Raw genomic sequence first — 57671 nt, 5'->3', positions numbered from 1 at the left:
CTGGTACCAAAAGAACATAGTTTTTACCAAATTCTTCGCGTCCATCAATAGTCAACAAGATTTCAAAAAGTGTTTCATTTCCTTGTTCGTCTACTAAAGTGATGACTTCATGATCATGGTTGTGGTCGTGATTGTGTGACATATTGTTCTCCTTTTTGTAGAGAGCACTGAATAGTGAGGAAATCTAGTATATTGCTTGGCAATTTACTAGATTGTCACTTGACTATTAGGTCTCTATTACACTTTCTTAAAACATTCGATCGAGGTAGTTTTGTAGAATAAGTTGGGCAGCTAATTTATCAATAACTTTTTTACGTTTACCACGGCTGACATCTGCTTGTTCAACCAACATACGCTCGGCTTGAACAGTTGTCAAGCGTTCGTCTTGGTAATCTACAGGAATTCCAAAGATTTCCTTGATTTTGTCACCATAGGCTTTGCTTGCCTCAACACGTGGTCCTTCAGTGTTATTCATATTTTTAGGAAGACCAACAACAAATTTTTCTACCTTATATTCTTTAACGAGCTCGCCTAGTCGGTCGAAACCAAACTCTTCAGCCTCCTCGTCAATTTTGATAATTTCAACGCCTTGGGCTGTAAAACCGAGGGGATCACTAATCGCAACACCTACTGTTTTTGAGCCAACATCAAGTCCCATTACTCGCATTAGAGGTCAATTCCATTTCCTTTAAGATAATAGCGAACGAGTTCTTCAACGATTTCATCACGTTCGTATTTACGAATCTGGTTACGGGCGTCATTATAACGCGGAACATAAGCAGGGTCACCGCTCAGAACATAACCGACAATTTGGTTGATAGGATTATAACCTTTCTCAGCCAACGAACGGTAGACATTTGTCAAAGTATTACTGATTTCATCTTTGCTACCGTCGTCTAGGTTGAAACGAACAGTTTCATCTGTAAATCCCATACTGACACCTTCTTTCTATAAGAATTATCTGTTAGTTCTTTATTATAACATAAGTATAGCCAAAAGGGAAAGACGATGAACAAAAAAAGAGACGACTGAAGTCATCTCTCTTAATATCCAATAAGATTAAACGCGTTCAACTTTACCAGATTTAAGCGCACGAGCTGAAGCCCAAACTTTTTTAGGTTTACCATCAACAAGGATAGTAACTTTTTGAAGGTTAGGTTTAACGGCACGTTTAGTTTTGTTCATAGCGTGTGAACGGTTGTTTCCAGAAACAGTTTTACGTCCTGTAAAGTAACATACTTTAGCCATTTCGTGTTTTCCTCCTAGGTAGAATTTATTACGGATGTGCTAGCACCACATACCAAAACATTCTATCATAAGAATTTAGGTTTGACAAGAACTATTTATAATTTCTTTTTATAACAAAATAGTATATGCTTATTATAATAAGAAAAAATCAGTTGAAAAAGGAGAGAAGATGCCAGATAATCTTGCTCTACGCATGCGTCCACGTACAATTTCAGAGGTGATTGGTCAGAAGCATTTGGTTGGTGAAGGTAAAATTATTCGCCGTATGGTAGAAGCGAATATGCTGTCGTCAATGATTCTCTACGGACCACCAGGAATCGGGAAGACCTCAATAGCTAGTGCTATTGCAGGAACAACAAAATTTGCTTTTAGAACCTTTAATGCTACAGTTGATAGCAAGAAACGCCTGCAGGAAATTGCGGAAGAGGCTAAATTTTCAGGTGGCTTAGTTCTGCTCCTAGATGAGATTCATCGTTTAGATAAAGCTAAACAAGACTTTTTATTACCACTCTTAGAGAATGGTAATATTATCATGATTGGGGCTACAACGGAGAATCCGTTTTTTTCTGTAACACCAGCCATCCGTAGTCGTGTACAAATATTTGAGTTGGAACCACTCTCTAACGAGGATATTAAGGAAGCTATCCTAAGTGTTTTAGAGGCCAAGGAGCGTGGTTTTGACTTTGATGTCCAGTTAGATGATGATGCTCTAGATTTTATTGCTACAGCTACTAATGGTGATCTACGTTCGGCTTATAATTCGTTGGATCTAGCTGTCATGTCGACGCCAGCTTCAGAAGATGGGCTTCGCCATATTACTTTAGATACAGTGGAAAATAGTTTACAACGTAGCTATATCACCATGGATAAAGACGGTGATGGACACTATGATGTGCTCTCTGCTTTGCAAAAATCTATTCGAGGCTCTGATGTTAATGCCAGTCTTCATTATGCAGCGCGTTTGGTTGAAGCAGGAGATCTCCCTAGTCTAGCGCGGCGTTTGACTGTGATTGCATACGAGGATATTGGTTTAGCTAATCCTGATGCGCAAGTTCACACGGTTACAGCTTTGGAAGCTGCACAGAAAGTAGGTTTCCCAGAGGCGCGTATTTTGATAGCCAATGTAGTTGTTGACTTAGCTTTATCTCCTAAGTCGAATTCGGCTTATATGGCTATGGATGCTGCCTTGGCAGACCTTAGAAAATCAGGAAATTTACCGATTCCTCGTCATTTGAGAGATGGACACTATGCTGGAAGCAAGGAACTGGGCAATGCACAAGATTACAAGTATCCCCATGCTTATCCTGAAAAGTGGGTCAAGCAACAATACCTTCCGGATAAATTAAGAGGTGTGAATTATTTCCAACCCAATGAAACCGGGAAATATGAAAGAGCTCTTGGAGCTAATAAAGAACGGATTGATAAGTTATCTAGGTAATACGAGAGGAATCAACGAAAACGATTGCAAAAAAATTGATTTTTCCTCTTGCAATAATTTTCAAAAGTGGTATTATAAAAACATAGAAATTGCTGTGGTATACGAATCCACATATAAGTGTTGACCGACTAATTTTTGTATTATCGGGAGACAGAGGTCTATTAACAGTGTGCAGGCTGGCTCACCCAGAAGCAACTGAAGTTAGTAGCGAGTCGCCCACCTGCTTTTTTACGTCGCGGGTTCAATACAAACCGTGGATCATCGGTACCAATACAGCATCCAGCCTCCTTAGCTCAGTTGGTAGAGCAGTGGACTCTTAATCCATGGGTCACAGGTTCGAGCCCTGTAGGGGGCATCAAACTCCAACAGTAAAAGCCTTGATAACCAAGGCTTTTTTGCTTGTCTTAAGAGCATTTGCCCCATCGTTTGCCCCACATTTTTTTATGAGCAATCTTTCCAGATATCTCTGATTTGATTAAATTCCTCAAAAATTTTCTCTTCTAAAGTGTGTCCATATACTTCTACCAACATTGAAATATCTCTATGCCCTAGAATTTTTGCAATAACTCCAAGGTCAAACCCTTTGTGCCAGAGGTAGCTTCCATAGGTGTGACGTGCTCCTTTTGTCGTGATAATTGGATAAATGTCCAACTCATTTAAGAGAACACTCAAAGCTTTATTGACGCTTGCAATATCTGGAACTGAATGAATATATCCAAAATGTTGAAAGATCATTCGATATCGATTTTTGATTCCTAACTCCATGTTTGCTCTTTCTTGCTCCGTTTGTAAAAGGCGCAAAATTTTGATACATTCTTCGTCTATCGGTACCATACGAATAGACGTTTTGTTTTTTGGAGGGACAAATTTATGAGAAAGGGTATTAAACCTCCTATATGTTTTTAGCAGTCCTCTGTCAAAGTCAACTTCATTCCAAGTTAACGCTATTAACTCTCCAAACCTCATGCCTGTTTTTAATAGAAAATAGATGATATAAGGAACAATTGAACGTTGGTAATCAAATTTTTTCTTTACTGCTAAAAGTAAATCCAGATAGTCCCTTTCTGTATGTAAATATTTCTCTTCTGTCATCTGTTGTTCTTTGGATGAAAATAACTCGACATGTTGTGTAAAATCATCTATTAGAACTTTGTCGGCAATTGCCATTTGGATGCTCTGATGAATCCCAGTATTCAATCTACCAAGAAAATTTCTACCAACTGTTTGTCCATACTTATTCATAATTCTTTGGTATTCACTCGCACGAATTTGAGTGACTTTTTTATTTCCAAATAATCTTTCAATTGTGTTTTTACGGAGAAGATATTTTTTCTTTGTCTCTTCCGATCTACTACTCGGTAGAATTTTTAGTTCAAGCCATTCTTGATATAGATCGACAAGAGAAATATCTCTAGAAATTCTTTTCCCTAAACGAAGTTCTTGCAGAATCGGTTCAGCTTCTGACTCTGCAAGTTTTTTTGTTTTAAAACCGCTATTATGAGCAACAGTTTTTCCTTCGTTACGAATTTCATAGGTCCATAAGTTACTATCTCCTCGCTTTCGATAACGAACACTTGCCATATTACGCCACCTCTGTTCCTAGAATCTCATTTACAACACTTTTTGGAACAACCATCAAACGTTTGCGATTATAAAATGTATAGCCTCGTGATACAAGTAATTCTCTTGCCTGATGAATGATATCATTCGCTGTATGAGGGCGATAGCCCATTTCAATTAATTCTTTGTTACTAATTAAATTATTATCCATAGTTATCCTCCTTAATTATTTTCTAAATTCAGAAACTCGCCTACAAGTAGTTTTAATTCTGTATTTAATTTAGGGAGATTCTGTATTAATACTTCTTTTAATTCTTCCGCAAATTGGTTCGTTTCTTCTCTCAATAATTTGCGGACTCTTGTTTTTTTCTTTTTGATGCTGTCAGATTTTAAATTTGGAAAAGCTAATGATAACAGTTCAGGATTATTGAGAAAGATAATTGTAAATGCTCTTTGCTCTACTCGAATATGTTCTAGCTTATAAAATCCGAAATTATCAAGTCGATTCATAATATCTTGGACCATCTCCTCACCAATCGCTTTGGTTCTGAGTTGGAACTCCAGTCTCCACCAAAACGGATTTACAGCCAAATCTAGCTTCTCTTCGCGCTTATGAGCAATGATTTCTTTGTTCTTATCATATAACCTAACTTGTACATTACTACCGCTAGAACCCCAATATTTCGTCTCTAATTCGCCCCCTCGACCATAGAAGACCTTATGGGTAACACCACCTTTAATATGTTGCAAATTAACGATTTCAGGCCTGTTAAAAATGTCAAATGCCAAATCAAAACGAGACAAACGTACCGTCAATGAATTCAATCTAGCAAAGTACATTAATTGTCGCCATACTTTCATTCCATCAAATTCTTTTAAAGTATTAGGATTGAAATCAATTCGAATCAATTGTTCACCTCCATAAGTGGATAATTGAAAAAATATAATATTGATCGAATCATACTCATTAAAAACTTTAGCTAAAGTAAAGACATCATCTCGAACATTATCATATATTTCAAATGAGTCAACTCTTGTACTTATTGCCTGTTTCAGATTTTTGAAAATTCGTCTTAGGGAACCAGTGTCTGTATCCCAGATAACCGTTAATCTATCAATACTGACATCTAACATCTGTACTAATTCTCCTATTTCACATCGTTCTTGAATGCTTCTTAAATCTTGTAAAGAAACCAACAAAATTGTCCCCCCTTCTTTTAGATTTTTTAGGTCTCAGAAACACCGTCAAATCAACGTTTGCTCGTTCCGTCGTTCTTTGGACGTTGTCCTAAGTGTACCTTTTTGCTGGCTGTTAGAATAGCCAGCTTTTGCTTGGCTAGAAATTGTCTGGACGACAGTCTGCAGGACTTCGCCTGACTTCCCGTCAGGCTCGTCCCTTGACCTTGTCCACACAATTTCTAGCTCCAAGGCTTCGAATAGTCATAAGTCATAGTCTCGCCCTCAACTTCCTCCTCACTCACTGTCCTTAAACTTACGAACCATTTTGTATAGTTTATAACTTGTTTATAAGTTATAAATATATTTTATAAAAATTATTTTGGATAGTCAACTAAAAACTTGATTTGTAAGTTTATAGGTGATAAAATAAGTTAAAAATAAAATTAGGAGTTTCCCATGACCTTTATTATTCAAAATTTTGGACCCAATTTGGCACGACTACGCATAGAAAAAGGAGTAAGTCAAACTCAACTTGCGGAAGATTTAGGAATCGGTAAACAGTCCATCTCTGATTATGAAAAACAAAAAAGCTATCCTACCTTTGCAAATTTGGATAAGATAGCAGAATATTTTAACGCAACTCCAACCCAACTATTTGGAACTAGTAAAGAGATTGAGTTAGAAAAGAGTGTTCTTGAATCGAATGAATACTCTGATAAAGTAAGTGAGATTTTAAAAGCTGTCAAATACATCGAGCATTTCCTACATACTAATGGACAACACTTAGAGGATTTACTTTACCTAACAAGAGGCAACCAACTATACACAGAAGATGGAGAAGAGTTGTATATTGATCCAACTTCTCAGAAAAGAACATTTCATACCCAATATGAACCTGGTTTTATTGTAGCAAGAGAAAAATCTCCACTAGAACTCTTGATTGAAAATAAGGAATTGTTTGATAAATAGAAAAAGCGAGGATAACCTCGCTTCAGATTGAAGTTAAAATCTTTAGAAGACACTTTTATAAGGACTTTGTCTTCAATCTGTGAAAAGGAGTGGAAACTCCTTTTCTTTTTGTAAGTCAGACTGAAACTTCCAAATTGTTTATTTATTTTATTGACATTTTCTATAAAAATAAGTATAATAGTTTAATTATCAGACTATACTATATAGGGGGTATTGAAATGAAATTTTCTAATCGTTTACTGCTATTCCTTGCAGGAGTTGTTTTTGTCCTTTTAGGACTTTTCCTATTTACAAACCCAGTAGCTAATCTTGTTGCTTACAGCTGGTGGATTTCATTTGGTTTACTGGTTTCTTCTATAGCAGCTATTTTAGGCTATTTCTCTGCACCAAAAGAGCTTCGCTCACCTGTTTATCTTTTCCAAGGGTTTGTTAGTCTTCTCTTAGCTCTTTACCTCGTTGCTTATGGCTTTGTGACCCTGCCGGTCGTCATTCCGACCATTGTAGGAATTTGGTTAATTGTAGAAGCCATTATTGCTTTCTTTAAAGGCAATCGTCTAGGATTGATTTTCCCTATTATTGGTAGCAATATCACGTGGGTAGCCTTGCTTGTATTTTTACTAGGTCTAGTGATTCTGTTCAATCCAGTGGCTACAGGTGTCTTTGTCGTTTATGTCATTGCCTTTTCATTTTTAGTTACTGGCTTCACCTACATTATTGAGGCCTTTCGTAAATAGTCTAGTTGCTATTTCTATCGCATTCAAAAAAGCTGGGAAATCATATTCTCAGCTTTTTTGTCTCTTTAATTATCACTTTTTCGCATTCCATTCTGCGTAGAATTGCTCCAAGTATTCTTCCAAAAAGTGATGGCATAGTGCTCTAGCATTCGATAAGTTGCAATAATAACCGGTCGAGAACGGGGCATCGACTCAATCATACCGAAAATAAAAGAGCGAATGTTATCTGCAAAAAGAAAGCTTAGATTCTTTGCGATTTCAACAAAAAAAGCACTGTTTGTACTGATCCCAAAAGTTAGATTTTTTCTGTCTAACTTTTGGGGTGCAGTACATTTTCAACTCTCTTATTTATTTTCTTATCTCACATAATTACTTCACATATCCAGGCTCATCAAATTCATTTTTTTCAATAACATATGCCACATTTGCATCCTTATTGATCAAAGAACATATATCTATTAAACTACAAAAGCTCTCTGACCGCAAAATTCCGTTAATTTACAACCTTATTCCTACTGTTTATTTTACTTTTCTGACAGATAAGATTATAATAAGGAGTATTTATTTTCGGAGGTTTTTATGTCATTTCTATCAAAAAATTGGGCAGGACTGTTAGTCTGTCTGATCATTTCTATCATCTCTTGGGTTTTAGGAGGCTTTCTGCCTGTTGTGGGAGCACCTGTTTTCGCCATTTTTATCGGAATGATTCTCTACCCCTTTCTCACTCCCTATAAACAACTGGATGCTGGTTTGACTTATAGCTCCAAAAAATTGCTTCAGTATGCTGTTATCTTACTTGGTTTTGGACTCAATATCTCTCAAGTTTTCGCAGTTGGAAAATCTTCTCTTCCCGTTATTCTTTCAACCATTTCTATCGCCTTGATTGTAGCTTATCTCTTCCAGAGATTTTTTGACTTAGATACAAAGCTAGCTACCTTGATTGGTGTTGGTTCCTCTATTTGTGGAGGTTCTGCTATTGCTGCTACAGCCCCTGTCATTCATGCTAAAGAAAAAGAGGTGGCTCAAGCCATCTCTGTCATCTTTTTCTTCAATGTCTTGGCAGCTCTTATCTTTCCAACTCTAGGTTCTTGGCTCCATCTCTCCAACGAAGGTTTTGCTCTCTTTGCGGGTACTGCGGTCAACGATACTTCCTCTGTAACAGCCACAGCTAGCGCCTGGGATAGTCTGTATCATACCAATACTCTAGAATCTGCAACCATTGTCAAACTGACTCGTACCTTAGCTATTATCCCTATTACTCTCTTCCTCTCCTATTGGCAAAGCCGTCAACAAGACAACAACCAAGGAGTAAAGCTTAAAAAAATCTTCCCCGTTTTCATTCTCTACTTCATCCTAGCTTCTCTGCTAACTACCGTCCTTACTTCTTTTGGTGTTAGCAATAGCTTCTTTTCACCTCTCAAACAGCTCTCCAAATTCCTCATCATCATGGCTATGAGTGCTATTGGTCTCAAAACTAACCTCGTTGCTATGATCAAATCCAGTGGAAAATCCATTCTTCTTGGAGCCCTTTGCTGGATCGCTATCATCCTGACTAGTCTTGGCATGCAATTACTCATCGGTATTTTCTAAGAAAAAGGGAGCCTAAAGGCTACCTCAGAACGTAGACAAACGTCATTTTTGGCGTTTGTCTTTTTGTATCTTCAAAGATATTTTGTCTTATCATCTACTATTCCATCCAAAAATCTGATTTAAAGCAAAATAAAAAGGGATATTCCCTATCCATTTCGATAATTTTTTCATTACCCATTCTTCATTATCAATCATCAAACACTCTGCCTGTGAGTTGGTACATGAGGTAAATGTGCTCCAAGGTTTTGACAATTCGCGTCACATGAAGTTATTTAAGCATCTCCTTTTCTCTCATTACCATTTTCTGTTATAATAAATTGTACTTCTAGAATAGAAAGGTCTTAAGATGGCAACTCTTATTAAGCATAAACGTGTAGAATTTTCAGAACTATTTTATGACCTAGTGTTTGTTTTTGCAATTTCAAAAGCAACTGCTTTAATTCACCCTATTCATAACGGTGTTTTGGCTTGGGACTCTTTACTTGATTTCTTCATCTCTGTCATGGTTATCATCAATTCCTGGATGATTCAAACCATTTATACCAATCGCTATGGAACAAACTCGTTATTTAACATGGTAATCATGTTTATCAACATGGGACTTATGCTCTTTATATCCAATATGATTGGATACAATTGGCAACAATGGTACTATCATACCTGTTGGGCTGTTGGCACATTAACCCTTACCTTATTTTTTCAATATTTGGTTCAGTTTTTTAGAGGATCAACCGATAGTGCTGATCGGGAAAGTATCAAAGGTTTTCTATGGTTGACAGGTCTACAAAGCTTAGGAGTCTATCTGGCAGCTCTTTTTCCTATTTACGTTGGAGTCTATATCTTTATTGCTAGTATTCTGCTAACATTTATTGTGCCAATTTTCTTGATTACTAAAGATGAGCATTTCCAAGTAAATCTTCCCCATTTAATCGAGCGCGTCTCCCTTCTTGTCATTATTACGTTTGGAGAGATGGTTATTGGGCTAGTTAACTTCTTTACAGTTGAGAATTTCTCGATATATTCGGTTCTTAATTTCGTTATCATGCTTTCTCTGTTCTTGTTTTATTTTGGTGAATTTGACCATGCTATTGACGAAGGATCCAATCAAAAGGGATTATTTATAATTTATAGTCACTATCCTATTTTCATTGGGCTTATGTTGATGACAGTTTCGATGGGTTTTCTTCTGAATCCTGAGGCTAATCTTCTCGTTGCAATCAGCTTCTTTTATATCGGAATTGGCCTCTTCCAAGCTGCTGTCCTAGCAAATGGGCCCTATAACAAAAACTATCTTCGCTATTCGAAAAGTTACTACTGTGCTCAAGCGACACTCTATCTGGCTGCCTTGATTCTCTCTTTGGTTTTCGCTTCGAATCCTACAATAGTGCTGAGTATTGCAACCATCTTCGCTCTAGCTATAGCCATTCATTTTATTTATTTTTATGTGACACAGAATAAAAAATATTCCAAATCTAACTGGGGGTTCTTTTAATGAGTTTATAACATAAAAAAGCTTTGGGAACCAAGGCTTTATATGATATCAATCACCGACCACGAAAATGTTTAGCTTACAGAACTGCTAGTGAAGCTCTAGAGGATGAGTTCGAGTAAATGTTGCACTTATTCTTGCAATTTATCATTTACTTGATGCACGAACTCGATATTTTTTTCGTTAATTTGTTTTTGCCCCACTTTTGCCCCATTTTTAAATCCTGACATTGAAAATACCTAAAAGTATTTCCCTAAAATCAGCTATATTTCAACATTTTTGTTTATTTTCAATATGAAAAGTTCTTACAAATTCATGTAGGGGGCATCTTAATATCGGGAAGAGACTTGCTTATAAGTCTCTTTTTATTTTTCTAAGAAAGAACTCACTTTAAACAGAACTTTACGTGCTTGTTTGTCTAAATGAGAGTTGTTCTCAATGATAATTTCTTCTAAATATATGCTTTGTGTTATGATAATAGTCAAGAAACAGAATTGAAAAAGGAGACATGAGTTGAAAATTGCAATCATTGGCTATAGTGGTTCTGGAAAGTCGACTTTGGCAAATTTTTTAGGTCAACACTACAATTGTGAGGTACTTCATTTAGATAAAATTCATTTCACATCAAATTGGCAAGAGCGAACAGTTGATGAAATGACTGGCGATATATCAACATTTATGCTACAAAGTGATTGGATTATTGAAGGGAATTACTCGGCCTGTCTTTATGAAGAACGTATGAGGGAAGCTGACTGTATTGTATATTTCAACTTTAACAGAGTTAATTGTCTCTATCGGGCGTTTAGGCGTTATTTAACATATAGGGGAAAGACACGTCCTAGCATGGCAGAAGGTTGTAATGAAAAATTTGATTTTGCATTTGTGAAATGGATTTTATTAGACGGACGTTCTAAAAAATATGTAGAGCGATATAATGCAGTTGTTAAAAATTATTCTGACAAGACAATTATTTTAAAGAATCAAAGGCAGTTAAATGATTATATGAAGCAGGTTAAATAGCTGATAGTTATACATAAGAAGCAAGGTTAAAAAGATATAGTAAATAACTAGTTGCAATCTTAGCTATAACTGTCAGAATATTTTGTAAGAAGCGCTTTCAACGTTGAACAAATAGACTTTTTTCTGCTATAATAAACTGTAACGCAAAACTTGTGGGTGAAATTCCCACCGTGAAGTTTTTCAAGAAAGGTGGGGACAGCCTCGTAAAGGTGGAGCTGTCCGTTATCAAAATAATATGACATCAGTAGTTGTTGTGGGTACCCAGTGGGGTGATGAAGGTAAAGGAAAAATTACAGATTTCCTAAGTCAAGATGCCGAAGTGATTGCACGTTATCAAGGTGGAGACAATGCAGGTCACACGATTGTTATCGATGGTAAGAAATTTAAATTGCACTTGATTCCATCAGGTATTTTCTTCCCAGAGAAAATCTCTGTTATCGGGAACGGTGTAGTGGTCAATCCTAAATCACTTGTCAAAGAGTTGGAATATCTTCATGCAGAAGGTGTGTCAACAGAGAGCCTTCGTATTTCTGACCGCGCACACGTTATTTTGCCGTACCATATTAAACTTGATCAACTGCAAGAAGCCGCCAAAGGTGACAATAAGATTGGTACAACTAACAAAGGTATTGGTCCTGCCTATATGGATAAGGCTGCGCGTGTAGGTATCCGTATTGCAGACCTTTTGGACAAAGAAATCTTTGCTGATCGTTTGAAAACGAACTTAGCTGAGAAAAACCGTCTTTTCAGTAAGATGTATGAAGCTGAAGAATTATCATTCGATGAGATTTTTGAAGAATACTACGCTTACGGACAACAAATTAAGCAATATGTCACAGATACATCCGTTATCTTGAATGACGCTCTTGATGCAGGTAAACGTGTCCTCTTTGAAGGAGCTCAAGGGGTTATGCTTGATATTGACCAAGGGACTTACCCATTTGTAACGTCATCAAACCCAGTTGCGGGTGGTGTTACAATCGGTTCTGGTGTTGGTCCATCTAAAATTAATAAGGTAGTTGGTGTATGTAAGGCCTATACGAGTCGTGTTGGTGATGGTCCTTTCCCAACTGAGTTATTTGATGAAGTGGGTGAACGCATCCGTGAAGTTGGTCATGAATATGGAACAACAACTGGACGTCCACGTCGTGTAGGATGGTTTGACTCAGTGGTGATGCGCCATAGTCGTCGTGTATCAGGTATCACAAACCTCAGCTTGAACTGTATCGATGTTCTCTCAGGTCTTGACACTGTAAAAATTTGTGTAGCTTATGACCTTGATGGTGAGCGTATTGATCACTACCCAGCTAGTCTTGAGCAACTGAAACGTTGTAAACCAATCTATGAAGAATTGCCAGGTTGGGAAGAAGACATCACAGGTTGCCGTAGTTTAGATGAGCTTCCTGAAAATGCTCGTAATTATGTTCGTCGTGTTGGTGAATTGGTAGGTGTACGTATCTCTACTTTCTCTGTAGGACCAGGACGTGAACAAACAAACATCCTTGAAAGTGTTTGGTCAAATATCTAAAGCCAACAAAAAGAGAATCTAGGAAACTAGGTTCTCTTTTCTCACGCCTTAAATATATAGATTAATAGGAATATTGCAACTGTTAAAAAAGGTTGCTAATTTTTCGATATGATTAGGAAAGAAACCTTTCTATTTGATTAGTTTTTCGGTATAATATGGATTGATTAAATGAAAATTAATGAGAACCTACTTTCATGATTTAAAAGTGTGTTCATAATTTTGACGAAGAAAATAAGTGAGCATATCTCTTAATAGTTTTGGGCAAGAGGTGAATAATGAATAAGATTGTATTTGTTTGTCTGGGGAATATTTGTCGTAGCCCAATGGCAGAATTTGTGATGAAAGAGCTGGACCAAGAAAAGTCTTTGCATATCGAAAGTCGCGCGACATCTTCATGGGAGCATGGAAATTCAGTTCATCAAGGAACCCAAAAGATTTTAAGGAAATATGCTATTTCTTTTGACTCTTCCAAGGGCTCACAACAGATTAGTCAGGCTGATTTTGAGTTCTTTGATCTAGTTGTGGGAATGGATGAGTCAAATGTTGAGGATCTTTTACAGATATCTGCAAGGCGTTATGACGATAAAATCAAGCTTTTCCGACCTGGTGGAGTGCCGGACCCATGGTATACAGGTGACTTTGAAGAAACATATAAATTGGTAACTGCAGGTTGTCGAGACTGGTTACAGTGGATTAAGGATAGACAATGAATTTTAAACAACTAAAGGATTTTGATTTTAAAAATATTGATATCGACCGAAATCAATTTGAGCGTATTACAGTAGGGGTTATTATTTTATGCGCCCTGTCCTTGTTTTTGGTGACTATAAAAACGCAACATTCTATCAAGATTGATGGGACTAAGATTGCCTATAAAGGTCAGATGCAGAACCATCGTTTGAATGGTCAAGGAACTTTGACCTATGATAATGGTGATACCTATACGGGAGAATTTAAGAATGGTTCCTTTAATGGTCAAGGAACCTTCAAATCTCATGAGGGTTGGATTTATCAAGGAGAGTTCAAGTCTGGTCAAGCCGATGGTCAAGGAAAATTGACTACTGAAAATAAGGTTACCTACAAAGGAAAATTTAAACAGGGGATTTTTAAAGGATGAGAATTAACTGGTTTTCTTATATTCGTGTGACAGGACTTCTTTTGGTCCTGATCTATCATTTCTTCCCAAGTATCCTTCCTGGGGGCTTCATCGGTGTTGATGTCTTCTTTACCTTCTCAGGGTATTTGATTACAGCGCTTTTGATTGATGAGGTATCTAGGACGCATCGCATTGATTACCTTGGTTTTATGCGACGACGCTTCTACCGGATAGTACCACCACTTGTGTTGATGGTTCTTATCTGCACCCCTTTGGCACTCTTGGTTCGAAATGATTTTATTGCAGGTATTGGACGTCAAATCACCTCTGTTATCGGTTTTGTAACTAACTATTATGAGATTTTGACCGGGGGAAATTATGAGAACCAGTTTAACCAGCATATTTACCTCCATACATGGAGTCTGGCTATTGAGGTTCACTATTATATTCTTTGGGGTGCCTTGCTTTGGTTCCTAGCTAAGCGTGTTAAACATCAAAATCAATTTAGAAGCCTAGTCTTTATGGTATCTCTTGCCTGCTTTATGGTGAGTTTTCTATCAATGTTTATTAGTGCTTTCTTTGTTGATAGTTTTTCTCGCTTATATTTCTCATCAATTACGCATGCCTATCCATTCTTCCTAGGTTCTCTCTTTGCGACACTTTCAGGTGTGTATGAAACGACCGCTAGGTTCAAGAAAAATATACGCCTTTGGACTCTGAAAAAGACAGTCCTTTATATGGTAGGAAGTTTTGCCTTGCTCGTATTGTTGGGCTTAGTTCTCCATTTTGAGGAACGCATTACCTATCTATTTGGTTTTGTTTTAGCTAGTTTGTTCACGGCTGTTATGATTTACTCTGCCCGTGTCCTCCATGAGAAATTGCCTGGAAAATCAGAGCCTGCTCTTATTAGTTATTTGGCAGAGATTAGCTATAGTGTCTATCTTTTTCACTGGCCGCTATATATTATCTTTAGTCAATTGACCAATAATATTATTGCAGTCATTCTGACAACGATTCTGTCAATTGTTTTCGCAACACTTTCCTACTATATAATAGAGCCATTTATTGCAGGAAGAAAGGCCAGTCTCTTTGGAATAGATTTAGACTTGACGCCGTACCGACATATTGTGCTTTATGTTTTTAGTGGTCTTACTTTAATTACAGTGCTTATTTCTCTCTTTGCGCCAGCTGTAGGGAACTTCGAGAAAGATTTAGAAGCTAATGGTTTGTCGCAAGCTCAGACTAAGATGAAATTAACGCGTACCAATGCGGAAAACAGTCAGGCTACTTCATTTGGTGTGAATAAGGGAGTGACAGTTTTAGGGGACTCCGTAGCTCTTAGATCAAAAGATCAGCTGGAATCAAGTATTGATAATGTCGCTATAGATGCAGTTGTCAGTCGTAACCTATCAACAATCAATGATTTGCTTAAAGATTACGCGGATAGTAATGCTCTTGCTAAGGATGTTGTCATTGCTGGTGGTGTTAATGAGATTGACGACTATAAAGGCGTTATTAATAAAATCATCAAGAATTTACCTAAGGGTCACCATATTATCTTTGTGACACCATATAATGGTAGTAAATCTGGTAATGAGGCCCAATCTTTGATTCAGTTACGTAAGTATGAGTTAGAGATGGCTAAGAAATACGACTTTGTGACGGTTGCTGACTGGTATCAAGTGGCTAAAGAAAATATTTCTATCTGGAATGGTACAGATGGGGTTCACTTTGGATCCGATAGCGACTCAATTAACCGTGGTGCTAAACTCTATACTAAGACAATTAAAGAAGCTATAGAGAAAGCTGATAAAGCACCAGTTAAGGGTGGTAAGAAATAATTAAAAGAGAAGGCAAGTCTTGTCTTCTTTTTTATGGACAAATTTTGACTGCATTTTTTGTTTTGTGCTAAAATAAGCCTATGGCAAGAATATTAGATAATGATTTACTAGGAGATGAAGAGTATGTTGAGCGTACCCTTCGTCCTCAGTACTTTAAGGAATATATTGGTCAAGATAAGGTTAAGGACCAATTAAAGATTTTTATAGAGGCAGCTAAACTTCGTGATGAAGCATTGGATCATACTCTTTTGTTTGGTCCTCCAGGTTTAGGGAAAACAACCATGGCTTTTGTGATAGCTAATGAGATGGGCGTCAATTTAAAGCAGACGTCTGGGCCAGCGATTGAGAAGGCTGGAGATTTGGTTGCCATACTAAATGACTTGGAGCCAGGTGATATCTTATTTATTGATGAGATTCATCGAATGCCTATGGCAGTGGAAGAAGTTCTTTATAGTGCTATGGAAGATTACTACATCGATATCATGATTGGTGCAGGTGAAACAAGTCGTAGTGTTCATCTAGAGTTACCACCGTTCACTTTAGTGGGTGCAACTACACGAGCAGGTATGTTGTCAAATCCATTGAGGGCTCGTTTTGGGATTAATGGTCATATGGAATATTATGAGTTACCAGATTTGAAGGAAATTATAGAACGCACTTCAGAAATCTTTGATATGACTATAACACCTGAGGCTGCCCTAGAGTTAGCACGTCGTAGTCGTGGAACGCCACGTATTGCTAACCGCCTACTTAAGCGTGTGAGAGACTATGCACAAATTATGGGTGATGGCATCATTGATGATAAGATTGCAGACAAGGCGTTGACTATGTTGGATGTGGACCATGAAGGACTAGATTATGTCGACCAAAAAATTCTCCGAACCATGATTGAGATGTATGGTGGTGGACCGGTTGGTCTAGGGACCTTGTCAGTTAATATTGCTGAAGAGCGAGAAACGGTAGAAGATATGTATGAACCCTATCTAATTCAAAAAGGATTTATTATGCGAACACGAACAGGACGTGTTGCAACGGTTAAAGCCTATGAACACATGGGGTACGACTACACTAAAGAAAGTTGATAAAAAATCCATCGAAGGTGGATTTTTTTGTTTAGTCAAAAAGAAAATAAAGAAAAAAGAAAAAAACTTAAAAAATCCCTTGCAATGAGTGGGTTCTTTTGTTATTATATTATGGTGCTGTAAATACAGCGCTTAGCTATGATACAAGAGGTTGCGACACGCCTGGTTGCACTGCCACGCAATCCGTGTTGGTTTTCTTGAGGAGCTAGCCTATTATCTTAAATAGACGAAAGAGGAGAAAAAATGGCAAACAAAAAAATTCGTATCCGTTTGAAAGCTTACGAACACCGTACGCTTGATACAGCGGCTGAAAAAATCGTAGAAACTGCAACTCGCACAGGTGCGACAGTTGCTGGACCAGTTCCACTTCCAACTGAACGTAGTCTCTACACAATTATTCGTGCGACTCACAAATATAAAGATTCTCGCGAACAATTTGAAATGCGTACACACAAACGTCTTATCGACATCATCAACCCAACTCAAAAAACAGTTGACGCTTTGATGAAACTTGATCTTCCAAGTGGTGTGAACGTAGAAATCAAACTTTAATTTACAGTTTGATTCAATGAGCATAAAAAACGCTCGTTAAAAACTTTTTTGAGCATAAAAAACGCTCATAAAAAACTTTTTGAAAAAACAATAAAGTAAAGGAAATATTTTCTCATGACAAAAGGAATCTTAGGGAAAAAAGTGGGAATGACTCAAATCTTCACTGAAGCAGGTGAATTTATCCCTGTTACTGTCATCGAAGCTACTCCAAACGTTGTGCTTCAAGTTAAAACTGTTGAAACAGACGGTTACGAAGCAGTTCAAGTGGGTTTTGACGACAAACGCGAAGTATTGAGCAACAAACCTGCCAAAGGCCACGTAGCGAAAGCTAACACAGCTCCTAAGCGCTTCATTCGTGAATTCAAAAACATTGAAGGCTTGGAAGTTGGATCAGAAATCACTGTTGACACATTCGAAGCTGGAGATGTTGTTGACGTAACTGGTACTTCAAAAGGTAAAGGTTTCCAAGGTGTTATCAAACGCCACGGTCAATCACGCGGACCTATGGCTCACGGTTCTCGTTACCACCGTCGTCCAGGTTCAATGGGACCTGTTGCGCCTAACCGTGTTTTCAAAAACAAACACTTGGCAGGACGTATGGGTGGCAACCGTGTGACAATTCAAAATCTTGAAGTTGTACAAGTTATCCCAGAGAAAAACGTTATCCTTATCAAAGGTAACGTACCAGGTGCTAAGAAATCTCTTATCACTATCAAATCAGCAGTTAAAGCTGCTAAATAATAAGAAAGGAGAAATCAGTTAAAAATGGCAAACGTAAAACTATTTGACCAAACTGGTAAAGAAGTTAGCACAGTTGAACTTAACGACGCTATCTTCGGTATCGAACCAAACGAATCAGTAGTATTTGATGTCGTAATCAGCCAACGTGCTAGCCTTCGCCAAGGTACTCACGCGGTTAAAAACCGTTCAGCAGTATCAGGTGGTGGACGTAAACCATGGCGTCAAAAAGGGACTGGACGTGCTCGTCAAGGTTCTATCCGCTCACCACAATGGCGTGGTGGTGGTGTTGTCTTCGGACCAACTCCACGTTCTTACGGATACAAACTTCCACAAAAAGTTCGTCGCCTTGCATTGAAATCTGTTTACTCAGCTAAAGTTGCAGAAGATAAATTTGTAGCAGTTGAAGCTCTTTCATTTGCAGCTCCAAAAACTGCTGAATTCGCAAACGTTCTTTCAGCTCTTAGCATCGATTCTAAAGTACTTGTTATCGTTGAAGAAGGAAACAAATTCGCTGAACTTTCAGCACGTAACCTTGCAAACGTAACTGTTGCAACTCCTGCAACTGCAAGCGTACTTGACATCGTAAACGCAGATAAACTTCTTGTTACTAAAGAAGCTATCTCATCAATCGAGGAGGTTCTTGCATAATGAATTTGTATGACGTAATCAAAAAACCTGTTATCACTGAGAAATCTATGATTGCTCTTGAAGCAGGAAAATACACTTTCGAAGTTGATACACGTGCACACAAACTCTTGATCAAACAAGCAGTTGAAGCTGCATTTGAAGGTGTTAAAGTTGCTAGCGTGAACACTGTAACTGTTAAACCAAAACAAAAACGTGTTGGACGTTACACTGGTTTCACTTCAAAAACTAAAAAAGCTATCATCACTCTTACAGCTGATTCTAAAGCAATCGAGTTGTTTGCAGCTGAAGCTGAATAATCAAAGGAGAAATTAACGTGGGTATTAAAGTTTATAAACCAACGACAAATGGCCGTCGTAACATGACTTCTTTGGATTTCGCAGAAATCACTACAAGCACTCCTGAAAAATCATTGCTTGTTTCTCTTAAGAACAAAGCTGGTCGTAACAACAACGGTCGTATCACTGTACGTCACCAAGGTGGCGGACACAAACGTCACTACCGTTTGATTGACTTCAAACGTAACAAAGATGGCGTTGAAGCAGTTGTTAAAACAATTGAGTATGATCCAAACCGTACTGCAAACATCGCTCTTGTACACTACACTGACGGGGTTAAAGCTTACATCATCGCACCTAAAGGTCTTGAAGTAGGTCAACGTATCGTTTCAGGTCCAGATGCGGATATCAAGATTGGTAACGCTCTTCCACTTGCAAACATCCCAGTTGGTACAGTTATCCACAACATCGAGCTTCAACCAGGTAAAGGTGCTGAACTTATCCGTGCCGCTGGTGCTTCTGCTCAAGTTTTGGGTCAAGAAGGTAAATACGTACTTGTTCGTCTTCAATCAGGTGAAGTTCGTATGGTTCTTGGTACATGTCGTGCAACTATCGGTACTGTAGGTAACGAACAACAATCACTTATCAACCTTGGTAAAGCCGGCCGTAATCGCTGGAAAGGTATTCGCCCAACAGTTCGTGGTTCTGTAATGAACCCTAACGATCACCCACATGGTGGTGGTGAAGGTAAAGCACCAGTTGGACGTAAAGCGCCATCTACTCCATGGGGTAAACCTGCGCTTGGTCTTAAAACTCGTAACAAGAAAGCTAAATCTGACAAACTTATCGTTCGTCGTCGTAACGAAAAATAATTTAGTCGCTTAGCACATAACATCCGCCAACTCGGTAGCATTTCTTAGTGCAAGCCGCTGTGGTACATTCAATTTAAAGGAGAAAACTACAAAATGGGACGTAGTCTTAAAAAAGGACCTTTCGTCGATGAGCATTTGATGAAAAAAGTTGAAGCTCAAGCAAATGACGAAAAGAAAAAAGTAATTAAAACTTGGTCACGTCGTTCAACGATTTTCCCAAGTTTCATCGGATACACTATCGCAGTTTATGATGGACGTAAACACGTTCCTGTTTACATCCAAGAAGACATGGTAGGTCACAAACTTGGTGAATTTGCACCAACTCGTACTTACAAAGGTCACGCAGCTGACGATAAGAAAACACGTCGTTAATAGGAGGAGGACACAATGGCAGAAATTACTTCAGCTAAAGCAATGGCTCGTACAGTGCGTGTTTCACCTCGTAAAACACGTCTTGTTCTTGATCTTATCCGTGGTAAGAACGTTGCTGATGCAATCGCAATCTTGAAATTCACTCCAAACAAAGCAGCTCGCATTGTTGAGAAAACTCTTAACTCTGCTATCGCTAACGCAGAAAACAACTTTGGTTTGGAAAAAGCTAACTTGGTAGTATCTGAAACATTCGCAAACGAAGGACCAACAATGAAACGTTTCCGTCCACGTGCGAAAGGTTCAGCTTCACCAATCAACAAACGCACAACTCACGTAACAGTAGTTGTGTCAGAAAAATAAGGAGGTAAACTCGTGGGTCAAAAAGTACATCCAATTGGTATGCGTGTCGGGATCATCCGTGACTGGGATGCGAAATGGTATGCTGAAAAAGAATACGCAGATTACCTTCACGAAGATTTGGCAATCCGCAAATTCATTCAAAAAGAACTTGCAGACGCTTCAGTTTCAACTATTGAAATCGAACGTGCTGTAAACAAAGTTATTGTTTCACTTCACACTGCAAAACCAGGTATGGTTATCGGTAAAGGTGGATCAAACGTTGACGCTCTTCGCGCTCAACTTAACAAATTGACTGGAAAACAAGTACACATCAACATCGTTGAAATCAAGAAACCTGATTTGGACGCTCACCTTGTTGGTGAAACAATTGCTCGCCAACTTGAGCAACGTGTTGCTTTCCGTCGTGCACAAAAACAAGCTATCCAACGTGCAATGCGTGCTGGAGCTAAAGGAATCAAAACTCAAGTATCAGGTCGTTTGAACGGTGCAGATATCGCCCGTGCAGAAGGATACTCTGAAGGTACAGTTCCACTTCACACACTTCGTGCTGATATCGATTACGCTTGGGAAGAAGCTGACACAACTTACGGTAAACTTGGTGTTAAAGTTTGGATCTACCGTGGAGAAGTTCTTCCAGCTCGTAAAAACACTAAAGGAGGCAAATAACAAATGTTAGTACCTAAACGTGTTAAACACCGTCGTGAATTCCGTGGAAAAATGCGCGGTGAGGCTAAAGGTGGTAAAGAAGTATCATTCGGTGAATACGGTCTTCAAGCTACAACTAGCCACTGGATTACAAACCGTCAAATCGAGGCTGCTCGTATTGCCATGACTCGTTACATGAAACGTGGTGGTAAGGTTTGGATTAAGATCTTCCCACACAAATCATACACTGCTAAAGCTATCGGTGTACGTATGGGTTCTGGTAAAGGGGCACCTGAAGGTTGGGTAGCACCAGTTAAACGTGGTAAAGTAATGTTCGAAATCGCAGGTGTTTCTGAAGAAGTTGCACGTGAAGCGCTTCGTCTTGCTAGCCACAAATTGCCAGTTAAATGTAAATTCGTGAAACGTGAAGCAGAATAAGGAGAAGACATGAAACTTGAAGAAATCAAAAAGTTTGTTGCTGAGCTTCGTGGCTTGTCTCAAGAAGAGCTTGCTAAAAAAGAAAACGAACTTAAGAAAGAACTTTTCGACCTTCGTTTCCAAGCTGCAGCAGGTCAACTTGATCAAACTGCCCGTTTGAACGAAGTGAAAAAACAAATTGCACGTGTTAAAACTGTGCAATCTGAAATCAAATAATAGATTGGGAAAGGAGCAATTCTAATAATGGAACGTAATCAACGTAAAACCCTTGTTGGACGCGTAGTATCTGACAAGATGGATAAAACAATCACAGTTGTAGTTGAAACTAAACGTAACCACCCAGTCTATGGTAAACGTATCAACTATTCTAAAAAATACAAAGCACATGATGAAAACAACGTTGCTAAAGAAGGCGATATCGTTCGTATCATGGAAACTCGCCCACTTTCAGCTACAAAACGCTTCCGTCTTGTAGAAGTTGTGGAAGAAGCTGTTATTATCTAATAAAACTAAAAGGAGACAATTGAAATGATTCAACAAGAAAGTCGCTTAAAAGTTGCTGATAATAGCGGTGCTCGTGAAATCTTGACTATCAAAGTTCTTGGTGGTTCAGGACGTAAATTCGCTAACATCGGCGACGTTATCGTTGCAACTGTTAAACAAGCTACACCAGGTGGAGCTGTTAAAAAAGGTGATGTTGTTAAAGCTGTTATCGTTCGTACAAAAACTGGTGCTCGCCGTCCAGACGGTTCATACATCAAGTTTGATGATAACGCTGCAGTAATCATCCGCGATGACAAAACTCCTCGTGGAACTCGTATCTTTGGCCCTGTTGCACGTGAATTGCGTGAAGGTGGATACATGCGTATCGTATCTTTGGCGCCAGAAGTACTTTAATCTGAATTAACACAAACTTAGTCCCCTGAAATGTTCAGGGTGCCCATTAGGGCGTAAGAAATAATAGGAGAAATACTCAAATGTTTGTAAAAAAAGGCGATAAAGTTCGCGTTATTGCTGGTAAAGACAAAGGAACTGAAGCAGTAGTTCTTAAAGCTCTTCCAAAAGTAAACAAAGTTGTTGTTGAAGGTGTTGCAATCATCAAAAAACACCAAAAACCATCAGCTGAAAACCCTCAAGGTGCTATCGTGGAAAAAGAAGCACCAATCCACGCTTCAAACGTTCAAGTTCTTGACAAGAACGGGGTAGCTGGACGTGTAGGTTACAAAGTTGTTGACGGCAAAAAAGTTCGTTACAACAAAAAATCAGGCGAAGTGCTTGACTAATCACGAAGGAAAGGAGAAAGTATTAAATGGCTAACCGTCTTAAAGAAAAATACACTAACGAAGTAATTCCAGCTTTGACTGAAAAATTCAATTATTCTTCAGTTATGGCTGTGCCAAAAGTTGATAAAATCGTTATCAACATGGGTGTTGGTGAAGCTGTAAACAACGCTAAAACTCTTGAAAAAGCTGCTGCTGAGTTGGCACTTATTTCAGGTCAAAAACCATTGATTACTAAAGCTAAGAAATCAATCGCTGGCTTCCGTCTTCGTGAAGGTGTAGCAATCGGTGCTAAAGTTACCCTTCGTGGTGAACGCATGTACGAATTCTTGGATAAATTGGTATCAGTATCACTTCCACGTGTTCGTGACTTCCATGGTGTTCCAACTAAATCATTTGATGGACGTGGTAACTACACACTTGGTGTTAAAGAACAACTTATCTTCCCAGAAATCAACTTCGACGATGTTGATAAAGTACGTGGTATGGATATCGTTATCGTAACTACTGCTAACACTGACGAAGAAGGTCGTGAATTGCTTAAAGGCCTTGGAATGCCTTTTGCAAAATAATCTAGGAGGTAAATAAATTGGCTAAAAAATCAATGATTGCTAAGAACAAACGCCCTGCGAAGTTCTCTACGCAAGCTTACACTCGTTGCGAACGTTGTGGACGTCCACACTCAGTTTATCGCAAATTTAAACTTTGCCGTGTTTGCTTCCGTGAATTGGCTTACAAAGGTCAAATTCCAGGTGTTACCAAAGCTTCTTGGTAAAAACATGGTACATTTAAGTTAGTTTCACCTAATTTGAATGTATTAAACACAATCTGAGCCTAGCTCAATCATTAACTAGCAAGTGAATTATTCAAACTACTAGTAAGAGGAGAAAATATAAAATGGTTATGACTGACCCAATTGCAGATTTCTTGACACGTATTCGTAACGCTAACCAAGCTAAACACGAAGTACTTGAAGTACCTGCATCAAACATTAAAAAAGGTATCGCTGAAATCCTTAAACGTGAAGGTTTCGTAAAAAATGTTGAAGTTATCGAAGATGACAAACAAGGTATCATCCGCGTATTCTTGAAATACGGACAAAACGGTGAACGTGTTATCACTAACTTGAAACGTATTTCTAAACCAGGTCTTCGTGTTTACTCTAAACGTGAAGATGTTCCTAAAGTTCTTAACGGACTTGGAATCGCGATCATCTCTACTTCAGAGGGTCTTTTGACTGATAAAGAAGCTCGTCAAAAGAACGTTGGTGGAGAAGTTATCGCTTACGTTTGGTAAGAAGTTGATACTAAGCACTTATCTCAAATGATTTGTGCGAGTTTCGTTGATTATATTCTATGAAACTCATCCCCGTGAAAACTAGTCACTTTGTGGCTTGATAATCTAACAGGAGAATTAAATACTATGTCACGTATTGGTAATAAAGTTATTACTTTGCCTGCTGGTGTTGAAGTAACAAACAACGATAACGTTGTTACTGTTAAAGGACCTAAAGGCGAACTCACTCGTGAGTTTAACAAAAACATTGAAATCAAAGTTGAAGGCAATGAAGTTACACTTCACCGTCCAAACGACTCAAAAGAAAACAAAACAATCCACGGTACTTCTCGTGCAAACTTGAACAACATGGTTGTTGGTGTTTCTGAAGGTTTCAAAAAAGAACTTGAAATGCGCGGTGTCGGATATCGTGCGCAACTCCAAGGAACAAAACTTGTTCTTTCAGTTGGTAAATCTCACCAAGACGAAGTTGAAGCTCCAGAAGGTATTACTTTTGAAGTACCATCTGCAACTTCAATCGTTGTAAGTGGTATTAACAAAGAAGTTGTTGGTCAAACAGCAGCTTACATCCGTAGCCTTCGTTCACCAGAACCTTACAAAGGTAAAGGTATCCGTTACGTTGGTGAATACGTACGTCGTAAAGAAGGTAAAACTGGTAAATAATAGGATTTTATCCTTATGGCAATTCTTTGTGGATTGTCTCTTTACCAAAAGCTCTCATGAGCTAGCATTATAATTAAGAGGTGAAAATTGTGATTTCGAAACCAGATAAAAACAAACTCCGCCAAAAACGCCACCGTCGCGTTCGCGGAAAACTCTCTGGAACTGCTGATCGCCCACGTTTGAACATTTTCCGTTCTAATACAGGCATCTACGCTCAAGTTATTGATGACGTAGCGGGTGTAACGCTCGCAAGTGCATCAACTCTTGATAAAGAAGTTTCTAAAGGAACTAAAACAGAACAAGCCGTTGTTGTCGGTAAACTTGTTGCTGAACGCGCAGTAGCTAAAGGTATTTCTGAAGTGGTGTTTGACCGCGGTGGATATCTCTATCACGGACGTGTTAAAGCTTTGGCTGACTCAGCTCGTGAAAACGGATTGAAATTCTAATAGGGAGGACACTTAATAATGGCATTTAAAGATAATGCAGTAGAACTTGAAGAACGCGTAGTTGCTATCAACCGTGTTACTAAAGTTGTAAAAGGTGGACGCAACATGCGTTTTGCTGCTCTTGTTGTTGTTGGTGACCGTAATGGTCGCGTAGGATTTGGTACTGGTAAATCTCAAGAGGTTCCAGAAGCTATCCGTAAAGCAGTTGAAGCAGCTAAGAAAAACCTTATCGAAGTTCCTATGGTTGGTACAACTATTCCTCACGAAGTTCGTTCAGAATTTGGTGGAGCGAAAGTATTGTTGAAACCAGCTGTTGAAGGGGCTGGGGTTGCCGCTGGTGGTGCAGTTCGTGCCGTCATCGAATTGGCTGGTGTTGCTGATGTAACATCTAAATCACTTGGTTCAAACACTCCAATCAACATCGTTCGTGCGACTGTTGAAGGATTGAAACAACTTAAACGTGCTGAAGAAGTTGCGGCTCTTCGTGGCATCTCAGTATCTGACTTGGCATAAGAAAGGAGATAACAATGGCTCAAATTAAAATTACTTTGACTAAGTCTCCAATCGGACGCAAACCAGAACAACGTAAAACAGTTGTTGCTCTTGGACTTGGTAAATTGAATAGCTCAGTTGTTAAAGAAGACAACGCTGCTATCCGTGGTATGGTCAACGCAGTATCTCACTTGGTAACTGTAGAAGACGTTAAATAAAAATTGATTTAAGTCGTGAGGGTTACCTCGCGACTTAAACTGAATTTCATGTATAGGCGAGTTTCTAATCAAGCTACCTTACTTGGTTAGAGGCGCTAGCATTTTACAAAAAGAGGAGAAAATAATAATGAAACTTCATGAATTGAAACCTGCTGAAGGTTCTCGTAAAGTCCGCAACCGTGTAGGTCGTGGTACTTCATCTGGTAACGGTAAAACTTCAGGTCGTGGTCAAAAAGGTCAAAAAGCTCGTAGCGGTGGTGGTGTACGTCCAGGATTTGAAGGTGGACAAACTCCATTGTTCCGTCGTCTTCCAAAACGCGGATTCACTAACATCAACGCTAAAGAATACGCACTTGTAAACCTTGATCAATTGAACGTCTTTGAAGATGGTACAGAAGTAACTCCAGTAGTTCTTAAAGAAGCTGGAATCGTTCGTGCTGAAAAATCAGGCGTTAAAGTTCTTGGTAACGGCGAATTGACTAAGAAATTGACTGTTAAAGCAGCTAAATTCTCAAAATCTGCTGAAGCAGCTATCACTGCTAAAGGTGGTTCAATCGAAGTCATCTAATGAGGGGTAACTCATTATGTTCTTTAAACTATTAAAAGACGCATTGAAAGTCAAAAACGTTCGTAATAAGATTTTATTTACAATCTTCATTATTTTCGTTTTTCGTGTAGGGACTCATGTAACAGTTCCTGGTATCAATGCGGAAAGTTTGAAACAATTAAGCGATTTACCTTTCTTGAACATGCTTAACTTGGTGTCTGGTAATGCCATGAATAACTTTTCAATCTTCTCGATGGGGGTTAGTCCTTACATTACAGCATCAATCATCGTCCAACTTTTGCAGATGGATATCTATCCGAAATTTGTGGAGTGGGGCAAACAAGGGGAAGTTGGTCGTCGTAAATTGAACCAAGCGACTCGCTATATTACTCTTGTTTTAGCCTTTGTTCAATCGATTGGTATTACAGCAAGTTTTAATACTCTCTCATCAATTTCATTGGTTAAAACACCAAATGTTTCAACCTACCTATTGATTGGGACAATTCTAACTGCTGGTAGTATAATTGTGACATGGCTTGGTGAACAAATCACAGATAAAGGTTTTGGTAATGGTGTGTCAATGATTATCTTTTCAGGGATCATCGCTTCTATTCCAAAAATGTTCTCAACGATTTACGAGGATTTCTTTGTCAATGTTCGTACAGGAGAATTGACTCGTTCATATATCATAGTTGCTTTGTTAATTGTGGTAGGTTTGGCGATTGTCTTCTTTACGACATTTGTTCAACAGGCAGAATATCAAATTCCAATTCAATATACTAAATTGGTTCAAGGGGCTCCAACGAGTTCTTACCTTCCATTGAAAGTAAATCCAGCTGGTGTTATTCCCGTTATCTTTGCTAGCTCGATTACAACAATTCCTAGTACTATTCTTCCATTCTTCTCGAAGGTTACATGGTTATCACACTTACAAGGACTACTCTCGTATAATACACCTAGTGGAATGATTACTTATGCGATATTGATTATCTTATTCTCATTCTTCTACACATTTGTCCAAGTAAATCCTGAAAAAACTGCTGAAAATCTTCAAAAGAATGGGTCTTACATTCCTAGTGTTCGTCCAGGTCGTGAGACTGAAAAGTACATGTCTTCATTGCTTAAGAGATTGGCAACAATCGGGGCTGTATTTCTCGCGTTTATTTCATTGGCTCCAATTGCGGCTCAACAGTTTATGCACCTTACAAGCTCAATCGCGCTTGGTGGTACATCTCTCTTGATCTTGATTTCAACTGGTATCGAAGGTATGAAACAACTCGAAGGTTACCTATTGAAACGTCAGTACGTTGGATTTATGAATCTTGAAGACTAAGTCTTCTCATGAACAATTGAGAGGGAAAGAAAGGTTACTTTCTGTCCCTTCTCTTTTGTTTTTTGATAACTCTACCAATGTGTTAAAACCTTGATAGAGTTATTTGAAAACAAAAATAAGGAGTTCGTAAGATGAATCTTTTAATTATGGGTCTACCAGGTGCTGGTAAAGGGACTCAAGCTGCAAAAATTGTTGAAGAATTTGGTGTAGCTCACATCTCAACTGGTGATATGTTCCGTGCTGCTATGGCTAACCAAACTGAAATGGGTGTTTTGGCCAAATCATTCATCGATAAAGGTGAATTGGTACCAGATGAAGTAACAAACGGAATCGTTAAAGAGCGTTTGGCTCAAGACGACATTAAGGAAAAAGGATTCCTTTTGGATGGTTTTCCTCGCACAATCGAACAAGCTCATGCCTTGGATCAAATCTTGGTTGATCTTGGTTTGGAGCTTGATGGAGTAATCAATATCGAAGTGGATCCATCTTGCCTTCTTGAACGCTTGAGTGGTCGTATTATTCACCGCGAAACAGGTGAAACTTACCATAAAGTATTCAACCCACCAGCTGACTACAAGGAAGAAGACTATTACCAACGTGAAGATGACAAACCAGAAACAGTGAAACGCCGCTTGGATGTGAATATTGCTCAAGGTGAGCCAATTATTGCACATTACCGTGAGCTTGGTCTTGTATCTGATATTCAAGGTAACCAAGATATCGACGATGTATTCGCTGATGTTAAAAAAGCGATTGCAGCAATTAAATAATTATATAATCTTACTTGCGTATCAGACTTAAGCATGTTATAATACTTTAGTCTGACTTATAATTGTTACCTCTGTGCTCAGAGGAAATCAAATCGAAATTTTAGGGGGTACTTTTGCGTGGCAAAAGAAGACGTGATTGAAATTGAAGGTAAAGTTGTAGAAACTATGCCTAATGCTATGTTTACTGTTGAATTGGAAAATGGACACCAAATTTTGGCGACAGTTTCTGGTAAAATCCGTAAAAACTACATTCGTATTTTGGTCGGTGACCGTGTGACTGTTGAAATGAGTCCTTATGATTTGACACGTGGACGCATCACATACCGCTTTAAATAATCGAAATAATTGGAGGGATTGAAACATGAAGGTAAGACCATCGGTTAAACCAATTTGCGAATACTGTAAAGTTATTCGTCGTAACGGTCGTGTTATGGTAATTTGTCCAACAAATCCAAAACACAAACAACGTCAAGGATAATATAGAAAGGAGAAATCATGGCTCGTATTGCTGGAGTTGACATTCCAAACGATAAACGTGTAGTAATTTCACTTACTTACGTATACGGTATCGGACTTGCAACATCTAAGAAAATCTTGGCTGCTGCAGGCGTTTCTGAAGACATCCGCGTTAAAGATTTGACAAATGATCAAGAAGACGCTATCCGTCGCGAAGTGGATGCAATCAAAGTTGAAGGTGACCTTCGTCGTGAAGTTAACCTTAACATCAAACGTTTGATGGAAATCGGTTCATACCGTGGTATCCGTCACCGTCGTGGACTTCCTGTCCGTGGACAAAACACTAAAAACAATGCCCGCACTCGTAAAGGTAAAGCTGTTGCGATTGCAGGTAAGAAAAAATAACTAAAATAAAATAGGAGGTAAAAACATTGGCTAAACCAACACGTAAACGTCGTGTGAAAAAGAATATCGAATCTGGTATTGCTCACATTCACGCTACTTTCAATAACACTATTGTTATGATTACAGATGTGCATGGTAACGCTGTAGCATGGTCATCAGCTGGTGCTCTTGGTTTCAAAGGTTCTCGTAAATCTACACCATTTGCTGCACAAATGGCTTCAGAAGCTGCTGCTAAATCTGCACAAGAACATGGTCTTAAAACAGTTGAAGTAACTGTTAAAGGTCCTGGTTCAGGTCGTGAGTCTGCTATCCGTGCTCTTGCTGCTGCAGGTCTTGAAGTAACAGCAATCCGTGATGTAACACCTGTACCACATAATGGTTGTCGTCCTCCAAAACGTCGTCGTGTGTAATCTTTAATAACAATAGTACACAAGGTTCGTTTCGAGGGAGTATAATAAATGATTGAGTTTGAAAAACCAATAATAACAAAAATTGATGAAAATAAAGATTACGGCAAATTTGTCATCGAACCACTAGAACGTGGTTATGGTACAACTTTGGGTAACTCTCTTCGTCGTGTACTTTTGTCATCACTTCCAGGTGCTGCCGTAACATCAATTAAGATTGATGGAGTACTCCACGAATTTGATACCGTACCAGGCGTCCGTGAAGACGTGATGCAAATCATCCTTAATATTAAAGGACTTGCTGTAAAATCTTACGTCGAAGACGAAAAGACAATTGAACTTGATGTCCAAGGTCCAGCTGAAGTTACTGCTGGAGACATCTTGACTGATAGCGACATTGAAATTGTTAACCCTGATCATTATCTTTTCACTATCGCTGACGGCGCTTCTTTGAAAGCGACTATGACAGTAGCTACAAACCGTGGTTATGTTCCAGCAGATGAAAACAAGAAAGATGATGCACCAGTGGGAACATTGGCTGTAGATTCAATCTACACACCAGTGAAAAAAGTCAATTATCAAGTTGAACCTGCCCGTGTAGGTAGCAATGATGGTTTTGATAAATTGACAATCGAAATCATGACAAACGGAACAATCATCCCTGAAGATGCCCTCGGTCTCTCGGCTCGCGTTTTGATTGAACACTTGAATTTGTTTACTGACCTTACTGATGTTGCTAAAGCTACTGATGTAATGAAAGAAACTGAAAAAGTGAACGATGAAAAGGTGCTTGACCGTACCATCGAAGAACTTGATTTGTCTGTACGCTCATATAACTGTTTGAAACGTGCCGGTATTAATACCGTTCATGATTTGACAGAAAAAACTGAGCCTGAAATGATGAAAGTCCGTAACCTAGGTCGTAAATCTCTTGAAGAAGTCAAAGTTAAGTTGGCTGATCTTGGACTTGGACTCAAAAACGATAAATAATAATATAGGAGGATAACATGGCTTACCGTAAACTTGGACGCACAAGCTCACAACGTAAAGCGGTTCTTCGTGATTTGACTACAGATCTTATCATTAACGAAGCAATCGTTACAACTGAAGCACGTGCTAAAGAAATCCGTAAAACAGTTGAAAAAATGATCACTCTTGGTAAACGTGGTGATTTGCACGCACGTCGTCAAGCAGCTGCATTTGTACGTAACGAAATTGCATCTGAAAGCTATGATGAAGCAACTGATAAATATACATCAACAACTGCTCTTCAAAAACTTTTCTCAGAAATCGCACCTCGTTATGCTGAACGTAACGGTGGATACACTCGTATCCTTAAAACAGAACCACGTCGTGGCGATGCTGCCCCAATGGCAATCATCGAACTTGTTTAATTTTTATCAATTTTGTTGAGTGTTATGATGATGGAATAGCTTAGCTTTTCTTAGTCTAGCTCTGGTCTACCGCTGGGCATACGCCTAGCGGGAACACTCATCATAAAAATGGGAATAAATAAGCATGTAACGCTTGTTTACGAAAGGTAATACGGTTATTTTTCGTAAGCAGGCGTTTTTTTGTCTATAAATCGTCTGAATATTTTGATATAATGGAATAAGCTTATTTTAAAAAGGGGGACATTATTTTGACAACAGCCAAGGAACTGCTTAAGCAAAGGTACTATGAGCCAATTAAGGAGCAACCCGAATTATTTGTGGGGATTGAGTTGGAATACCCAGTTGTTAATTTGAGTGGTAATGCTACAGATGTCTCTCTTACAAAACAGTTACTAGTCCATCTCTTGGATAATTTTGATTTTCAAGCTGATAAGTATGATTCTGATAATAATCCTATTCAGCTTATCGATAAAGCTTCTGGAGACATGATTCTTTTTGAAGTTTCGTACAATACGATCGAGTTTGCTTTTGCAAAGGCTGAGAGAATTTCTGAGGTAGAGGAACGTTTGGATACTTACCTCGGTATAATCCAACCTTATCTTCAGAATCATAATCATGAGTTGCAAGGTTGGGGAGTGAATCCAAACTGGGAAAAAAATGACAACAGACCTGTTAAATCTCCTCGTTATGAGATGCTTATGGATTTTCTCGAGCTATCTAAAGCAAAGAAGGATCCTTTCTTTCATGATTATCCAGAATATGGTTCTTTCATCTGTGGGAGTCAGGTACAGTTAGATGTTTCAAAAACGTCCTATTTAAGGGTTTTAAATGCTTTTAATCAAATAGAGGGACCCAAGGCAGTATTATTGGCAAACTCTGAATTTTGGGGTTCTGATTGGGATTTAGCGCTTTCTCGTGATGTTTTCTGGGAGAATTCCATGCATGGTGTGTTTGAGGAAAATGCAGGGGTATTTCCCAAGGTGTTTAAGAGCGAAGATGACTATTTTTCTTACTTGTCTGAGACAGCCATTTTTACCGCTAAGCGTGGTGACGAAACCTACTATTTTGAACCAATACGTGCTAAAGACTATCTAAGTACATCATCTGTTAAAGCACACTCTATTCATGGTGAAGTAGTCACTATTGAGCCAAGTGAGGAAGATTTTAAGACTCACCGTTCTTATCAATTCCAAGATTTAACGACGCGAGGGACGATTGAGTTTCGTAGTGTTTGTACCCAACCTTTCTCATCAACCTTTGCACCAGCAGCCTTTCACCTTGGTCTTTTAGTCAATTTGGAAAATCTGGAAAATATTTTGAATGACTCCCCTTTTTTTGAAGTATTTGACTATGATTTTCCTAGAATTCGTCGTTTATTTTCGAAAAAGGATATTTCTGCTACAGATCTCAAAATGATTTTACCTTTGACAGAATCGCTATTGTCTTGTGCTGAGGATGGCTTAAAATCGCGTGGTTTTGGAGAAGAAGTCTACTTAGCTCCCCTTAGAGAGAAATTAGATAAACTGAATAAGAGTTTAGCTTAACCTTTGATAAAAGATATACATAGATAACTTTTGCTAAAAAATTTAAAAAAGGCAAAAAAGTATTGACGTCAGCAAACAATAAATGGTATTATATAGTAGTTGTTTCGAAAGAGACAAGAGAAAGTTATAAAAACTTTCAAAAAAAGTATTGACACGAGTTGTCAATCTTGATATAATAACTAATGTTGTTAGCGGAAATGGCGGAATTGGCAGACGCGCAGGACTAAGGATCCTGTGACCGCTTTAGGTCGTGAGGGTTCAAGTCCCTCTTTCCGCAGAGTAACCAGTCAGATGACTGGTTTTTTTGTATTAAAAAATCAAAACGCTTACAAATTGTAGAAAAGCTAGTTTTTTGAGTCTAATTGTGATAGAATAAACTTGTAAACGGGTTCAAACCCAAAAAAATATAGGAGGCCTTTATAATGGCAATCGTTTCAGCAGAAAAATTTGTCCAAGCAGCTCGTGATAATGGTTACGCAGTTGGTGGATTTAACACAAACAACCTTGAGTGGACTCAAGCTATCTTGCGTGCAGCAGAAGCTAAACAAGCTCCAGTACTTATCCAAACTTCTATGGGTGCAGCTAAGTACATGGGTGGTTACAAATTGTGTAAAGTCCTTATCGAAGAATTGGTTGAATCAATGGGTATCACTGTACCAGTTGCTATTCACCTTGACCACGGTCACTACAATGACGCTTTGGAATGTATCCGTGTAGGTTACACTTCAGTTATGTTTGACGGTTCACACCTTCCAGTTGAAGAAAACCTTGAAAAAGCAGCTAAAGTTGTTGAATTTGCACACGCTAACGGTGTATCAGTTGAAGCTGAAGTTGGTACAATCGGTGGTGAAGAAGATGGTATCATCGGTGATGGTGAATTGGCACCAATCGAAGATGCTAAAGCTATGGTTGCAACTGGTATCGACTTCCTTGCAGCAGGTATCGGTAACATCCACGGTCCTTACCCAGAAAACTGGAGCGGACTTCACCTTGACCACTTGCAAAAATTGACAGAAGCTGTTCCTAACTTCCCAATCGTATTGCACGGTGGATCAGGTATTCCTGATGATCAAATCCAAGAAGCTATCAAACTTGGTGTTGCTAAAGTTAACGTTAACACTGAATGTCAAATCGCATTTGCTAACGCAACACGTAAATTTGTTGCTGAATACGAAGCAAATGAAGCAGAATACGACAAGAAGAAACTCTTCGACCCACGTAAATTCTTGAAACCAGGTTTCGAAGCTATTACAGAAGCTGTTGAAGAACGTATCGACGTATTCGGTTCAGCAAACAAAGCTTAGTTGAAAAAAAGAACAAGGTCTTTTCTGGATCTTGTTTTTTTGTACCCAATAAATAGTTAGTGTCTGCGAATCAATCTGTGATTGGGAGCAAACAAAGCTTAATTAGACTATATAAGCTTGAAATGAAAGGGTTTGTCCAATATGGACAAGCTTTTTTTTTTATGTTTTGCCACAGATTTGCCACACTTTCTAAATGTCAGTCCCTTTTGATTATAGATGTAGTGCAAACAAAGCGCAATTAGGCTATTAAAACAAGGTCCTTTCTGGGTCTTGTTTTTTTTGCACCCAAATAAATAGTTAGTATCTGCGAATCAATCTGTGATTGAGAGGAAACAAATTTTAAAGATTGGATATCACTTAGGTCGATAGATTCTATTTCCTAACTTTTTAAGATATGCTATAATATGAATATGTTTGATAATTATATTGTACCTGTATTTTTTGGTGGTGGAGCTCTTGCTCTGCTAGGTTTAGTGTTATTTGGTTGGGCCTTGCCTTCATTTTTGAAGGGTAAGTGGTCTTATTTGATTTCTTTGCTAGGTTTAGGTTTGGTTGCTTTTGCCTATTTTGATGCGGCGATTGTTATCACTTATAAAATCTGGCTTGGATTGCTAGGTGTCATCATGATTGGTTGGGGACTTCCTTTTAACAATCGCAAGGGACGCCGTGCGATGACTATTTTCTGGGCTGTCATGGCAATCGTTGTAGGTATTGCTGCTATTGCATTCACTATTGCTTATGGTGTTATTAACCGCCACTAACATGAAACTGTAAAACATGCTATAATAATGGCATGTTTTATTTTATGACCCTATCATTTATTATCATGCCTGCCTTGGGCTGCTTCTTAATAGGCTTGGCTTTTGCTAAACCAGATCGTTGGGACTATTCTTGGATCTTATCCTTAATAGGTTTGGCGGCCTTTATTTCTTCTTTTTGGCATATAACACGTGTAGATTTATGGTTTATGCTAAGTTATAGTGTTGGTCCTTTTTTGATGGGATTTGGTTTCTCCTGGGACCTAAGTAAGAAACGTCGTAGGCAGTTATTATTATTAGGGGCATTTTTCCTTGTCTTTTTTGTGATTCTGTACTATCTTATTGTGCGAATCCTGAATACAGCTGTTGTCTAAAGGAGGGCTGTTGTGATGTTGCTAGATTTAGAAGAGAAGACACGTGTGCTTGTAGAAGATATTGTTGAACGTTCAGCTATTGGGAGAGGAGCTATCTTTGTCTTGGGCCTGTCTTCCAGTGAGGTTGCTGGTGGGACTATCGGCAAAGCCTCTAGCCGCGAAATTGGTCAACGAATTGTGAAAACTATTCTTGAGGTTTTGGAACCTAAAGGGATTTATTTGGCTGTTCAGGGCTGTGAACATTTGAATCGTGCTTTGGTTGTCGAGCGTGAGCTTGCCATGGCTAAAGATTTGGAAATTGTTAATGTTCTTCCTACCTTGCACGCTGGGGGAAGTGGTCAGCTGGCTGCTTTCGACTATATGAAGGATCCTGTTGAGGTGGAGGAAATTGTCGCTCAGGCTGGTATTGATATTGGGGATACCTCTATTGGTATGCATGTGAAGAGGATCCAAGTTCCTCTTCGTCCGATTATTCCAGAATTAGGCGGTGCCCATGTGACTGCTTTGGCGAGTCGTCCTAAGTTAATTGGTGGCGCTCGTGCGGAGTATCTAGCAGATCCTATTCGTAAAAACTAAAAAGTATCGGACATTCTTGTCCGATACTTTTTCTGTTAGCTGAGCTTTTCGTTTTAATGATGGCGCTTGGCATAATCAACAAATTTGAATTTTTCAAGTTTGTGGCGACTTTCCGTAAATTGGAACTGTTTTCCATTGTTTAAATAAACTTTTGAACGGACACAGACGACGTGCTGGTCCTTACCTAGGTCGATAAGAATCTTATCTTGATCGGTAGCGTTATCGATAGTGATTTCTTTAAAGGCGTGGGAAATGCTAAGGTTGAGTTGATTCTCAATGTAGTCGTAAATAGAGTATTCAGCAATGCTACGGTTTAGTTGCGGAACAAGGCTGGCGTCTAGGTAATCAATATCTATAACAGAGGCACAGCTACCAACGACTCTTTGACGAACAACACGCCAGATCTGTCGGCTATTAGAAAAACCAGTTCTTTCTGAGAGTTTGGAATCAACGATGATTTTATCCAGAGAAATAACGTTGGTTTGCGAATTAAGGCCTTGTTGTTCTATTAGTTCTTGGTAACTAGTAAGGTCAGATACAGGAAAGTTGATTTGTTCCTGGTTAATAACCTGAGAACCAGAGCCATGAATTTTTTTGACCAAGCCTTCTTCAACGAGTAAGGTTAACGCCTTTCGTATAGTGTCTCGACTAACCTGGTAAGATTGAACCAGTTCTTGCTCAGTGGGGAGGAAGTCTCCCACTTGATACTTTTGCTCATGGATAGCTTTTTCTAAATCCTTATAAATAATCTGATATTTTTTCATCTTTCTCCTCATTTGTAGGTAAAAAAACATACAACCGATGTTTTTTTACAAAAATATGTTAAAAAAATCCCGGAACACTTGCAGACAAATTTGTAATCGTTTACAATCAGTTTATCAAGTCAAATAGATATTGTCAAAAAAGAAAAGGAGATTCAAATGGGTAAATTTGAACAAGAAGCAAAAGATCTGCTTACTGCAATCGGTGGTAAAGAAAATGTGACTGCTGTTACTCACTGTGCGACGCGCATGCGTTTCGTTCTTGGTGATGACAAGAAGGCAGATGTGAAAACAATCGAAGCCATTCCTGCTGTTAAGGGGACTTTCACCAATGCAGGTCAATTCCAAGTTATCATTGGTAATGATGTACCAATCTTTTATAACGATTTCACTGCTGTATCAGGGATTGAAGGTGTTTCTAAAGAAGCTGCTAAATCAGCTGCCAAGAGAAACCAAAACCCAGTTCAGCGTGTTATGACAACCTTGGCGGAGATCTTTACGCCTTTGATTCCAGCTTTGATTGTTGGGGGGCTTCTTCTTGGTCTGCAAAATGTCTTGGGTAGTATCCAATTCAGTAATCTAGGTGGTAAAACAATTGTTGAGGTCTCGAAATTCTGGGAAGGTGTTAATGAAATTGTTTCAGTCATCAGTGGTGCTATCTTTGGTTTCTTGCCAGTAGGTATCACATGGTCTGTCTCTCGTAAGATGGGGACAAGTCAAATTCTTGGTATTGTACTTGGGATTTGCTTGGTTCATCCTAGCTTGCTTAGTGCCTATGAATATGCGGCTCACAAGGCTGCAGGAGATATTCCACACTTTATCCTTGGTTTTGAAAAAGTTGGTTACCAAGGACAAGTTATTCCTGCCCTCTTGGCTGGTTTAACACTTTCTTACCTTGAAATTTTCTGGCGTAAATACATTCCAGAAGTTATCTCAATGATTTTTGTACCACTCTTGTCATTGGTTCCAGCAGTTATCCTTTCTTACGCTGTTCTTGGTCCAATTGGTTGGTGGCTTGGAGGCCTTATCTCAGGTGTGGTATTGGCCGGTTTGACTGGTCCTGTTAAATGGCTCTTCGGTGCAATCTTTGGTGCCATCTATGCACCATTTGTTATCACTGGTCTTCACCATATGACTAATGCGATTGACCTTGAGTTGGTGCGTACTGCTGGTGGTACTGGTTTATGGCCAATGATTGCTCTCTCTAACATTGCACAGGGTTCAGCAGTATTTGCTTACTACTTTATTAAACGTCACGATGAACGTGAAGCACAAATTTCACTTCCGGCAACTATTTCAGCTTATCTTGGTGTTACTGAACCAGCACTTTTTGGTGTTAACGTTAAGTATGTCTATCCATTAGTAGCAGGTATGTCTGCGTCTGCCTTGTCAGGCTTGCTTTCAGCGGTTTTTGGAGTTCAAGCAAACTCTATTGGTATCGGTGGTCTTCCAGCAATCCTCTCAATTAAACCTCAATATTGGGCAATCTTTGCGATTATTATGATTGTTGATATTGTAGTTGCTATGGTATTGACATTCCTCTTCCACAAAACTGGATTTTTAACGAAAACAGAGGAAGATGGGCATGCACAAGAAGCGCTTAAAGAAGCTTCAGAAGGTTTGGTACGACCAACGGTTCTTACTGAGTCAGCAGAGGTTGTTAGCCCACTTGCTGGCCAAGTTAAACCACTTAGTCAAGCCACAGACCCAGTCTTCTCATCAGGTGTAATGGGTCAAGGTGTCGTGATTGAACCAAGCCAAGGCGAATTGGTTTCACCAGTAAATGGTACAGTGACAGTACTCTTCCCAACTAAGCACGCAGTCGGCATTGTTTCTGAAGAAGGTGTTGAAATGCTAATGCACATTGGTATGGATACGGTTAGTCTTGACGGAAAAGGTTTTAAGGCTCATGTTGAACAAGGTGATAAAGTTGTTGTTGGTCAACAATTGATTAGCTTTGATATGGATGTTATCAAAGAAGCTGGTTTGGTCACTGAGACTCCAGTAATCATTACAAATCAAGATGATTTCCAAGCAGACGTAGAAGGGGATCTTCCACGTGATATCAAACGTGGTGAAGTTCTCATGATCGCTCATCGAACAAAATAAGCTAAGGGGTGGAAACGTTACGGTCCACCCTTTGATAAAAAAGAGGTTAAATAAATGGCATTAGATAAAACAAAGGTCGTATACCAAATTTATCCAAAATCATATAAGGACACGACAGGAAATGGAATCGGTGATTTCAGAGGAATCATTGAAAAGATTCCTTATCTAGCAGAGTTGGGCGTGGATATGGTTTGGCTCAATCCTTTCTATCCAAGCCCACAACGTGACAATGGTTACGATATTTCAGACTACACAGCCGTCAACCCTGTCTTTGGGGATATGGCTGATTTTGAAGAAATGGTCCGTGTCGCTAAAGAGCACAAGATTGACTTCATGCTAGACATGGTGCTTAACCATTGCTCAACGGAGCATGAGTGGTTCCAAAAAGCATTGGCTGGTGACAAGTATTACCAAGATTTCTTCTTCATTCAGGACCAACCAACCGATTGGTTATCTAAATTTGGTGGTTCTGCCTGGGCTCCTTTTGGAGATACAGGGAAATACTATCTTCACCTCTTTGATGAAACACAGGCAGACCTCAATTGGCGAAATCCCAATGTCCGCAAGGAGTTGTTCAAAGTGGTCAACTTCTGGCGTGACAAGGGCGTCAAAGGATTCCGTTTCGATGTAATCAATTTGATTGGGAAAGATGAGGTCTTGGTGGATTGCCCTGAAAATGAAGGGAAACCAGCTTATACGGATAAACCAATTGTCCATGACTATCTTCGTATGATGAATGAAGCGACATTTGGTTCTGATGATAGCTTTATGACAGTTGGAGAGATGTCATCGACAACCATTGACAACTGTGTTTTGTATTCAGCACCGGAGCGCCACGAGTTGTCTATGGCCTTTAACTTCCATCATCTGAAAGTCGACTATGAAGATGGTCAAAAATGGACCATTACTTCATTTGATTTTGAAGAACTTAAACGTCTCTATCATACCTGGGGCAAGGAAATGAGTGAACGTGGTGGTTGGAGTGCCCTTTTCTGGAATAACCATGACCAACCTCGTGCCTTGAATCGCTTTGTAGATATCAAGAACTTCCGCAATGAAGGAGCGACCATGCTCGCAGCTAGCATTAACTTGTCACGTGGGACCCCTTATATCTATATGGGCGAAGAAATCGGCATGATTGATCCAGACTATGATTCGATGGCAGATTATGTGGATGTCGAGTCCATCAATGCTTACCAGATGCTTTTGGATCAAGGTAAGTCACCTGAGCAGGCCTTCCAAATCATTCAAGCCAAATCCCGTGATAATTCACGTACGCCTATGCAATGGGATGCTTCTGAAAATGCAGGTTTTTCAACAGGCACTCCATGGTTGAAAGCTGGTAAATCTTACAAAGACATTAACGTTGAAAATGAAATCGACGGACCAATCTTTACCTTCTATAAAGAATTGATTCGCTTGCGCAAAGAAATGCCGATTATTTCAGAAGGTAGCTACTTGCCAGCACTGGAAGATAGTCAACAAATCTACGCTTTTGAACGTCATTTAGACGGTCAAAAACTTTTGGTACTCAATCATTTCTATGGAAGTGAAGTCGAAGTAGCGATTCCAGAAGACTACCAAACAGGGCGCGTGCTCTTGTCCAACTATGCCGATGCAGAGCTTGCTGAAAAGGTAATTCTTAAGCCTTATCAAACCCTAGCAATCTTAGTTAAATAAGCCAAACTTTCCTCAGTAAATGCTTTTGCTGGGGAATTTTGTTATAATGAAAGCACTTTTAATGTTGATGGAGGAAGTGTAATGACACGCTTACAAGATGATTTTTACCATGCGATTAATGGTGAGTGGGAAAAGACAGCAGTGATTCCAGATGACAAACCACGTACAGGTGGTTTCTCAGATTTAGCAGATGAAATTGAAGACCTCATGCTTGAAACAACTGATCAATGGTTGGCAGGAGAGAATGTTCCTGACAATGCCATTCTACAAAATTTTATTAAGTTTCACCGTATGGCTGCGGACTTTGACAAACGTGAGGCAGTGGGTATCGAGCCTGTTAAGCCTTTGATTGAAGAATACAAGCAACTCTCGTCATTTTCAGAATTTGCTTCGAAAATTGCTGACTACGAGATGGCCGGTAAACCTAATGAGTTTCCTTTCGGTGTGTCTCCGGATTTTATGAATGCTCAATTAAATGTTCTCTGGGCTGACGCACCAGGTATTATTTTGCCTGATACGACCTATTATACGGAGGATAATGAGAAGGGTAAGGAGCTTTTAGAAATTTGGCGTGAGACGCAAGAAGAACTCTTGGAAAAATATGGCTTTACAGCTGAGGAAATCAAAGATATCTTGGATAAGGTTATCGCCCTTGATGCTAAGTTGGCCAAGTATGTCCTTTCGCGCGAAGAATCTTCAGAGTATGTAGAGCTCTACCACCCATATGATTGGGCAGATTTTACCAAGCTAGCACCAGAACTCCCACTTGATAACATCTTCACAGAAATCTTGGGTCAAGTACCTGATAAGGTTATAGTTCCTCAAGAGCGCTTCTGGACAGAATTTGCGGCGGAATACTATTCAGAAGATAATTGGGAGCTACTTAAGGCGAGCCTACTTATCGATGCTACGACAATTTGGAATGCCTATTTGACAGACGAGCTTCGTGTCTTGGCTGGAAAATATGGTCGTGCGCTTTCAGGAACACCACAAGCCATGGAAAAGAAAAAGGCTGCCTTCTATTTGGCACAAGGCCCTTACAATCAAGCTCTAGGACTATGGTATGCAGGTGAAAAATTCTCACCAGAAGCAAAAGCAGACGTTGAAGCCAAAGTGGCAACCATGATTGATGTTTATAAATCACGCCTTCAAACAGCAGATTGGTTGGCTCCTGAGACACGTGAAAAGGCTATTACGAAACTCAATGTCATCACACCTCATATCGGTTATCCAGAAAAACTACCTGAGACATATGATAAGAAGATTATTGATGAGAACTTGTCACTTGTTGAGAATGCACAGAAGTTAGTCGAAATTTCAGTTGCACATAGTTGGAGCAAGTGGAATCAACCTGTTGATCGTAGTGAGTGGCATATGCCTGCCCACATGGTTAATGCTTACTATGATCCACAGCAGAACCAAATTGTTTTTCCAGCAGCTATCCTTCAAGCACCTTTCTATGACCTTCACCAATCGTCATCAGCCAACTACGGTGGTATTGGCGCTGTCATTGCTCATGAGATTTCCCATGCCTTTGACACAAACGGTGCTTCCTTTGATGAGAACGGTAGTCTTAAGAATTGGTGGACTGAAGAGGACTATGCAGCCTTTAAGGAACGTACTGACAAGATTGTTGATCAGTTTGAGGGCTTGGATTCTTATGGTGCCAAGGTCAATGGTAAATTGACTGTTTCTGAGAATGTTGCTGACCTCGGTGGTGTAGCCTGTGCCTTAGAGGCCGCTAAACGAGATAAAGATTTTTCAGTTCGTGAGTTCTTTGTTAATTTTGCGACAATCTGGCGTATGAAAGCACGTGAAGAATACATGCAAATGTTAGCTAGCGTGGATGTGCATGCTCCAGCTAAATGGCGCACCAATGTTATCGTGAGCAACTTCGACGAATTCCACAAGGAATTTGACGTCAAAGAAGGCGACGGCATGTGGCGTGCCCCAGAAGATCGTGTGATTATTTGGTAATAATGATGAAATCTGTCCAAAAATGGATGGATTTCTTTATTTTTGTCGTTGTAAGGGTTTACATAACGACTAGAAAACGCTATAATATACTTGTGTTAAAGCTTGTGAAGTTTTTAACAAGTATTCAAAGGAGTTTCATATGACTAAACAAACTAAAGATGTTCAAACAGTAATTGATGAATTGGCAACAAAGGGTGTTGAAGCCCTTGATGCTATGGCTAACTTTACGCAGGAGCAAGTGGACCATATTGTTCACCAAGCTGCGATTGCTGCCCTAGATAAACACATGTATTTGGCAAAATTGGCCGTTGATGAAACAGGGCGCGGTATTTATGAAGATAAAGCCATCAAGAACATGTATGCTTCTGAATACATTTGGAATAGTATTAAATATGATAAAACTGTAGGCGTTATTGCTGAAGATAAAGAACAAGGCTTGATTTCTATTGCTGAGCCAGTCGGTGTTATCTGTGGGGTTACACCAACAACTAACCCAACTTCAACAACCATTTTCAAAGCACTTATTGCTCTTAAGACACGTAACTCTATCATTTTTGCCTTCCACCCATCAGCTCAAAAATCATCTGCAGAGGCTGCTCGTATTGTTCGTGATGCAGCTATCGAAGCAGGTGCACCTAAGGACTGCATCCAGTGGATTGAAGAGCCATCTATCGAGGCAACTGGTCTTTTGATGAACCATCCTAAGATTGCTACAGTACTTGCGACTGGTGGACCTGGTATGGTTAAGGCTGCTTATTCAACTGGTAAACCAGCGCTTGGTGTAGGAGCCGGAAACGTCCCATCTTATATTGCTGCTGATGCTAAGGTTAAACGTGCTGTCAACGATATCATCGTTTCAAAAACTTTTGATAATGGTATGATTTGTGCTTCTGAACAAGCAGCTATCGTTGATGCAGCTATCTATGACGAAGTTAAGGCTGAATTTGAAGCACATCAATGTGTCATCATTTCTAAAAAAGCTGACATTGCTAAATTGGAAAAAGTTATTCTTAATGAAGCTCGTACAGCTGTAAATGGTGCCATTGTAGGTCACTCAGCTATTGAAATTGCTGAAAAAGCTGGTCTTAAAGTTCCTGCAGGTACAAAATTGCTTTTGGCAGAAATTCCAGATGCAACAATGGAACACCCACTTGCCTTGGAAAAATTGTCTCCAGTACTTGCTCTTATCAAATCTGACGGCGTTGAAGATGGTTTCAAAAAAGCAGAAGGTATGCTCAATTTGGGTGGTCTTGGACACACAGCTGTTATCCACACTGAAAATGAAGAGCTCCAACTCCAATATGGTATCCGCATGAAAGCCTGCCGTGTCTTGGTAAATAGCCCATCAGCTGAAGGTGGTATCGGTAATATCTACAACAACATGATTCCATCATTGACTCTTGGTTGTGGTTCACATGGTCATAACTCAGTGTCACACAATGTTAGCTCATTCGATCTCTTGAATGTCAAAACATTGTCAAAGCGTCGCAATAACATGCAATGGTTTCGCGTCCCACCAAAAATCTTCTTCGAAAAAGATTCAATAACTTACTTGCGTCACACTGAAGCTGAGCGCGTGATGTTGGTTTGTGACCCTGGTATGGTTCAGTTTGGTTATGCAGACTTGGTTAAACGCCAATTGGAACTTAACCGCCACAGACCGGCAGTAGATGTTTTCTCAGATGTTGAGCCAAACCCATCTACTAATACCGTTTATAAAGGTTTGGAACGCTTTGTAGATTTTCAACCAGATGTAATCATCGCTCTTGGTGGTGGTTCTGCAATGGACGCTGCTAAGGCTATGTGGATGTTCTTTGAACACCCAGATGTAAGCTTCTTCGGTGCTAAACAAAAATTCTTGGATATCCGTAAACGTACTTACAAGATTCCTTACGCTCAGAAGACACAATTCATCTGTATCCCAACAACTTCAGGGACAGGTTCAGAAGTAACGTCATTTGCGGTTATCACTGATAGTGAAACTCATATCAAGTACCCATTAGCAGATTATGCTTTGACTCCGGACATTGCTATCGTTGACCCTGCTTTGGTTATGAGTGTACCTGCCAGCGTTACAGCAGATACAGGTATGGACGTTTTGACTCACGCCATTGAATCTTATGTATCAGTCATGGCTAGCGACTATACACGTGGGCTTTCACTTCAAGCGATTAAACTTGTGTTTGAAAATCTTGAACATTCTTACCGCTTTGGTGATGAAGAATCACGTGAAAAGATGCATAATGCGTCAACAATGGCTGGTATGGCCTTCGCCAATGCTTTCCTTGGTATCAACCACTCACTAGCTCATAAGGTTGGTCCTATGTTTGACATTCCACACGGACGTACTAATGCGATTTTGATGCCTCACGTTATCCGTTACAACGGTCGTGATCCTCAAAAACACGCTATGTTCCCTAAATATGACTACTTCCGTGCAGACAAAGATTACGCAGATATCGCTCGTTTCATGGGATGGGGTACTGACAAGCAATCAGATGCTGAATTGGTTGAAGTTTTGGCACAAAAAGTATACGAATTGGGTATTGCCGTTGGTATTGCCATGAACTGGAAGGGACAAGGTGTTACTAAGAAACTTCTTCAAGACACTGCCTATACTTTGGCCGAACATGCTTATGAAGACCAATGTACAACAGCTAATCCGAAAGAACCACTTATTTCAGAATTGAAAGAAATCATCGAAATTGCCTTTGATTATAAAGGATAAGCGATAGACTAAAGTAGCTCTATAGGGGCTACTTTTTTTGCTAGAAACCTTCTATATTAGAGTGTTTATCCAAATTAAAAATAAAGTACTTTCCCGAATAAGATAGAAAAACGCTTTAAGAATTGTTATAATAACCTTACAGCGAGATAAGGAGATTCCTATGACAAAAGAAGAAGGACTTAGTTTGGGTGAAACATCACATCCTCTCAAGTCTCGTGAATTGAAGCCACCAGTGGCTTCTGCAGCAGGAAATAGAGCGACTAATAAGTTTAAAGAGTTTAATGCTGATAGGATGGTGAGTGTTCAATTCAATCCTAGTCAACAAGTAAAAGAATCAAAGGAGCCAGTAACCTCAAAGAATATTGTGGGGATGGTATCAGGTGTGATTGCAGCGATACTCACCATACTTTTGATTGTTTGTCTCGTGATGGGATACCGTTATCGAGCCGCAAGCATTGAGGGCGATTGGACAAGCCCAACCTTTAGTGAGAAAATGTTAGCCACTCTGAAAGATACTGCTAATACTAAGAATAAAGTTAGTAATGCTTTACCACAAGGTCAAGATCTTATCACCGATATCAATACAGTAATAAGTATTACTGACAATAAGGCTCACTTAAAAGTGAGCTTTGTTTACAATCGTAAAGGGCTTTATCAGGCTTACCAGAGTAGAGTTACTGAATTGAAAGGTCAGTACGGCGAGGAGTTCTCGGAGGTTTTTGATAGTTATTCATTGTCAGAAAAAGACTACTATAAACAGTTTGATGAGACAGTGAAGAAAGAACTTCCAAAGAGTTATACCTACGATGCCAAAACCGGTCGTGTCACAACAACTGCTTTTACGGGTGATATTAACCGTTGGGAGCAAACAATCACTGTGGATAAGGCTGGAGATTCAGATGCTTTTAAAAAAGGTGATGTATTAGATTATACGCCTAACAATGGAGGCTTTACTATTAAGGCACACAGTGAATTTGGTGACATTAGCTTTACAAAAAAATAAATAAAAAAGGAAATTAAAGGGGAAGATAAATGACAAGAGCAGAATGGTTGGACTATTTTGAAACGGTAAACGGACGTAAGCCGAGTGTTCAGGAAATGGCGGATGCTTTGAAAGCTGGGGAGTTTGTTAATGAAGCACCGGCTAAAACTGAAGATACAGTTACTACTGAACCTATTAAGGTTGAGGCAGAAATCGTCGAGACAAGTACTAGTCCTCTACCAACTGAAACGGCACCAGTAGTAACAGCAACTGCACCTTCTACGGTTCCTTTTCCAGAAGGACAAGCAGCTATGGCAAATTTGGCTCCTAAAAAACCAATGGATCCCAAAAAGAAAAAACGCATCCTAGTCTCAGTTTTGTCAGCAGTAGTCCTTGTTTTCTTATGTATCGGTGGCTTTATGACTTACCGTTATGTGACAGGTAATATTGATGGCAAATGGTACAGTAGTTCTCTAGGTAGAGAGTATAGCTCAAGCATGTCTGAAAGTTTGACAGACTTGGATAGTAAGGAGCTTGAAAAGTACTTTAAAGATACTGCTGTAACCATGAAAGTAAAGGGTAGCAATGCGAAGGTGACTGCTAGCTATACTTTTGATAAGAAAACCTATATCAAGGACTATCGTGAGAGGGTTCAGAAGTCCTTCTCAGCCTTTGGAGATTTATTTAAAGCCTTCTATGGAGATTCTTTTGAAAACTATTATAGCGAGGAAACCATAGAAAAAGAACTTGATGAAGCTCTTGAAAAAGCTGCGAAAGATAATGGTCAAAAGTATGATTCGAAGACAGGCGAAACAACAACAACCCTTTTCAAAGGGAAGGTTAGTCGCTTGGGACATAAGATGACTGTTACTTCTGTCAACAAAGATGTTGATATCGATGGTCTCAATGTGAAAAAAGGTCAAGAGCTAAAAGTGACTAAAAAAGACAAGAAAGTAACGCTTAGTGGTGATGGTAAATCAAAAGATATTACTTTCTCAACTAAGAATGACACCAAAGATAAATTTTAAAATGACATCCGGAATCGCTATTCCGGATTTTTTCATGTCTTTGAGGGAAGAGAATAAGGTGATATCCGAATGATTTTCTCACGAGTCACAATACGTGTAGAAATATTCTGACAATTATGCTACAATAGAGCCACAGACTATCTAAAAAGAGGATTTACCATGACACTTGTATACCAATCAACACGTGACGAAAATAATAAAGTAACTGCCAGTCAAGCTATTCTTCAAGGTTTGGCAACAGATGGTGGCTTGTTCACACCATTGTCAATACCTGAGGTTGCTTTGGACTTTGATCAATTGAAAGATGCTTCTTACCAAGAAGTTGCTAAATTGGTCTTGTCAGCTTTCTTGGATGATTTTACGGAAGAGGAATTAGATTACTGTATCACAAATGCTTATGACGACAAGTTTGATACAGCTGCTATTGCACCAGTAGTTAAACTTAAGAACCACTACAACCTTGAACTTTTCCATGGTTCTACTATCGCTTTCAAAGATATGGCCCTTTCAATCTTGCCTTACTTGCTAACAACATCAGCTAAAAAGCAAGGTGTTGATAATAAGATTGTTATCTTGACAGCGACATCAGGTGATACTGGTAAGGCTGCTATGGCTGGTTTTGCAGATGTTCCTGGAACTGAAATTATTGTCTTTTATCCAAGAGACGGTGTTTCAAAAATCCAAGAATTGCAAATGACCACTCAAACAGGAGCTAACACTCACGTTATTGCCATTGATGGTAACTTTGATGATGCCCAAACCGATGTGAAACGTATGTTTAATGATGTTGACTTGCGTGAGAAATTGTTGGCTCATCATACGCAATTCTCATCAGCTAACTCAATGAACGTCGGTCGTTTGGTACCACAAGTGGTTTACTATGTATATGCCTATGCGCAGTTGGTTAAGGCAGGTCATATCCAAAACGGAGATAAGGTTAACTTCACAGTACCAACAGGAAACTTTGGTAATATCTTAGCGGCTTATTATGCACGTCAGATTGGTGTTCCTGTTGGCAAATTAATCTGTGCTTCTAATGAAAATAACGTCCTCACAGACTTCTTCGCAACGGGTACTTATGACAAGAAACGTGACTTCAAGGTAACGACAAGTCCTTCTATGGATATCTTGGTATCTTCTAACTTGGAACGTTTGATTTTCCACCTTCTTGGTAATGATGCTGCTAAGACTAAAGAGCTCATGGATGCACTTGTGACTAAGGGCGAGTATACTTTGGCTGGTGCAGATAAAGATATTCTTGATTTGTTTGCAGCAGGTTTTGCAACTGAGGATGAAACAGCTGCTGAAATTAAACGTGTCTATGATGAAAACAAGTATATCGAAGATCCTCATACAGCGGTTGCCTCAGCTGTTTACGAGGCATATGTTCAAAAGACAGATGACCACACCCCTACAGTTATCGCTTCAACAGCTAGCCCATATAAATTCCCACGTGTTGCTATTTCAGCTGTCACTGGTAAAGACAGTGGGGATGATTTCAAAGCAGTAGAAGATTTGCACCAACTTTCAGGTGTAGCTATCCCAGCTGCTGTAGATGGACTTGAACATGCGGAAGTTCGCCATAAAACAGTTGTTGCGGCAGCTGATATGCAAAAAGCAGTTGAAAGCTATCTTGGTGTATAAGAATAAAAAAATAGGAGCTGAGAAATCAGCCCTATTTTTATCAATATAGAAGAGAATATTATGACAGAAACAAAGAAAATTCTAAACATAGCCTTGCCTGCTATGGCCGAAAACCTTCTACAAATGTTGATGGGGGTTGTCGATTCTTACCTAGTGGCCCAGGTTGGTATTGTCGCTATATCGGGGGTTTCCGTAGCCAATAATATCATTACGATTTACCAAGCTATCTTTATTGCTCTAGGAGCCTCAAGTGCCAGTGTCATTGCCAGAAGTTTAGGAAAAGGTGATGTTAAAGCGACTAACCGAGACACTTGGGATGCTATTATTATTACCCTTGCTCTTAGTCTCATCCTTGGTCTACTTTCCATTTTTGGTGGTGGGGCCATTCTTAATCTTTTAGGTACTGAGCAATCTGTGACTCAGGCTGGTAGTCTCTACCTTGCTCTTGTCGGTGGAGGAGTGGTCTTCTTAGCCTTGATGACTACTTTTGGTAACATCCTACGGGCCAAGGGACGGCCTCGTATTTCCATGGTCGTCAGTCTTTTGACCAATGTTCTTAATGCTATTTTATCTTCTTTAGCCATCTTTGTGGGACATTGGGGGATTATTGGGGTAGCTACAGCTACGGTTTTCTCTCGTCTGGTTGGGACAGTGATACTCTGGCAAGCGATGAAACTAGATGTGAAGCAGCTTGAAATTACCAAACCTTTTAATAGAGAGTTGTTGGGGATTGCACTGCCAGCAGCAGGTGAACGACTGATGATGCGTGCTGGAGATGTGGTCATCGTGGCTATTATTGTTACCTTTGGTACAGCCGTTGTCGGTGGTAACGCCATTGGTGAAAACCTCACTCAGTTTAACTATATGCCTGGTATGGGAGTCGCAACGGCTACGGTTATCTTGGTTGCCAATAGTCTGGGTCGAGGGGATAAGACGCAGATGAAGCGTATTATACAAGAGTCTTATTGGATTTCCACCTTCTTGATGGTTCTGGTTTCAGGGAGTATCTTGCTCTTTGGCCAAGGATTATCAGGTCTCTTTACAGATAATAAAGCAGCTATTGCGGCTAGCCAGGTAGTTATTCTTTATTCTTTCCTTGGGAATCCTGTGACCTCGGGGACTCTAGTCTACACAGCAGTTTGGCAAGGTCTTGGTAAGGCTAAGATGCCTTTCTATGCAACAACTATTGGGATGTGGATTATCCGAATTTTCTCAGGATATTTCCTTGGGGTGAGTCTGGGAATGGGTCTTGCGGGTGTTTGGATTGCAACCGTTGTTGATAATGTATGGCGTGCGGTCTTCCTCTATGTGATGTACCGTCGTTATCTCATAAAGAGAAAGTTTTAACGATAAATATTGAGGAGATACTCTTATTCAAAGGGTATCTTCTTCTTATTTTTTACAAGTAAGCTCGAATATGGTAAAATAAGCTGATAAAAACTTTTTGAGGTAGTAATTATGACTGTAAAAATCAATACAAAAGATGGTCAAATCGAATTGTCAGATGATGTCATCGCAACAGTAGTTGGCGGTTCAGCAACAGAAATTTTTGGCGTTGTCGGTATGGCAAGTAAGAGTGCTATCCGAGATAATTTTCAAGCACTTCTTGGAAAGGAAAACTACGCAAAAGGAGTTGTCGTGAAATCTACTGATGCAGGTATCACTGTGGATGTTTACACTGTTATGAGTTACGGTGTTAAGATTAGTGAGGTTTCAAAAAATATTCAAGAACGTGTGAAATTTAATCTTGAGAATCAACTCGGTATCAAGGCTGAAACAGTAAATGTTTACGTTCAAAATATTAAAGTCGTAGGAGAAAACTAGTGTCTAAAATTACAACAAGCTTGCTTCAGGAGATGGTCCAAGCGGCAGCAACACGTTTAGGTAAGCAAGCAGAATATGTGAATTCACTCAATGTCTTCCCAGTACCAGATGGAGATACTGGAACAAACATGGGAATGACTATGGATAACGGAGCCAAAGCTGTCGCAGATCAATCAGCTTCAACAGTTGGTGAAGTTGGTCAGATTTTATCTAAAGGTCTTTTGATGGGTGCCCGTGGTAACTCGGGTGTTATCACATCACAATTGTTCCGTGGATTTGGTCAAAGTATCAAGGATAAAACGGAACTTGACGGCCAAGATTTAGCTCATGCCTTCCAAGCAGGTGTTGAAGTTGCTTATAAAGCAGTTATGAAACCTGTCGAAGGAACAATCCTTACAGTATCACGTGGTGCAGCTTCAGCAGCGATTAAGAAAGCTGAATCTACAAATGATGCTGTTGAGGTTATGCGTGCAGCTCTCGATGGAGCTAAAGCTGCTTTGGCTAAGACACCAGAGATGCTTCCAGTTTTGAAAGAAGTTGGTGTGGTAGACTCAGGTGGTCAAGGTTTGGTCTTCATTTATGAAGGTTTCTTGTCAGCCCTCACAGGTGAGTATATCGCTTCAGAGGACTTCCAAGCGACACCTGCTACGATGACAGAGATGATTAATGCAGAACACCATAAGTCAGTTGCTGGTCATGTTGCAACAGAAGACATTACCTTCGGTTACTGTACGGAAATCATGATTGGTCTCAAACAAGGTCCGACTTATGTGAAAGACTTTGACTATGAAGAGTTCCAAAATTACTTGAGTAACCTTGGGGATTCTCTTCTTGTGGTTAACGACGATGAAATTGTAAAAGTTCACGTCCATACAGAGGATCCAGGTCTTGTCATGCAAGAAGGTCTTAAATATGGGGCTCTTGTTAAAGTTAAGGTTGACAACATGCGTAACCAACACGATGCACAAGTTCAAAAAGAAGAAGCTATCCAAGCTGCACCTTCTGCTCCTAAAGACTTTGCCCTTATTGCAGTTGTTGCTGGAGATGGACTTGCAGATATCTTCAAATCACAAGGTGTTGACTATGTGATTTCAGGTGGTCAAACAATGAACCCATCAACAGAAGATATTGTTAAGGCTATTGAACAGGTCAATGCTAAGAATGTAATCATCTTGCCAAACAATAAAAACATCTTTATGGCAGCGCAATCAGCTGCTGAAGTAGTAGATGTCAATGCGGCTGTTGTTGAAACACGTACAGTTCCACAAGGATTTACAAGTTTGCTCGCTTTTGATCCTAGCCAAAGTATCGAAGCTAATGTTGAAGCTATGACAGCTAGTCTTTCAGATGTAACAAGTGGTAGCGTGACATTGGCGGTACGTGATACAACTATTGATGGTCTTGAGATTCATGAAAATGATATCCTTGGTATGGTGGATGGTAAGATTCTTGTGTCTACACCAGATATGGACCAAGCCCTTCTTGACACCTTTGACAAGATGATTGACGAAGACAGTGAAATTGTTATGATTTACGTCGGCGAAGAAGGTAATCAAGAACAAGCTCAAGCACTTGCGGAAAAATTGGAAGAGGCTCACGAAGATATCGAAGTTGAAATCTTCCAAGGAGACCAACCAGTTTATCCATACCTCTTCAGTGTTGAATAATTTTGAATAATCATTTAGGAAGTCTTAGGGCTTCCTTTTTGTTTTGTCAGTTTTGATATAGCAGGGATATCTTTTTGGAATTACAAAAATATTCTGAAAATTCCTTGACATTACTTTCCAAAGTGGTAACATATGTTGTAAGAAATTTTATAGATTGAAGGTAACATCATGAGAAGTGATATGATCAAAGTTGGTGTTGATAAGGCACCAGCACGTGGACTTTTGTATGCGACTGGGCAAGTTAAATCTGCCAATGACATGCAAAAGCCCTTCATTGCTATTTGTAACTCTTATATTGATATTGTTCCAGGGCATGTTCACTTGCGTGAATTAGCAGATATTGCCAAGGAAGCTATCCGTGAGGCTGGCGGTATTCCTTTTGAGTTTAATACCATTGGTGTGGATGATGGGATTGCCATGGGGCATATTGGGATGCGTTACAGTCTTCCATCTCGTGAATTGATTGCCGATTCTGCAGAAACAGTTATTAATGCCCACTGGTTTGACGGGGTTTTCTACATTCCTAACTGTGATAAGATTACACCAGGGATGATTTTGGCGGCCATGCGTACTAATGTGCCAGCAGTATTTTGTTCTGGTGGCCCTATGAAGGGTGGCGTTGACATGACTGGTCACCAAGCGACGCTATCAAGTTTGTTTGAAGCTGTAGGTACCTATCAGGCTGGAGATATGAGCAAGGAAGAGCTCGATTATTTGGAGAAAAATGCTTGTCCAACTTGTGGTTCATGCTCAGGAATGTTTACCGCTAACTCAATGAACTGTTTGATGGAAGTTTTGGGCCTTGCCCTTCCAGGTAACGGTACTATCCTAGCCGTTTCAGATGAACGCCGTGAATTGGTTCGTCAAGCAGCCACAAAATTGATGGATAACATCAAAAATAATGTTCGCCCACGTGATATTGTGACCAAAGAAGCCATCGATGATGCGTTTGCTTTAGATATGGCCATGGGTGGTTCAACCAATACTGTTCTTCATACGCTTGCTATTGCGCGTGAGGCCGGTATTGACTATGATCTTAAAGACATTAACGAGATTGCCAAGAAGACACCTTATCTCTCTAAAATTGCACCTTCAAGTGTTTACACTATGCATGATGTCCATGAAGCTGGTGGTGTTCCAGCCATTATTAATCAGTTGATTAAAAAAGGAGCCATTAAGGGTGATCGTATTACAGTTACTGGTAAGACTTTGAAAGAAAACGTAGCTGGTGCTGAAATCAAAAATGAAGAAATTATCCATCCAATTGAGCATCCTATCTCACCAGTTGGTGGTTTGTCTATCCTTTACGGAAATATTGCTCAGGATGGAGCGGTTATCAAGGTCGGTGGTGTAGATCCGTCTGTTAAAACTTTCCGTGGTAAAGCTATTTGTTGTGATTCACAAGATCAGGCCCTTGAGTTGATTGATAATGGAACAGTTAAGAAGGGCCATGTCGTTGTCATTCGTTACGAAGGTCCTCAGGGTGGACCCGGTATGCCAGAAATGTTGGCACCAACTTCTAAGATTGTCGGACGCGGTCTAGGTAAGGATGTGGCACTGATTACGGATGGTCGTTTCTCAGGAGCTACTCGTGGTATTGCTATTGGTCACGTTTCTCCAGAAGCAGCAGAAGGTGGTAATATCGCCCTAATCGAAGATGGCGATGAAATCGTGATTGACCTACCAAATCGTACCCTTGATCTGCTTGTCGATGATGGAACTCTTGAAGAACGTCGTAAACATTTGAAACCTTTCAAATCAAAAATTTCAAGTGGTTGGTTGCGTCGCTATACAGCCTTTGCTAAATCAGCCAATGTCGGCGGGACTTTGATGAGTGACGAAGAATTCGAAGAACGTAAAGCAGAACGTCAAGCACAAGAAAAAAACTAAGAACATTCTTTCCGAAGAGTTTGTGATATTTTTCTCCGAAACCCTTGCAAATTTGGTTAAAAATGTTATCATAGTATACAAGGTTTTGAATTTTTAGACAATTCGAAAAAAACAACTACTAAAGGAGGTCCATGTGAAGAAAATTGAACTTGAAGAAGCACGCTCTGGTGCTGATTTAATTCTAGATACACTTCTTGAACTTGGGATTTCAACTATCTTTGGATATCCTGGCGGAGCGGTTCTTCCTTTGTATGATGCTATTTACAAAAATGACAAGATTAATCATATCTTATCTCGTCATGAGCAAGGAAGTCTGCACGAAGCTGAAGGTTATGCCAAATCAACTGGTAAACTCGGTGTTGCTCTTGTAACGAGTGGTCCTGGTGCCACTAATGCTATTACAGGGATTGCAGATGCTATGAGTGATAGCGTACCTCTCCTAGTCTTTACTGGTCAGGTCGCAACACCAGGTATTGGTAAGGATGCCTTCCAAGAGGCTGACATTGTCGGAATTACCATGCCGATTACAAAATACAATTATCAGATTCGCGATACAGCTGATATTCCTCGTATTATTAGGGAAGCGGTTCATATTGCAACAACTGGCCGACCTGGTCCAGTTGTTATCGACCTCCCTAAAGATGTCGTAGCTAAGGAAACAGCCTTCATCAACAATCCTGAAATTAATCTTCCAAGTTACCAACCGACGCTAAGACCAAACGAAATGCAAATCAAGAAAATCTTGAAGCAGTTGGGTAAAGCTAAAAAGCCGGTTATTGTAGCTGGAGGTGGGGTGTCTTATTCTGAATCTGCTAAGGAGCTAGTTGCTTTTGCAGAACGCTACCAAATCCCAGTTGTTACAAGTCTTTTAGGACAAGGGACAATTGCTACTAGTCATCCCCTCTTCTTGGGTATGGGTGGTATGCACGGTTCATATGCAGCTAACATTGCTATGACCGATGCTGACTTTATGATTGCTATTGGTTGTCGTTTTGATGACCGTTTGACAGGTAATCCTAAAACATTTGCTAAGAATGCCAAGGTTGTCCATATTGATGTAGATCCAGCTGAGATTGGTAAAATTATTGCAGTGGACCTTCCAGTTGTTGGTGATGCCAAGCAAGCTCTTGAAATGCTCTTAGCAGAACCAGTGGTTAAGAATAACACTGAAAAATGGATTGAAAAAGTTACAAAAGACAAAGAGCGTGTACGTTCTTACGATAAGAAAGAACGTATGGTACAGCCTCAGGCAGTTATCGAGCGTATCGGTGAATTGACTAAGGGTGACGCGGTTGTTGTTACTGACGTTGGTCAACATCAAATGTGGACAGCTCAGTATTATCCATACCAAAATGAGCGTCAATTGGTGACCTCAGGTGGTCTTGGAACAATGGGATTCGGTGTCCCAGCAGCAATTGGTGCTAAAATTGCTAATCCTGATAAAGAAGTTATCCTCTTTGTTGGTGATGGTGGTTTCCAAATGACGAATCAAGAATTGGCTATCTTAAATATTTACAAGGTGCCAATCAAGGTTGTTATGTTGAATAACCACTCACTTGGTATGGTACGTCAATGGCAAGAGTCCTTCTACGAAGGGCGTACATCAGAGTCTGTCTTTGATACCCTTCCAGATTTCCAATTGATGGCTCAAGCTTACGGCATTAAGTCTTATAAGTTTGATAATCCAGAGACAATTGATCAGGATTTGGAAGTTATCAAGGAAGACGTGCCAATGTTCATCGAGGTGGATATCTCTCGTAAAGAGCATGTCTTGCCAATCGTTCCGGCTGGTAAGAGTAATCACGAAATGTTGGGGGTGAAGTTCAATGCGTAGAATGTTAACAGCTAAACTTCAGAACCGTTCAGGTGTCCTTAACCGCTTCACAGGTGTTCTTTCACGACGTCAAGTTAACATTGAAAGTATCTCTGTAGGGGCTTCTGAGGATCCTAACGTTTCACGTATTACGATTATTATTGATGTGAATTCTCAAAATGAAGTGGAACAAATCATCAAACAGCTTAATCGTCAGATTGATGTGATTCGCATCCGTGATATCACGGATCAGCCACACTTGGAACGTGAAGTTATCCTAGTTAAGGTATCAGCACCAACCTCTAAACGTGCTGAAATCTTGGCGATTATTCAACCTTTCCGTGCTTCGGTGGTTGATGTGGCACCAAGCTCTATCACTATCCAGATGACTGGTGATGCTGAAAAGAGCGAGGCGCTTCTACGAGTTATTCGTCCTTACGGAATCAAGAATATCGCTCGTACGGGTGCTACTGGATTTACCCGTGATTAAAAAATCCAACTTAAATTTGTTAACCCAGCCTTAAAAAGGCAATAAATTATTTTTTTTAGAAAAGAGACATATTACTATGGCAGTTCAAATGGAATATGAAAAAGACGTAAAAGTAGCAGCACTTGACGGTAAAAAAATCGCCGTTATCGGTTACGGTTCACAAGGTCATGCGCATGCACAAAACTTGCGTGATACAGGTCACGATGTGATCATCGGTGTTCGTCCAGGTAAATCATTTGATAAAGCTAAGGAAGATGGTTTTGATACTTACACAGTAGCAGAAGCAACTAAATTGGCTGATGTTATCATGATCTTGGCTCCAGACGAAATCCAACAAGAACTTTACGAAGCAGAAATTGCTCCAAACCTTGAAGCTGGTAATGCTGTTGGTTTCGCACACGGATTTAACATCCACTTCGAATTCATCAAAGTTCCTAAAGATGTTGATGTCTTCATGTGTGCTCCTAAAGGACCTGGTCACTTGGTACGTCGTACATTTGAAGAAGGTTTTGGTGTTCCTGCACTTTACGCAGTATACCAAGATGCTACAGGTAACGCTAAAGACATCGCTATGGACTGGTGTAAAGGTGTTGGTGCAGCACGTGTTGGTCTTCTTGAAACAACATACAAAGAAGAAACTGAAGAAGATTTGTTTGGTGAACAAGCAGTTCTTTGTGGTGGTTTGACTGCCCTTATCGAAGCTGGTTTTGAAGTCTTGACTGAAGCTGGATATGCTCCAGAATTGGCTTACTTTGAAGTGCTTCACGAAATGAAATTGATCGTTGACTTGATCTACGAAGGTGGATTCAAGAAAATGCGTCAATCAATTTCAAACACTGCTGAATTCGGTGACTACGTATCAGGTCCACGTGTTATCACTGAACAAGTGAAAGAAAATATGAAAGCAGTTCTTGCTGACATCCAAAACGGTAAATTCGCTAACGACTTCGTTAACGACTACAAGGCTGGACGTCCAAAACTTACTGCTTACCGTGAAGAAGCTGCTAACCTTGAAATCGAAAAAGTTGGTGCTGAATTGCGTAAAGCAATGCCATTCGTTGGTCAAAACGACGACGACGCATTCAAAATCTATAACTAATGTGATAGTCTCGAAAACCAGCCTAGTGCTGGTTTTTTT

General features: G+C 39.6%; 67 protein-coding genes, 2 tRNA genes, 1 other RNA gene and 1 pseudogene (1 of these 71 running past the window's edge). 62 read left to right on the top strand and 9 right to left on the bottom strand.

Features of this window, described 5'->3' with window-relative positions:
• The 4 genes from O3670_RS06285 to rpmB form a co-directional block, all read right to left on the bottom strand.
• Nucleotides 1–142, bottom strand: partial view of a DUF1292 domain-containing protein gene (locus O3670_RS06285; protein WP_002887079.1) — the start only. 164 nt of this gene lie to the left of the window's left edge; 142 of the gene's 306 nt are visible here — the first part of the coding sequence; its start codon is at nt 140–142; its stop codon lies beyond the left edge, outside the window.
• A gap of 105 nt (nt 143–247) precedes the next feature.
• Nucleotides 248–667, bottom strand: coding sequence for a Holliday junction resolvase RuvX (gene ruvX / locus O3670_RS06280; RefSeq protein WP_002887078.1), 420 nt, complete (start codon nt 665–667; stop codon nt 248–250).
• On the bottom strand, nt 667–933 hold the full coding sequence (locus O3670_RS06275) for an IreB family regulatory phosphoprotein (protein ID WP_002885737.1): 267 nt from the start codon (nt 931–933) through the stop codon (nt 667–669). Before O3670_RS06275 ends, ruvX begins: the two co-directional genes overlap by 1 nt.
• Before the next feature lie 126 nt (nt 934–1059).
• A complete protein-coding gene (gene rpmB, locus O3670_RS06270) occupies nt 1060–1248 on the bottom strand; it encodes a 50S ribosomal protein L28 (protein WP_002885786.1) in 189 nt (62 codons plus the stop codon).
• Between the two features lie 169 nt (nt 1249–1417).
• Here rpmB and O3670_RS06265 point away from each other — a divergent pair, with 169 nt between their 5' ends.
• From O3670_RS06265 to O3670_RS06255, 3 genes are all read left to right on the top strand, one after another.
• Nucleotides 1418–2686, top strand: a complete 1269-nt coding sequence (locus O3670_RS06265; RefSeq protein ID WP_073686023.1) for a replication-associated recombination protein A — start codon at nt 1418–1420, stop codon at nt 2684–2686.
• Nucleotides 2687–2772: 86 nt separating this feature from the next.
• Nucleotides 2773–2968: non-coding RNA, 6S RNA (gene ssrS / locus O3670_RS06260), on the top strand.
• A tRNA-Lys gene (locus O3670_RS06255) sits at nt 2969–3041 on the top strand. It begins immediately after the preceding RNA gene.
• A gap of 86 nt (nt 3042–3127) precedes the next feature.
• Here O3670_RS06255 and O3670_RS06250 read toward each other — a convergent pair.
• From O3670_RS06250 to O3670_RS06235, 4 genes are read right to left on the bottom strand one after another with little or no spacing between them, the layout of a single operon-like run.
• Entirely contained in the window at nt 3128–4267 is a 1140-nt protein-coding gene (locus O3670_RS06250) for a site-specific integrase (RefSeq protein ID WP_037601275.1), read from the bottom strand.
• Between the two features lies 1 nt (nt 4268).
• Nucleotides 4269–4457, bottom strand: a complete 189-nt coding sequence (locus O3670_RS06245; RefSeq protein ID WP_000369785.1) for a DUF3173 domain-containing protein — start codon at nt 4455–4457, stop codon at nt 4269–4271.
• An 11-nt stretch (nt 4458–4468) separates the two neighbouring features.
• On the bottom strand, nt 4469–5446 hold the full coding sequence (locus O3670_RS06240) for a replication initiation protein (RefSeq protein ID WP_037601278.1): 978 nt from the start codon (nt 5444–5446) through the stop codon (nt 4469–4471).
• A gap of 45 nt (nt 5447–5491) precedes the next feature.
• Entirely contained in the window at nt 5492–5674 is a 183-nt protein-coding gene (locus O3670_RS06235) for a hypothetical protein (protein WP_080702562.1), read from the bottom strand.
• A gap of 207 nt (nt 5675–5881) precedes the next feature.
• On the opposite strand from O3670_RS06235, the gene O3670_RS06230 reads away from it, so the two are divergent.
• From O3670_RS06230 to O3670_RS06010, 45 genes are all read left to right on the top strand, one after another.
• Nucleotides 5882–6394, top strand: coding sequence for a helix-turn-helix domain-containing protein (locus O3670_RS06230; RefSeq protein ID WP_037601283.1), 513 nt, complete (start codon nt 5882–5884; stop codon nt 6392–6394).
• A 218-nt stretch (nt 6395–6612) separates the two neighbouring features.
• Nucleotides 6613–7128 (top strand): DUF308 domain-containing protein, encoded by a 516-nt coding sequence (locus O3670_RS06225; RefSeq protein ID WP_037601286.1) that lies wholly within the window; start codon nt 6613–6615, stop codon nt 7126–7128.
• A 579-nt stretch (nt 7129–7707) separates the two neighbouring features.
• Entirely contained in the window at nt 7708–8718 is a 1011-nt protein-coding gene (locus tag O3670_RS06220) for a YeiH family protein (RefSeq protein ID WP_037601289.1), read from the top strand.
• A 346-nt stretch (nt 8719–9064) separates the two neighbouring features.
• Nucleotides 9065–10210 carry a low temperature requirement protein A gene (locus O3670_RS06215; RefSeq protein ID WP_014635148.1) on the top strand — a complete coding sequence of 382 codons (1146 nt, stop codon included), beginning with the start codon at nt 9065–9067 and terminating at the stop codon, nt 10208–10210.
• A 510-nt stretch (nt 10211–10720) separates the two neighbouring features.
• Nucleotides 10721–11227 (top strand): DNA topology modulation protein, encoded by a 507-nt coding sequence (locus O3670_RS06210; RefSeq protein ID WP_037620457.1) that lies wholly within the window; start codon nt 10721–10723, stop codon nt 11225–11227.
• Nucleotides 11228–11462: 235 nt separating this feature from the next.
• Nucleotides 11463–12755 carry an adenylosuccinate synthase gene (locus O3670_RS06205; protein WP_014632520.1) on the top strand — a complete coding sequence of 431 codons (1293 nt, stop codon included), beginning with the start codon at nt 11463–11465 and terminating at the stop codon, nt 12753–12755.
• 275 nt (nt 12756–13030) lie between these two features.
• Nucleotides 13031–13465, top strand: a complete 435-nt coding sequence (locus tag O3670_RS06200; protein WP_021144715.1) for a low molecular weight protein-tyrosine-phosphatase — start codon at nt 13031–13033, stop codon at nt 13463–13465.
• Nucleotides 13462–13872 carry an MORN repeat-containing protein gene (locus O3670_RS06195; protein WP_014635145.1) on the top strand — a complete coding sequence of 137 codons (411 nt, stop codon included), beginning with the start codon at nt 13462–13464 and terminating at the stop codon, nt 13870–13872. The genes O3670_RS06200 and O3670_RS06195 overlap by 4 nt, the downstream gene beginning before the upstream one ends.
• Nucleotides 13869–15692: an acyltransferase family protein gene (locus tag O3670_RS06190; protein ID WP_014635144.1), complete on the top strand. Its 1824-nt coding sequence runs from the start codon at nt 13869–13871 to the stop codon at nt 15690–15692. Before O3670_RS06195 ends, O3670_RS06190 begins: the two co-directional genes overlap by 4 nt.
• An 80-nt stretch (nt 15693–15772) precedes the next feature.
• On the top strand, nt 15773–16774 hold the full coding sequence (gene ruvB / locus O3670_RS06185) for a Holliday junction branch migration DNA helicase RuvB (protein WP_002892095.1): 1002 nt from the start codon (nt 15773–15775) through the stop codon (nt 16772–16774).
• A 243-nt stretch (nt 16775–17017) separates the two neighbouring features.
• Nucleotides 17018–17326, top strand: a complete 309-nt coding sequence (gene rpsJ / locus O3670_RS06180; RefSeq protein ID WP_002885653.1) for a 30S ribosomal protein S10 — start codon at nt 17018–17020, stop codon at nt 17324–17326.
• Nucleotides 17327–17440: 114 nt separating this feature from the next.
• On the top strand, nt 17441–18067 hold the full coding sequence (gene rplC, locus O3670_RS06175) for a 50S ribosomal protein L3 (RefSeq protein ID WP_002885755.1): 627 nt from the start codon (nt 17441–17443) through the stop codon (nt 18065–18067).
• Nucleotides 18068–18091: 24 nt separating this feature from the next.
• Complete coding sequence (gene rplD / locus O3670_RS06170) at nt 18092–18715, top strand: 50S ribosomal protein L4 (RefSeq protein WP_002885795.1); 624 nt, start codon at nt 18092–18094, stop codon at nt 18713–18715.
• Nucleotides 18715–19011, top strand: a complete 297-nt coding sequence (locus O3670_RS06165) for a 50S ribosomal protein L23 (protein WP_002887066.1) — start codon at nt 18715–18717, stop codon at nt 19009–19011. The genes rplD and O3670_RS06165 overlap by 1 nt, the downstream gene beginning before the upstream one ends.
• Before the next feature lie 17 nt (nt 19012–19028).
• On the top strand, nt 19029–19862 hold the full coding sequence (gene rplB / locus O3670_RS06160; RefSeq protein WP_002887065.1) for a 50S ribosomal protein L2: 834 nt from the start codon (nt 19029–19031) through the stop codon (nt 19860–19862).
• A gap of 93 nt (nt 19863–19955) precedes the next feature.
• Entirely contained in the window at nt 19956–20234 is a 279-nt protein-coding gene (gene rpsS / locus O3670_RS06155) for a 30S ribosomal protein S19 (RefSeq protein ID WP_000533765.1), read from the top strand.
• 15 nt (nt 20235–20249) lie between these two features.
• Entirely contained in the window at nt 20250–20594 is a 345-nt protein-coding gene (rplV, locus tag O3670_RS06150) for a 50S ribosomal protein L22 (RefSeq protein WP_002887063.1), read from the top strand.
• 12 nt (nt 20595–20606) lie between these two features.
• On the top strand, nt 20607–21260 hold the full coding sequence (gene rpsC, locus O3670_RS06145) for a 30S ribosomal protein S3 (RefSeq protein ID WP_002885727.1): 654 nt from the start codon (nt 20607–20609) through the stop codon (nt 21258–21260).
• 3 nt (nt 21261–21263) lie between these two features.
• The gene (rplP, locus tag O3670_RS06140) at nt 21264–21677 is read left to right on the top strand and encodes a 50S ribosomal protein L16 (protein WP_000960950.1); all 414 of its coding nucleotides are present in this window, start codon (nt 21264–21266) and stop codon (nt 21675–21677) included.
• Nucleotides 21678–21686: 9 nt separating this feature from the next.
• Nucleotides 21687–21893 (top strand): 50S ribosomal protein L29, encoded by a 207-nt coding sequence (gene rpmC / locus O3670_RS06135; RefSeq protein ID WP_002885754.1) that lies wholly within the window; start codon nt 21687–21689, stop codon nt 21891–21893.
• 27 nt (nt 21894–21920) lie between these two features.
• A complete protein-coding gene (gene rpsQ / locus O3670_RS06130; RefSeq protein ID WP_002885836.1) occupies nt 21921–22181 on the top strand; it encodes a 30S ribosomal protein S17 in 261 nt (86 codons plus the stop codon).
• A gap of 24 nt (nt 22182–22205) precedes the next feature.
• Nucleotides 22206–22574, top strand: a complete 369-nt coding sequence (gene rplN, locus O3670_RS06125; protein WP_002885711.1) for a 50S ribosomal protein L14 — start codon at nt 22206–22208, stop codon at nt 22572–22574.
• 80 nt (nt 22575–22654) lie between these two features.
• Nucleotides 22655–22960, top strand: coding sequence for a 50S ribosomal protein L24 (gene rplX, locus O3670_RS06120; RefSeq protein WP_002885874.1), 306 nt, complete (start codon nt 22655–22657; stop codon nt 22958–22960).
• Nucleotides 22961–22986: 26 nt separating this feature from the next.
• On the top strand, nt 22987–23529 hold the full coding sequence (gene rplE / locus O3670_RS06115) for a 50S ribosomal protein L5 (RefSeq protein ID WP_002887058.1): 543 nt from the start codon (nt 22987–22989) through the stop codon (nt 23527–23529).
• Between the two features lie 17 nt (nt 23530–23546).
• The gene (locus O3670_RS06110; protein ID WP_001085699.1) at nt 23547–23732 is read left to right on the top strand and encodes a type Z 30S ribosomal protein S14; all 186 of its coding nucleotides are present in this window, start codon (nt 23547–23549) and stop codon (nt 23730–23732) included.
• A gap of 122 nt (nt 23733–23854) precedes the next feature.
• Nucleotides 23855–24253: a 30S ribosomal protein S8 gene (rpsH, locus tag O3670_RS06105; protein ID WP_002885642.1), complete on the top strand. Its 399-nt coding sequence runs from the start codon at nt 23855–23857 to the stop codon at nt 24251–24253.
• Nucleotides 24254–24379: 126 nt separating this feature from the next.
• Nucleotides 24380–24916 (top strand): 50S ribosomal protein L6, encoded by a 537-nt coding sequence (rplF, locus tag O3670_RS06100; protein ID WP_002887056.1) that lies wholly within the window; start codon nt 24380–24382, stop codon nt 24914–24916.
• A gap of 89 nt (nt 24917–25005) precedes the next feature.
• A complete protein-coding gene (gene rplR, locus O3670_RS06095; protein WP_002885810.1) occupies nt 25006–25362 on the top strand; it encodes a 50S ribosomal protein L18 in 357 nt (118 codons plus the stop codon).
• An 18-nt stretch (nt 25363–25380) separates the two neighbouring features.
• The gene (gene rpsE / locus O3670_RS06090) at nt 25381–25875 is read left to right on the top strand and encodes a 30S ribosomal protein S5 (protein ID WP_002885626.1); all 495 of its coding nucleotides are present in this window, start codon (nt 25381–25383) and stop codon (nt 25873–25875) included.
• Nucleotides 25876–25889: 14 nt separating this feature from the next.
• Complete coding sequence (gene rpmD, locus O3670_RS06085) at nt 25890–26072, top strand: 50S ribosomal protein L30 (protein WP_002885773.1); 183 nt, start codon at nt 25890–25892, stop codon at nt 26070–26072.
• 127 nt (nt 26073–26199) lie between these two features.
• Nucleotides 26200–26640, top strand: a complete 441-nt coding sequence (rplO, locus tag O3670_RS06080) for a 50S ribosomal protein L15 (RefSeq protein WP_021144711.1) — start codon at nt 26200–26202, stop codon at nt 26638–26640.
• 16 nt (nt 26641–26656) lie between these two features.
• The gene (gene secY / locus O3670_RS06075; protein WP_021144710.1) at nt 26657–27952 is read left to right on the top strand and encodes a preprotein translocase subunit SecY; all 1296 of its coding nucleotides are present in this window, start codon (nt 26657–26659) and stop codon (nt 27950–27952) included.
• Between the two features lie 131 nt (nt 27953–28083).
• Entirely contained in the window at nt 28084–28722 is a 639-nt protein-coding gene (locus tag O3670_RS06070; protein ID WP_021144709.1) for an adenylate kinase, read from the top strand.
• 117 nt (nt 28723–28839) lie between these two features.
• Nucleotides 28840–29058 carry a translation initiation factor IF-1 gene (gene infA, locus O3670_RS06065; protein ID WP_001040189.1) on the top strand — a complete coding sequence of 73 codons (219 nt, stop codon included), beginning with the start codon at nt 28840–28842 and terminating at the stop codon, nt 29056–29058.
• Nucleotides 29059–29083: 25 nt separating this feature from the next.
• Nucleotides 29084–29200, top strand: coding sequence for a 50S ribosomal protein L36 (gene rpmJ, locus O3670_RS06060; RefSeq protein WP_000868345.1), 117 nt, complete (start codon nt 29084–29086; stop codon nt 29198–29200).
• Nucleotides 29201–29217: 17 nt separating this feature from the next.
• Nucleotides 29218–29583, top strand: coding sequence for a 30S ribosomal protein S13 (rpsM, locus tag O3670_RS06055; RefSeq protein ID WP_002885820.1), 366 nt, complete (start codon nt 29218–29220; stop codon nt 29581–29583).
• 26 nt (nt 29584–29609) lie between these two features.
• Entirely contained in the window at nt 29610–29993 is a 384-nt protein-coding gene (rpsK, locus tag O3670_RS06050) for a 30S ribosomal protein S11 (protein ID WP_002885718.1), read from the top strand.
• 48 nt (nt 29994–30041) lie between these two features.
• The gene (locus tag O3670_RS06045; protein ID WP_002885793.1) at nt 30042–30980 is read left to right on the top strand and encodes a DNA-directed RNA polymerase subunit alpha; all 939 of its coding nucleotides are present in this window, start codon (nt 30042–30044) and stop codon (nt 30978–30980) included.
• 17 nt (nt 30981–30997) lie between these two features.
• Nucleotides 30998–31384, top strand: a complete 387-nt coding sequence (gene rplQ, locus O3670_RS06040) for a 50S ribosomal protein L17 (RefSeq protein WP_002885709.1) — start codon at nt 30998–31000, stop codon at nt 31382–31384.
• Between the two features lie 248 nt (nt 31385–31632).
• Nucleotides 31633–32928, top strand: coding sequence for a glutamate-cysteine ligase family protein (locus O3670_RS06035; RefSeq protein ID WP_175061548.1), 1296 nt, complete (start codon nt 31633–31635; stop codon nt 32926–32928).
• A gap of 191 nt (nt 32929–33119) precedes the next feature.
• Nucleotides 33120–33205, top strand: a tRNA-Leu gene (locus O3670_RS06030).
• A 145-nt stretch (nt 33206–33350) separates the two neighbouring features.
• Nucleotides 33351–34232, top strand: a complete 882-nt coding sequence (locus O3670_RS06025; protein WP_002885816.1) for a class II fructose-bisphosphate aldolase — start codon at nt 33351–33353, stop codon at nt 34230–34232.
• Nucleotides 34233–34636: 404 nt separating this feature from the next.
• Nucleotides 34637–34993: a hypothetical protein gene (locus tag O3670_RS06020; RefSeq protein ID WP_002892073.1), complete on the top strand. Its 357-nt coding sequence runs from the start codon at nt 34637–34639 to the stop codon at nt 34991–34993.
• Between the two features lie 32 nt (nt 34994–35025).
• The gene (locus O3670_RS06015; protein ID WP_080978435.1) at nt 35026–35364 is read left to right on the top strand and encodes a hypothetical protein; all 339 of its coding nucleotides are present in this window, start codon (nt 35026–35028) and stop codon (nt 35362–35364) included.
• 15 nt (nt 35365–35379) lie between these two features.
• Nucleotides 35380–35940 (top strand): TIGR01440 family protein, encoded by a 561-nt coding sequence (locus O3670_RS06010; protein WP_048790852.1) that lies wholly within the window; start codon nt 35380–35382, stop codon nt 35938–35940.
• Between the two features lie 53 nt (nt 35941–35993).
• Here the strand turns inward: O3670_RS06010 and treR are convergent, their stop codons facing one another.
• Entirely contained in the window at nt 35994–36704 is a 711-nt protein-coding gene (treR, locus tag O3670_RS06005; RefSeq protein ID WP_048790853.1) for a trehalose operon repressor, read from the bottom strand.
• A 156-nt stretch (nt 36705–36860) separates the two neighbouring features.
• Here treR and treP point away from each other — a divergent pair, with 156 nt between their 5' ends.
• The 14 genes and pseudogenes from treP to ilvC all read left to right on the top strand — a co-directional run bounded on the left by treP (nt 36861) and on the right by ilvC (nt 57632).
• Nucleotides 36861–38810 (top strand): PTS system trehalose-specific EIIBC component, encoded by a 1950-nt coding sequence (gene treP, locus O3670_RS06000; protein WP_371595898.1) that lies wholly within the window; start codon nt 36861–36863, stop codon nt 38808–38810.
• A gap of 54 nt (nt 38811–38864) precedes the next feature.
• A complete protein-coding gene (gene treC, locus O3670_RS05995) occupies nt 38865–40490 on the top strand; it encodes an alpha,alpha-phosphotrehalase (RefSeq protein ID WP_048790855.1) in 1626 nt (541 codons plus the stop codon).
• A gap of 81 nt (nt 40491–40571) precedes the next feature.
• On the top strand, nt 40572–42467 hold the full coding sequence (locus O3670_RS05990; RefSeq protein WP_371595897.1) for a M13 family metallopeptidase: 1896 nt from the start codon (nt 40572–40574) through the stop codon (nt 42465–42467).
• A 115-nt stretch (nt 42468–42582) separates the two neighbouring features.
• Nucleotides 42583–45195, top strand: a pseudogene (adhE, locus tag O3670_RS05985) (bifunctional acetaldehyde-CoA/alcohol dehydrogenase); the annotation flags it as partial.
• A gap of 160 nt (nt 45196–45355) precedes the next feature.
• Complete coding sequence (locus O3670_RS05980) at nt 45356–46198, top strand: hypothetical protein (protein WP_107372406.1); 843 nt, start codon at nt 45356–45358, stop codon at nt 46196–46198.
• A 29-nt stretch (nt 46199–46227) separates the two neighbouring features.
• Nucleotides 46228–47205, top strand: coding sequence for a hypothetical protein (locus O3670_RS05975; protein ID WP_080610986.1), 978 nt, complete (start codon nt 46228–46230; stop codon nt 47203–47205).
• Nucleotides 47206–47364: 159 nt separating this feature from the next.
• Nucleotides 47365–48849 (top strand): threonine synthase, encoded by a 1485-nt coding sequence (gene thrC, locus O3670_RS05970; RefSeq protein ID WP_195918088.1) that lies wholly within the window; start codon nt 47365–47367, stop codon nt 48847–48849.
• A 60-nt stretch (nt 48850–48909) separates the two neighbouring features.
• Nucleotides 48910–50196, top strand: coding sequence for an MATE family efflux transporter (locus tag O3670_RS05965; protein ID WP_371595896.1), 1287 nt, complete (start codon nt 48910–48912; stop codon nt 50194–50196).
• Between the two features lie 111 nt (nt 50197–50307).
• A complete protein-coding gene (locus O3670_RS05960; protein WP_002885694.1) occupies nt 50308–50673 on the top strand; it encodes an Asp23/Gls24 family envelope stress response protein in 366 nt (121 codons plus the stop codon).
• Complete coding sequence (fakA, locus tag O3670_RS05955; protein WP_014635125.1) at nt 50673–52340, top strand: fatty acid kinase ATP-binding subunit FakA; 1668 nt, start codon at nt 50673–50675, stop codon at nt 52338–52340. Before O3670_RS05960 ends, fakA begins: the two co-directional genes overlap by 1 nt.
• Nucleotides 52341–52508: 168 nt before the next feature.
• Complete coding sequence (gene ilvD / locus O3670_RS05950) at nt 52509–54230, top strand: dihydroxy-acid dehydratase (protein ID WP_073686007.1); 1722 nt, start codon at nt 52509–52511, stop codon at nt 54228–54230.
• A 133-nt stretch (nt 54231–54363) separates the two neighbouring features.
• Entirely contained in the window at nt 54364–56064 is a 1701-nt protein-coding gene (locus tag O3670_RS05945; RefSeq protein WP_073686006.1) for an acetolactate synthase large subunit, read from the top strand.
• Nucleotides 56057–56533, top strand: a complete 477-nt coding sequence (gene ilvN / locus O3670_RS05940) for an acetolactate synthase small subunit (RefSeq protein WP_002887025.1) — start codon at nt 56057–56059, stop codon at nt 56531–56533. The genes O3670_RS05945 and ilvN overlap by 8 nt, the downstream gene beginning before the upstream one ends.
• A gap of 76 nt (nt 56534–56609) precedes the next feature.
• Complete coding sequence (gene ilvC / locus O3670_RS05935; RefSeq protein WP_002885764.1) at nt 56610–57632, top strand: ketol-acid reductoisomerase; 1023 nt, start codon at nt 56610–56612, stop codon at nt 57630–57632.
• The last annotated feature ends 39 nt before the right edge of the window (nt 57633–57671 follow it).

Source organism: Streptococcus sp. 27098_8_74, assembly GCF_041431705.1.
Classification (GTDB): domain Bacteria; phylum Bacillota; class Bacilli; order Lactobacillales; family Streptococcaceae; genus Streptococcus; species Streptococcus salivarius_E.
The sequence above is the reverse complement of the archived record's forward strand: the minus strand, read 5'-3'. Positions and strand labels throughout refer to the sequence as shown.

Coding starts and splice junctions, on each gene's coding strand:
- treP (WP_371595898.1), top strand. CDS start 36,861: ATGGGTAAATTTGAACAAGAAGCAAAAGATCTGCTTACTGCAATCGGT.
- O3670_RS06045 (WP_002885793.1), top strand. CDS start 30,042: ATGATTGAGTTTGAAAAACCAATAATAACAAAAATTGATGAAAATAAA.
- rpmC (WP_002885754.1), top strand. CDS start 21,687: ATGAAACTTGAAGAAATCAAAAAGTTTGTTGCTGAGCTTCGTGGCTTG.
- rplQ (WP_002885709.1), top strand. CDS start 30,998: ATGGCTTACCGTAAACTTGGACGCACAAGCTCACAACGTAAAGCGGTT.
- rplE (WP_002887058.1), top strand. CDS start 22,987: ATGGCTAACCGTCTTAAAGAAAAATACACTAACGAAGTAATTCCAGCT.
- rpsJ (WP_002885653.1), top strand. CDS start 17,018: ATGGCAAACAAAAAAATTCGTATCCGTTTGAAAGCTTACGAACACCGT.
- O3670_RS05980 (WP_107372406.1), top strand. CDS start 45,356: ATGACAAAAGAAGAAGGACTTAGTTTGGGTGAAACATCACATCCTCTC.
- ruvB (WP_002892095.1), top strand. CDS start 15,773: ATGGCAAGAATATTAGATAATGATTTACTAGGAGATGAAGAGTATGTT.
- O3670_RS06025 (WP_002885816.1), top strand. CDS start 33,351: ATGGCAATCGTTTCAGCAGAAAAATTTGTCCAAGCAGCTCGTGATAAT.
- ilvD (WP_073686007.1), top strand. CDS start 52,509: ATGAGAAGTGATATGATCAAAGTTGGTGTTGATAAGGCACCAGCACGT.
- O3670_RS06250 (WP_037601275.1), bottom strand. CDS start 4,267: ATGGCAAGTGTTCGTTATCGAAAGCGAGGAGATAGTAACTTATGGACC.
- O3670_RS06010 (WP_048790852.1), top strand. CDS start 35,380: ATGTTGCTAGATTTAGAAGAGAAGACACGTGTGCTTGTAGAAGATATT.
- O3670_RS05960 (WP_002885694.1), top strand. CDS start 50,308: ATGACTGTAAAAATCAATACAAAAGATGGTCAAATCGAATTGTCAGAT.
- rplC (WP_002885755.1), top strand. CDS start 17,441: ATGACAAAAGGAATCTTAGGGAAAAAAGTGGGAATGACTCAAATCTTC.
- rpmD (WP_002885773.1), top strand. CDS start 25,890: ATGGCTCAAATTAAAATTACTTTGACTAAGTCTCCAATCGGACGCAAA.
- rplD (WP_002885795.1), top strand. CDS start 18,092: ATGGCAAACGTAAAACTATTTGACCAAACTGGTAAAGAAGTTAGCACA.
- secY (WP_021144710.1), top strand. CDS start 26,657: ATGTTCTTTAAACTATTAAAAGACGCATTGAAAGTCAAAAACGTTCGT.
- O3670_RS06205 (WP_014632520.1), top strand. CDS start 11,463: ATGACATCAGTAGTTGTTGTGGGTACCCAGTGGGGTGATGAAGGTAAA.
- rplN (WP_002885711.1), top strand. CDS start 22,206: ATGATTCAACAAGAAAGTCGCTTAAAAGTTGCTGATAATAGCGGTGCT.
- treC (WP_048790855.1), top strand. CDS start 38,865: ATGGCATTAGATAAAACAAAGGTCGTATACCAAATTTATCCAAAATCA.
- O3670_RS06165 (WP_002887066.1), top strand. CDS start 18,715: ATGAATTTGTATGACGTAATCAAAAAACCTGTTATCACTGAGAAATCT.
- rplF (WP_002887056.1), top strand. CDS start 24,380: ATGTCACGTATTGGTAATAAAGTTATTACTTTGCCTGCTGGTGTTGAA.
- rplO (WP_021144711.1), top strand. CDS start 26,200: ATGAAACTTCATGAATTGAAACCTGCTGAAGGTTCTCGTAAAGTCCGC.
- O3670_RS05975 (WP_080610986.1), top strand. CDS start 46,228: ATGACAAGAGCAGAATGGTTGGACTATTTTGAAACGGTAAACGGACGT.
- rpmJ (WP_000868345.1), top strand. CDS start 29,084: ATGAAGGTAAGACCATCGGTTAAACCAATTTGCGAATACTGTAAAGTT.
- O3670_RS06225 (WP_037601286.1), top strand. CDS start 6,613: ATGAAATTTTCTAATCGTTTACTGCTATTCCTTGCAGGAGTTGTTTTT.
- rpsH (WP_002885642.1), top strand. CDS start 23,855: ATGGTTATGACTGACCCAATTGCAGATTTCTTGACACGTATTCGTAAC.
- O3670_RS06195 (WP_014635145.1), top strand. CDS start 13,462: ATGAATTTTAAACAACTAAAGGATTTTGATTTTAAAAATATTGATATC.
- O3670_RS05965 (WP_371595896.1), top strand. CDS start 48,910: ATGACAGAAACAAAGAAAATTCTAAACATAGCCTTGCCTGCTATGGCC.
- O3670_RS06265 (WP_073686023.1), top strand. CDS start 1,418: ATGCCAGATAATCTTGCTCTACGCATGCGTCCACGTACAATTTCAGAG.
- rpsE (WP_002885626.1), top strand. CDS start 25,381: ATGGCATTTAAAGATAATGCAGTAGAACTTGAAGAACGCGTAGTTGCT.
- O3670_RS05990 (WP_371595897.1), top strand. CDS start 40,572: ATGACACGCTTACAAGATGATTTTTACCATGCGATTAATGGTGAGTGG.
- ilvN (WP_002887025.1), top strand. CDS start 56,057: ATGCGTAGAATGTTAACAGCTAAACTTCAGAACCGTTCAGGTGTCCTT.
- thrC (WP_195918088.1), top strand. CDS start 47,365: ATGACACTTGTATACCAATCAACACGTGACGAAAATAATAAAGTAACT.
- O3670_RS06070 (WP_021144709.1), top strand. CDS start 28,084: ATGAATCTTTTAATTATGGGTCTACCAGGTGCTGGTAAAGGGACTCAA.
- treR (WP_048790853.1), bottom strand. CDS start 36,704: ATGAAAAAATATCAGATTATTTATAAGGATTTAGAAAAAGCTATCCAT.
- rplP (WP_000960950.1), top strand. CDS start 21,264: ATGTTAGTACCTAAACGTGTTAAACACCGTCGTGAATTCCGTGGAAAA.
- ilvC (WP_002885764.1), top strand. CDS start 56,610: ATGGCAGTTCAAATGGAATATGAAAAAGACGTAAAAGTAGCAGCACTT.
- O3670_RS06190 (WP_014635144.1), top strand. CDS start 13,869: ATGAGAATTAACTGGTTTTCTTATATTCGTGTGACAGGACTTCTTTTG.
- O3670_RS06020 (WP_002892073.1), top strand. CDS start 34,637: ATGAATATGTTTGATAATTATATTGTACCTGTATTTTTTGGTGGTGGA.
- O3670_RS06230 (WP_037601283.1), top strand. CDS start 5,882: ATGACCTTTATTATTCAAAATTTTGGACCCAATTTGGCACGACTACGC.
- O3670_RS06220 (WP_037601289.1), top strand. CDS start 7,708: ATGTCATTTCTATCAAAAAATTGGGCAGGACTGTTAGTCTGTCTGATC.
- O3670_RS06245 (WP_000369785.1), bottom strand. CDS start 4,457: ATGGATAATAATTTAATTAGTAACAAAGAATTAATTGAAATGGGCTAT.
- rpsM (WP_002885820.1), top strand. CDS start 29,218: ATGGCTCGTATTGCTGGAGTTGACATTCCAAACGATAAACGTGTAGTA.
- O3670_RS06215 (WP_014635148.1), top strand. CDS start 9,065: ATGGCAACTCTTATTAAGCATAAACGTGTAGAATTTTCAGAACTATTT.
- O3670_RS06015 (WP_080978435.1), top strand. CDS start 35,026: ATGTTTTATTTTATGACCCTATCATTTATTATCATGCCTGCCTTGGGC.
- O3670_RS06275 (WP_002885737.1), bottom strand. CDS start 933: ATGGGATTTACAGATGAAACTGTTCGTTTCAACCTAGACGACGGTAGC.
- ruvX (WP_002887078.1), bottom strand. CDS start 667: ATGCGAGTAATGGGACTTGATGTTGGCTCAAAAACAGTAGGTGTTGCG.
- O3670_RS06200 (WP_021144715.1), top strand. CDS start 13,031: ATGAATAAGATTGTATTTGTTTGTCTGGGGAATATTTGTCGTAGCCCA.
- rplX (WP_002885874.1), top strand. CDS start 22,655: ATGTTTGTAAAAAAAGGCGATAAAGTTCGCGTTATTGCTGGTAAAGAC.
- rpsS (WP_000533765.1), top strand. CDS start 19,956: ATGGGACGTAGTCTTAAAAAAGGACCTTTCGTCGATGAGCATTTGATG.
- rpmB (WP_002885786.1), bottom strand. CDS start 1,248: ATGGCTAAAGTATGTTACTTTACAGGACGTAAAACTGTTTCTGGAAAC.
- rpsQ (WP_002885836.1), top strand. CDS start 21,921: ATGGAACGTAATCAACGTAAAACCCTTGTTGGACGCGTAGTATCTGAC.
- rplV (WP_002887063.1), top strand. CDS start 20,250: ATGGCAGAAATTACTTCAGCTAAAGCAATGGCTCGTACAGTGCGTGTT.